This is a genomic window from Gordonia sp. IEGM753 (assembly GCF_050321825.1).
GTDB lineage: Bacteria > Pseudomonadota > Gammaproteobacteria > Pseudomonadales > Pseudomonadaceae > Aquipseudomonas.
On record NZ_JBNQGB010000001.1, the window covers coordinates 2491639 to 2549309 of the forward strand.

Genomic DNA, 57671 nt, shown 5'->3' on the forward strand with positions numbered 1-57671 from the left:
CGTGGCAGAGGACTACGCGGCAAAGTACCTCACGCCTCTTTTAAAGCGTTACTCGCCACGCTACGCAGGCGTGGACATTGAGCTGGACTGTGAACAGTCGACCGCGCTGATCCCGCGTGTACGTAGCGGCGACCTTGATCTGGCGCTGGTGTCCAGAGACTCGCCCCAAAGCGGTACATTTCTCTTCAAAGAACCCATGGTATGGGTGGGCTCGCCCCAGTTCGAATTGTGGCGGCGAGACCCGATACCTATCGCGGTTTACGAAAGTGCGAGCCTGGCACGGCGCAACGCAGTGAACTCGCTGAGCCTGCAGGGACGGCAGTTCAAAGTGGTCTACAACAGCTCCAGCCTCGCCGGCCAGATGGCCGCAGTCGAAGGCGGACTCGCCATTGCCGCGATCACCCAGTGCACTGTGCAGCCATCGCTTCAGGTCTTGAGTAGCGAGCACGGCTTGGGAAGCATTGAGCCCATGGAGGTTTCAATCCTGCGCAGCCGTGCTTCTCGCGGGTCAAAAGCGGTGAACAGCCTTCATGCGTTCATCATCAGCGCGCTAAGACTTCAGCCGTAGTCAACGTTGCCTGGGCAATCACAGCGCCGCTACTGCGTCATAAGCCAAACGGGCAACGCCGGGGAGGACTTCAGTGCCTTCGGACATCGCTTGTCCTTGGGTAAATACCGAAAGGGTAAACGCCTGGCACATGCCGCTATGCCCCTCGGGTAACTCGATATAACCCAGGTCATGGCGCCGGTAACTGGCCAGTGGGTCGCCGGTCCAACCGGTCCAGCCAGCCTTCGAATGAAGCCTGGCTTGCGCGGGCAATCCAGCGCCGAAATAACCATTGATTTGCGCCGCAGGCTGCGCGGCGAACTCGGCGGTTAGAGGTCGATGGAAGCGTGCAACCATGTCCCGGCAACGCTCGGGGGCGGCAATCGTGCCATTGAACAACTCGAACATCAGCCGTGCCGCCGCGTTACTGCTCAAACGGTTATGGTTGTTCCCGCCAAAGGTCACAAAGGCTTTTTCACGCCCATAACGCTCATCGTCCATCAGCTTCTGGCAAAGATTTATATCCAGTAACTCTGGCCACCCCAAGGATATGAAGTAGCGATTAACCGCTTGCCGGCGATGGGCCCAAGCCATGAACGCTTCAGCAGACAGCAACGTATCGCCGGTAGTCTCGGTGATCAAATCGATGACGTAATTAGTCGCGGTATTGCTCGACCAGATGATCATGTCGCGCATCGCCCGCTCCAGATCTTCATGGGGCTGTACCTGACCATTGGCAATACAGGCATCCATTGCCACCAGGTAAAACGCCTTGACCACGCTGCACGGATAGAACTTCTGGTCGCCACGGTAGGCAAACCCCTCCGGACGACTGGGTTTCCCCTGCTGGGTGAGACGCTGGGGATGCAGCAACAGGGTCACCCCCAAACCGTCGTCACTCAGCCCGATAGCGCGATAGTTCGCCAACGCTTTTTCAACAAGTTGTTCCCCCAGCGCCTGGCTGCGGGTGGTGGTGTCAAAGAACATAGCGTGACGTCTCCTGATTCAGGTTTTCGGGCGTCGGTTCATACGGGTGCAGGCAACGCACCCGATGCTCGGCGGAGTATTGGGTAAGCGTCGGGATCGCTTCGCGGCAAGCGGCAGTCACCCGCGGGCAACGGCTGGAAAAAGCGCAACCTGGCGGCGGGTTGTGCGGGTCGGGCAACTCCCCCTCCAGACCCGGCGCGAGGTTGCGCTGCTCTGGATCCGGCAGCGGGATCGCTGACAGCAGCGCACGGCTGTAGGGATGCATGGGCTGATCAAACAAAGTATCCGCGCCCGCCAGTTCCATCATCTGCCCCAAATACATCACCCCGATGCGTTGGCTGATGTGCCGCACCACGTTCAGGTCATGGGCGATAAACAAAAATGCGACGCCCATGGTTTCTCGAATTTCTTCGAACAGATTGATGATTTGCGCCTGCACTGACGCATCCAGCGCCGAGACTGGCTCATCTGCGACGATCAATTGCGGGCCAACCGCCAAGGCGCGGGCGATCGAAATACGCTGGCGCTGGCCGCCACTGAAGGCGTGTGGCAAGCGATCCTTGAGCCTGGGTGGCAACCCCACCGTCAGCAACAAATCGTCAATGCGCTCATCGCGCTCCGACTTGTTTGCCCCGATGCCATGCACCTTCAACGTTTCATCCAAGGTCTGGGCCAGGGTCATGCGTGGGTTCAGTGACGAGTACGGGTCCTGGAAAATCATCTGGATCTTGCGACTGATCTCGAAGCGGTTGCCCAATTCGTTGATCGGCCGGCCGCGCCACAGAATTTCCCCGCTACTGGGAGGATGCAACCCCACCAAACAGCGACCCAGCGTGCTTTTACCGCAACCGGACTCACCGACCACGCCGAGTGTTTCTCCTTCGCCAATGCTGAACGACACATCATGTACCGCCTGCAGGCTTCGCCCGGGTGTGCGCGTCAGCAGATCAACCAGGCTTCGCGGTGTGTCGAAGCGTTTATGCAAGTGCCTGACTTCAAGCAACGGCGGCTCAATTGGCTTCACCATCCCAGTTTCTCCTGATGCACGCAGGCACTCTGGTGGTCCGCTCCGACCTCACGCAGCAAGGGCTCGCCTTGCGCACACAACGCCGTGGCGAACTCGCAGCGTGGGCGAAAACGGCACCCTTGTTGCGGTTCCGCCAGGTTGGGGGGCGCGCCGGCAATCGGCTTGAGCTTGCTGCGCTTACCGACGTGGCTTGGCAGCGCTTGCAACAAGGCCCGGGTGTAAGGGTGCATGGGACGTTTGAACAAGGCGCGGGTACTGCCGATTTCGACGATCTTGCCGGCGTACATCACCGCCATCCGGTCACAGGTTTGCGCCACGACACCGAGGTCATGGGTAACCAGCAACACGCCCATGCCGGTTTCATCACGCAGACGCAGCAGCAACTTGAGGATTTGATCCTGAATGGTGACGTCCAACGCTGTGGTGGGCTCATCGGCAATCAGCAAACGCGGGCGGCACGCCAAGGCAATGGCAATCAATACTCGCTGGCGCATACCACCGCTGAACTCATGAGGCCAGGCATGCAGGCGCTGTTCTGGTGAGGTCACGCCGACCAGACGCAATAAATCAATACAGGCTTCACGCAGTTGCGCGCGATTCAGCGTGCGATGTCGACGCAAGCTTTCGGCGATCTGATCGCCGATACGCATGGTCGGATTGAGAGCGGTCATTGGGTCTTGAAAAATCATCGCCAGTTTCTCGCCCCGTACCGCCATCATTTCACGATTGTCGAGGCTGGCCAGGTCCTGGCCTTCCAGCAAAATCTGGCCGCTGGCAATCTCGACTTCGGCGCCACCAAACAGGCGAATGACCGAACGGCACGTGGTGCTTTTGCCGCAACCAGACTCACCCACCAGCCCGAAAATCTCCCCAGACTGAATCTCGAAGCTGACTTGATCGACCGCCGTGACCCGCTGCTGGAATCCCGGAAAGCAGGTGCGCAGTTCTTTGACCTGCAACAGAGGCGCTAGGGATTGATTCATGCTTTTGGCCTCAGAAAGTTATCCAGTCCGTCGCCGAGCAGCGCGAAGCTGATGCCGACATAAACAATGGCCAGTCCTGGAAACAACGAAATCCACCAGCCATCGAGAATGAAATTGCGCCCCTCGGATATCATCACGCCCCACTCCGGGGTGGGCGGTTGAATGCCCAGGCCAAGAAAGCCCAGTGAGGTGACGGCGAGAATGGTCAGCACCACGTCCGCCATCATGAACACAATGGCAGGAGTGATCACATTCGGCAGCACATGCCGCAGGACAATCCGCAAGTGGCTGTAGCCCAATACCTGCGCCGCCTGAACGTATTCCGCGCGCTTCACCAGCAACACTTCGCCGCGCACGATGCGCGCAAAGGAAATCCACACCACCACGGTGAAAGCGATGTACATATTGCCCACGCTTGGCCCGAGCGAGCCGACGATGGCGATGACCAGCACGTAAAACGGGAAAGCCCAGAGGATATCGACCAGACGCATCAGTAGCGTGTCGACCCAGCCACCCAGGTAACCGGACACCAGCCCCACGGTTGTGCCAATCAGAAACGGCAGAATCACGCAGATACTGGCGATCTGCAGATCGATGGAGATGGCGTGCACAACCCGCGAAAACACATCGCGACCGAGGTCATCGGTGCCAAACCAATGCTCGGCACCGGGCGGCATCAACGCGAGGGTGAAATCCACTTCCAAGGGATCGTTGTGCAATAAAAGCGGCCCGAGAAAACCAGCCAGCAGCAACAATGCAATCAGCAACAGGCCCGCTTGCAGCGCATGGTTATGGCGCAAGCGTTGCCGTGTTTCAGCACTCAAGAATTGGCTCATGACAGTTTTACTCGTGGGTCGGCAATGACGTACGCCAGGTCCGTCAGCAAGTTGATCAGTACGACCAATACGGCGAAGGTGACGGTCAGACCTTGCACCATCGGGTAGTCACGAGCGCTGATGGATGAAACCAGTAAGTTGCCCAGCCCCGGAATCGAAAAGACCGATTCGATGACCACCGTGCCACCGATCACCCAACTGGTGTGCACCCCCAGAACCGAGATGGTGGAGAGCAATGAGTTACGCAACACGTGTCGCAACAGCAATGCGCTCTGACCGATGCCTTTGGCGCGCGCAGTGTCGATAAACTCGGCGGACAGCACACCGATGATCGAACTGCGCATAGAACGAATCGTCAGCGCGGCAGTACCTAGCGCAACCACAAACGCCGGCAAAAACAGGTGATGCAAACGCTCCAGAAAAGTGTCGCCATAACCGGAAACCGGGAAGATTGGCCAGTAGATACTGAACGCCAGCACCAGCAGCACACCGATCCAGAATGCGGGCATCGACATTGCCATGACGAACAGCACCTTAATCAGATGATCGAAGAAGCCGTTACGACGCAATGCACTGAGGAATGCCAGCGGCACCGTCATCAACAGCGCCAGCACGGTGCTGAAACCGACCAGCGCCAACGTTGCCCACAGACGCTCCCAGATCAGCGGACCGACTGCCGTTTTATAGGCAATGGAGCGGCCGAAGCTACCCTGCAGGCAGTCACCCAGAAAATGCAGATACTGCAGCCACAATGGCTGGTCGAGACCCAACTGAGTCGTCAGCTTTGCGATCTCTTCAGCGCTGCCACGGTTACCCAGAATCAGCGTTGCCGGATCGCCAGGCATCACTCGTAATAACAAAAATGCGATCAACGTGATGCCCAGTAATACGGGGATCAACTGCAATAATCGTGAAAGGCAAAAACGTAATATCTGCACCTCGAACCTCACATCTGTCAGCTATAACCACGTTGCCAGAAACGACACAAGCGCCAAGCGGCGGCGCTTGTGGTCCACCCGGTTACTTGACGCTCACATCCTCGAGGCGATAGTTGGACGTTGGCAGAACCTCAAAGCCTTCTACGTTCTTCCTGGCTGCGTAAGGTGCTTTTTGGTGGTAGAGGAAAATGAACGGCGCGCCATCATGTACCCGCGCTTCGATCTCCTTGAACTGCTTGCCACGTTCTTCACCGTCGGGTGTATTGCGTTCCAGCTCGTACAGTTCATTCACCCGTGCGTCCTTCCAGCGCGTGTGCATGGCATCTGCCCTTTCCGGGTTGACCGAGGTGAAGCCCACCAGTTGGTCCGGGTCGATGGTGTCACTGGTGGTAAAGCTGAGTGCCATCTCGTAATTACCGGATTTGGTGGTACTGAACTGCGAACTGCTTTCAATCAATTGCAGCTCCACATCAACCCCGATTTTCTTCAGCGAATTTTGAATCACACTGGCCACCTGGCGGTGTGTGGCATCACCGGAAGCCACCAGCATTTTGGTTTTGAAACCACCCGCCAATCCAGCTTCGGCCAGCAGCGCCTTGGCTTTTTCAGGATCGTAGGGATAGGCACTGATGTCAGTATTGTTGTAAGCCATCACCGGCAGCGGCGACGTCGCGACGCTGCCATTGCCACGCAATACGCCTTTGATCAGCCCATTTTTGTCGACCGCATAGTTCAGTGCCTGGCGCACGCGCACATCGTCAAAAGGTTTGACCTGGGTGTTAAGCTGGATCAATTCGGTACGCAGGACATCGGCTAGACCGACTTTGAGGTTGGGGTCGCGCTTGAGCTGATCAATCTGGTTGAACGGCACGCCTACGATTGCATCCAGTTCACCGGCCTGCAATCTCAGCGCGCGGGCGTTGTCATCGGCGACGATGTTTATAACGGCACTGTCCACCTGTGGTTTTTGCGGGTTCCAGTAACCGGGGTTTTTATTCAGCGTCATCTTCTCGCCCCGGCGCCATTCGCTGACCACGAATGGGCCGCTGCCAACCGGTTTGTCAAAGAAAGCATCGCCCTGCGCTTCCAATGCTTTGCGCGGCAAAATCGAGGCGCTCCACATGGCCAGGTTGCTCAGCATTGGAGTGAATGGCTTGTCCAGAGAGAAGTTGACCGTGTGCTCGTCGACAATGCTAAAGCGAGTGATCGGCCGAAAGAAACGTCCCCAGTCAGAGGTCTCGCTGGCGGCGCGTTTGAGGGAATACACCACGTCTTCAGCCGTTACCGGCTCGCCATTCGAGAACTTGGCATTGGGACGTAAATGGAAAGTGTATTCCTTGCCGTCGGCTGATATTTCCCATTTCTCGGCGAGCCCGGGTTCAACGCTTTTGCCGTCCTTGCCGGTGCGCACCAACTGATCGAAGATCAGCAGTTCGGTCCACAACGCTGCGTTGTCATTGGTGTGAATCGGGTCAAGCGTCAGCGCATCGGCCGCAATCCCCAATCGCAGCGTAGACGCCAGCGCATAGGAATCAGGAAGCAAAAGTGCACTTGCGCCGGCCAATAGTACTGCGCAGGCCAGTCGTGTTTTCCCACTTATCAAATCAACCTTCCTCATCCTAGCGCTCTCCGTTTTTATGATTCATCAGGGTCGTATTGCACTGCAGGTTATGGGCCAACCAAACGGTCGGCGTTAATAAATCAACACACCTTGTTTGCCCTGAAAGGTAGCAGGTCGATCTCTGGCTGTTCACCACAAACCAGGGACGCCAATGCACGACCGCTACCACACGCAAGCGTGAAACCCAACGCGCCATGACCGACGTTGAGCCACAGATTGCGCCAGCGAGTGACGTCGATAATCGGTTTGCTCAGCGCGGTGGCTGGGCGCAATCCGGCCCAAGGAGTCGCGTTCGCCAGTTCCAGCTCAGGGAAGGTTTCGCGCACCTGCTTTTTCAACAGGTCGATGCGCAACGGATCAATGCGGTCATCGCCGGTGCCCATGTCAACCATCGCCGCCACGCGTAGCGATTGCCCCAGCGGCGCATAGACCACCTTGCGTGCGCTGTCGGTGACACTGATGGCTGGCACCGTTCCAGCACTTTTTTCTGTCAGCAGTACGTCCAGGCTGTAACCCTTCAACGGGTACAACGGCAGGTGTATCCCCAACTCTTTGAGTAGCGGACGGCTTGCGACACCCGAGCAGATCACCACGCCATCCACCTGCAACTCACCTTGCGTGGTCACGACCGCAGCAATGTGCTGGTGTTCACGACGCAGGCCCGTCACCTCGGTGTTAAACAGTGTCTGAACCTGCCCCGTCGCCACTAGCCGGTCGAGCAGACCTTGGGTGAAAAGTCGACAGTCGCCGACCTCCTCGCTGGGCGTGTGAATCGCCCCGGCGAGCGCCGACTCAATGTGACCCAGGGCGGGTTCCAGTGCCACGCACTGCTCGCTGCTCAGAGCATGCTGCTGCGAACCGAGCGCTGCCTGAAAGGCTACCTGTTGCATGCCCTGCGCAAAGGATTGACGGTCTCGATAGACGATGAGCTTACCGTTGCGCCGGTAGTTGAATTGCAACGCCTCGCGGGCTATCAATTGGTGAACCAACTCACGGCTGTAGTACGAAAGCTCGAGTAATTCAGCGGTGGTCTTGCGGCTTCGACCCAAAGTGCAGGCCCGCATGAAATTCAAGCACCAGCGCCACTGATGAAGGTCCAGGCGAGGATGAAAACGCAGCGGTGAATCGGCATTCATCAACCAGTCAGGCAGGTTACCCAGCACGCCAGGCCCCGCCAATGGCGCTACATAGCTGTAACTCAACTGCCCGCCGTTGGCGAAACTCGCGCCATGGGCCGCCGCCGCGAGACGATCAACCAACGTAACCTTCAGTCCCTGCCGGGCCAGATACCAAGCGGTTGTCACCCCGACAACGCCTGCACCGATCACACATACATGCATTGCCACTTTTCCTGACGTCGCCGACCCGCTCACTGCAAGTCCGAGGCGCCATTGTTGACAGTCACAATTCACACCGTCCAATATCAATAGCGACCGCTTCCATAGCCTGGGGTTATGGCTTTAAACATGAGGCAAGCATGCGTTTACGCCATATCGAAGTGTTCCAGGCAATCCGCCTGACCGGCTCGGTCAGCCGCGCCGCAGAGATTCTGCGCATCTCCCAACCCGCCGTGAGCAAGACGTTGCAGCACATGGAAATGCAATTGGGTTTCTGCCTGTTCGAACGCGTCAAGGGGCGCCTGCAGCTGACCCATGAAGCGCAATTGCTGGGGCCGGAAGTCGAGAAGGTATTTCGCGAACTGGAAAACGTTCGGCGGCTAGCGCGCAACTTGCGCCAACACCCTGAAGGGTTGCTGCGCCTGGGCTGTGTGCCAAGCTTGGGGCTTAGTCTTTTACCTCAGGCCATCGCTCTGAGCCGGGCACGTCAACCGGGCGTGATGATCGATTTGCAGACCGGCCATACCGCTGGTTTGATCGCGAGTTTGCTGGCACGCGAAATCGATATCGCGATTGTTTTCAATCCCTCGCATCACCCTGGCATCCGCAGTATTTCACTGGGCGAATCGGAGCTGGTCTGCCTCAGCACCGATCCCGACACCTCCCCTTTGACACTCGATAGCCTGAGCGCGCAAAGCCAGATCCGCTTGCCTCAAGACGACCCCCTCGGCGGGTTGCTACCGTCACTGCACACCGATGAAGCACAGCCCACCGACAGCGCCATCAAGGTGCAAACCTACTACGTTGCCTGTGCGTTGGCGCAAGCAGGTTGTGGTTACGCCATCGTCGATTCATTGACCGCAGAGGCCATGCTGCGACCCGGTTGTTTTATTCGTCCGGTACGTCCGCGAATCCCCTTTAAACTGGCGGCGCTGGTGCACGAGTCCAATACCCTGTCCCAACTCGACCATGGTTTTATCGAACTGCTGCAGACCCTGGGTGGCAACATCAACCTGCCCGACGGTTAGGCATGCACCGCCGACCCGGAGTCTGGCTTGCCAGCGATGGCGTCGTTGGAATCGCCATCACCGGCAAGCCGGTTTCCTACGGGATTTGCGTTAACACCATCAATTTCGGCATGTACCACCGACCTGTAGGAGTCTGGCTTGCCAGCGATGGCGTCGTTGAAATCGCCATCACCGGCAAGCCGGTTTCCTACGGTATGCGAGTAGGCATCACTGGATAACTTCAGGTTATGGATGCTCGCGTTGTTTGTATTGGGCAAGTCGCAGGCCAGCCTCTAGAGTGAATGATCAACTCTGGATCAGGACATGGCCATGCAGATCAAACGAATTAACGTGAACCCAAGACTCAGTGGTGCCGTGGTTTTCGGCCATCAGGTATTCGTGTCCGGGCAGGTACCCGACAAGCGCGACGTCGACTGCGCCAGCCAAACCCGCGAGGTACTGGCCAAAATCGACACCCTCCTCGCCGCCGCCAACAGTGACAACAGCCGAGTGCTCAGTGCGCAGATCTGGCTGAAAGACATCAATCACGATTTCGCGGCAATGAACGAAGCCTGGAGCGCATGGTTGCCCGACGGATGTGCACCCGCGCGGGCGACCATTCAGGCCGACCTGGCCAGCAGCGATGTGCTGGTGGAAATCATGGTCACGGCGGCGGTCAGTGATTGAGCCGGTGCCCCAACGTTCTTGGAACCAGTCTCCCGGGCACGCCTATTCACTTGCAGATCATCTATAGCACGAGCACTCGGTGTAAGATCCTGATACCCGTAACGGGGTAAACAACCACAAAAAACGAGGCGATGCGGTCCCTGCAGGCAGCTTGTCGCCGGGCGCGTCGGGGATGCAGTCGAGGAGCGGTAACGATGGCGAAACTACACGCGGAAAAGTCCGCCTCAGGACGCCCGGCGAATGATCTACCGCCAGTGAAAACCGTTGGTTTCCTGGTCATTCCCAACTTCACCACCATCGGTTTCGCCTCCGCCATAGAAACGTTGCGCATGGCCAATCTGGCCGCGCGCAAACCGATGTTTCGTACCGTGATTATTGCTGCCAGCCTGGACCCGGTCATGGCCAGCAATGGCATGCGCATTCTGCCTGACCATGCGTTCACCGATGCCCCCAAACTGGACATGTTGTTCGTTGTCGGCTCAAACCCGATCGTCTCCAATCACAGCAGTCGGCCACTGCTTAATTGGCTGCGCAAGTTGGCGCACGACAACGTTCCACTGGGCGGGATTTGCACGGGGAGTCATTTGTTGGCGCGCGCCGATTTGCTCAAAGGTTATCGCTGCACGATTCACTGGGAAGATATCGAAGCGCTGAAGGAGCGTTTCCCGGGGATCATCATCTCCAATCAGCTGTTCGAGCTGGACCGTGATCGCTACACCTGCTCTGGAGGTGTGGCCTCCATGGACATGACCCTGCAACTGATTGCCCGCGAACCGGGTGGTCGGGACATTGCAGCCCATGCGGCGGAGTTGCTGTTGTGTGACCGGGTACGCAGCGCCCAGGAACAACAGCGTGTGCCATTGCGGCAAAAGCTCGGCACCTCGCAGCCCAAGCTCAGCCAGATGGTGGCGATCATGGAAGCCAATCTCGAGGAACCGGTAAGTTTAGAGGAACTGGCGCGATTGAACGAGGTGTCGGTGCGGCAACTGGAGCGCCTGTTTCACAAGCATTTACAACGCACGCCTAGCCAGTACTACCTGGAATTGCGCCTTGCACGGGCGCGACAATTACTGCTGCGCAGTGAATCGCAGGTTCGTGATATTGCCCTCGCCTGCGGCTTCATTTCGCCGGCGCATTTCTCCAAGTGCTACAGCCGTTTCTTCGGTGTATCGCCTATTGGTGAGCGCAAACAAGTGGCTGCCGTGCATTGACCAACCGTGCTCCTTCGCGAGCAGCTCGCTCCCACAGTCGTCCACTGCAGGAGCGAGGCAACCGGCGTATGGAGATCAGTCCTGCAACGCCTTATGTGCAGTTTCCCGGCTCATCAGCATCGCAATCAATGCTACCGCCGCTGCCGCCAACAGGTACCAGGCCGGTGCCATCTTGTTACCGGTCAGGTGAATCAACCAGGTCGCGATAAGCGGCGCGGTGCCACCGAACACGGCATTGGCGATGTTGAAGCTGAAGGCAAAACCGCTGAAGCGTACGCGGGTCGGGAATATCTCGGCGAGGAAGCACGGCAAGGTGCCGTCATTCATCGCCAGGATTGCGCCGAAAGCAATCTGGATCATCAGAATCACAATCAACGGCTGACTCTCCAACATTCCAAACAGCGGAAATGTCAGTATCAGGAACAGTACTGAAGCGGTCAGCAACATGGGTTTGCGCCCGAACCGATCCGACAGCTTACCCATCAGGAAAATCAGCCCGATATAAGTCGCCAGCGACATCGTCGACGCCAGGAACGAGTCACTCTCGCTCATGCCCATTTCCGTGGACAGATAGGTCGGCATGTAGCTGAGCAACAGGTAAAACGCCACAGCATTCAGGCAGGTCACACCGATCCCGATCATCACGCTGCGTCGGTGCACGGTCAGCAATTCACGCACCGGTGCACGGGTCGCGCACTCTTTCGCTTCAAGGCGTTTTTCCATCTCCAGAAACTTGGGCGTGTCTTGCAAACTCATGCGGATGTAGCGTCCCACCAACCCGAACGGTGCGGCCAGTAGAAAAGGCAAACGCCAGCCCCAGCCATGCAAGTCCTCGACGCTCATCCATGAGTGCAGGCCAGCGACAAACACCGCGCCGAACAGCAAGCCCGCCGCGGTACTCGCCGGGACGATGCTGGTGTACAAACCCCGTTTGCCCTCGGGAGCATACTCAGCGAGAAAGGCCGAGGCGCCAGCGTATTCACCCGAAGCAGAGAAGCCCTGGAACAAGCGAATCAGCAGTAACAAGGCTGGAGCCCACAGGCCGATATGGTTGTAAGTCGGCAGGATGCCGATACAAAAGGTCGATATCGACATGATCAGAATCGACCAGGACAGCGCACTGCGTCGCCCGTACTTATCACCAAAGTGCCCCCACACCAGGCCCCCTAGCGGACGGACGATAAACGACAGCGCGAACACGGCGAAGGTCGCCAGCAGCGCAGTGGTCTGATCGGTTTGCGGAAAAAAAGTCAGGGCAATCACGGTTGCCAGATAGCCGTAGGCCGCATAGTCGAACCATTCGACGAAGTTGCCCATGAAGCTGGCACTGGCTGCGCGTCGCAAGGCCTTGCGCTCGCACGTCAGTTCAAGTTTCTGCGCCATGGTCAGCGTCAGGCTTGGGTTTTGGGTGCTCATTGTGCACCTCCGGTGTAAGAGGTGCGTTTATCGAGGTAAAGCGTCGAGACGTAGAACATGACAAAACCCTCTATTGTTGTACTTGGCAGGGTTAAGGTTCAGTAAATGCTGCACGTTTTTTTATCGTGCATGCGTTGTTTTTTGGTCGTACTCCGCCGCCGGCGACGGTGGCATCCAAACAGGCCATGGTGCACAAAAACGCCGCACAGATTCACTGTGCGGCGCCGGGCCTTACTTCTTGATGATGTTGTGTTCCGGGCCATACGGGAATTTGGTGATATTTTCGCCGCCCTGTTCGTTGACGATCAGAATGTCGTGTTCACGGTAGCCACCGGCACCGGGGCGGCCTTGCGGGAGCATGATCATCGGCTCGATAGACACCACCATGCCGGGCTCCAGAACCGTGTCGATGTCTTCGCGTAATTCCAACCCGGCTTCGCGGCCGTAGTAATGGCTCAGCGTACCGAAGGAATGGCCGTAGCCAAAGGTGCGGTATTGCAGCAAATCGTGCGCCAGGAAAATCTCATTCAATTGCAGCGCGATGTCGCAGCAGCGCATGCCCGGTTTGATCAGTTTGAGGCCGGCCTCGTGCACTTTGACGTTAACTTCCCATAAGCGCAGATGCTCGTCAGAGCAGTGGTCCAGGAACAAAGTGCGTTCGAGTGCGGTGTAGTAGCCGGATATCATCGGGAAGCAGTTGAGGCTGAGGATGTCACCCTTGTTGACCTTGCGCGACGTCACTGGGTTATGGGCACCATCGGTATTGATACCGGACTGGAACCAGGTCCAGGTGTCCATCAGTTCCGAGTCCGGGAAGGTCCGGGCAATTTCGCGCACCATGGCCTGCGTAGCGTGCAAGGCTACTTCGTATTCTGGAACCTGGTCACGCAGGGCCTCGACGATGGCGGCACCGCCGATGTCCGCGACGCGTGCACCGTGACGGATGATCGCGTGCTCTTCGGCGGACTTGATCATGCGCATACGCATGCAGGGAGCGGCAATATCCACCATTTCGGCCTGCGGATAGCGACTGGCGAGTTTGTCGCGATTGAGCAGGTTCAGATGATCGAATTCGATGCCGATGCGCCCGGCCTTGGGCAAAGCCTGCTGGATCGCGACGAAGTAGTTGTCGCGCTGCCAATCGGTGTAGACGATGTTCTCGGTGCCGACAGTACGGCGCCAAGGCTGCCCACCGTCAATGTTGGCGCTGATGGTCACGGCGCTGTCCTGGGTCACGACCAGTGCGTACTGGCGCCCGAACGAGCAGTACAGAAAATCACTGTAGTAATTGATGTTGTGATACGAGGTGAAGACAGCCGCGTCGATATTGTTCTGCGCCAGATAAGCCCGCAATTTGGCCTGACGGTTAGCGTATTCCTGGGCCGAGAACGTCGGCTTCACTTGTTCGCCGTTCTTGATCTGGATGGTTTTCGGCATGTGCATGTCATTTATCCTTGTCATTGTTTGAACAACAGAAGGCGCCAATCTGGCGGGCCGCTGAAGATCATTCGAACAGATGCAAGGTGAGCTTTTTTGTGCGAATCCGACCTGTAGTTGGCCATACCCGCTGTTTGCGAAAGGCCTGCTCCGGCTACTTTCATGGCAGTCACAAAAATGCCCCCGCCAAACGCGGTTTACAGCCGCGTGGCGGGGGCATGGATAAACAACAACGCGGTCAGTGTGAGCGCTAAAGGCTGGCCTCGCTGCCTGGCTTAATCTGGCTTGAAGCAATAGGCAGCCAGTTTGTTGCCGTCCAGATCACGGGCATACGCCGCATAGGCATTCGGTGCCCAGCCACGTGGCCCCGGCAGGCCTTCGCAGGTGCCACCAGCGGCTAACGCGGCGGCATGAAAGGCGTCGATGGCAGCACGCGTCGGCGCCTCAAAACTGACGGTCACCCCATTACCGACGCTGGCAGGTGCGCCGTTGGCAGGTTTCAGAACGAAAAAAGACGGGGCGTTCTCGCCCCAGATAGAGCCATTATCTGCAAGATCCGCAATACGCTTCTGGCCCAGTTTGCCCAGCACGTTGTCGTAAAAACTGCGGGCTTTTTCCAAGTCGTTGGTGCCGACTGTGACGTGGGTAAATACACTCATTTTGTCGCTCTCTTTGTTAGAAACGAGGGGAGTTGCAGCGCCGCTTCACCCTTGCCTGCGGGGTTGGCGACCCGGCAAAGAATGTGCCCCGATCGTTTGAAAGAACAGCGATGTATCTGCATAAATCCCATGTCACAGGCGCATGAAAAAAGCGCGTTAGCCTCTGGCACACGTCTCGCTGACGACGCTGGCCTCCTGGCGCGAATGGCCGGCAATAAGAATGAACGCTACCGACAATAATGTGCACAGCGCCCCAAGAATGATCGACGCGGTGTAACTCTGGTAAAGATCGAACAGCAGCCCTGCCCCGCTCCCTCCGATCAATGCAGCCAACCCGACCGAAATGTACAGTGCGCCCAGAATGGCCCCAAGATTTGTAGTACCGAACCAACTCGCGGCCACCGAAGGATAAAGCGATATGCAGCCGCCATTCGCCACGCCGAAACAGAGGGCGAACAGTGCCAATGTGGTGAACGTATGGGCGGTGAGCCACAGCAGATTAAGCAAAACCAGCACTACCGTCAGCACCACCAACAAACGCAGCGCCCCCATCCGGTCACCCATACTGCCCAGGAATAACCGTCCGCTGATATTGCCGATGCCAATCAGCCCGATCAGCAGGTTCGCCTGAGTCGCGCTAATGCCGAACTGCAGCGCATAGGGATTGATGTGTACCAAGGCGAGAAACAACCCGACCGAGCCAAAGAAGATCGCTGCGAAGTACCACCAGAATCGCCCCGTGCGCACAGCCTGCGCCAAACGCATGCCGATGGGCGCTGCCGGGTGAGCGCTGCGCTCTGATGAAGCGAGACCATCCGGCAACAGGCCCAGCTCCTGGGGGTTGCTCCTGACCAGCGACGACACCAGCAGGCCTACCACCAGGATGGCCACGGCGAATATTTGCATCGTCGTCTCCCAGGAGAACTGCTGCATCAGCAGCCCGGCAGCTGTCGGCCCGACAAACGTTCCGACGCCGGTTCCCGCCAACGCCAGGCCCGAAGCCTTGCTGCGGTGCTTGATGAACCAGCGCTGGACCGCCGTCACAGTCGGTACATACACCAAGCCAACGCCCAACCCGACCAGCAAGCAAAAACACACCAGGAATGTCAGCAACGAATTCGCAGCGAGGCTTGCTAGAAAAAAGCCGAGCGCCATGCACACGATGCCGGCGCAAACCACAACCCGGGTCGATATGCGATCCGCCAACGATCCGGAAAAAACCCCGACTGCGTAGTAAATAAACGCGGTCAGGGAAAACACCGATGCGACGGAAAAGTGCCCGACATCGAAGTGGGTCTGGATCTGCGAAAAAAATGCGCCGAAGGAATAGGCGCCACCGAAAATAAGCGCGAGCAGCAAGTGTGCCGCAAGCACTACGTACCATCCTTGGAATAGCTTGGTTGTCATGTCCATTTACTCTCGGATCGATGGAATCTGGCAATGTATATACTTGTACATACATTAAAGCAATTTCTCTGCCAGCCACGTGCGATCAATCTTTGTGTGGCCTCAATAATGCCTGGAGGCCGCACACATGCTGGGCCAGCGACAAAAAAGGCGAGCAGCCGTTAGCCGCCCGATGGTTGGGTGTCTGAACACGGAGGGATTTTTTTACGCCCCGGGCGAGTACCCGGGTAACAAAATGCGTGGGGTGTGGCCCAGACGTCAGATGATCTGGCGATCCACCAGCGAACTGGCCAACAACGCCTCGAGCCCCATCGGCTTCGAAAAGTAATAACCCTGGGCCTGCCCGGCGCCCATTTCACGCAGCAGGATCAATGTCGCTTCGTCCTCGACCCCTTCGGCTACCACACTCAGATCCAGCGATTCGGCCATGCGCACAATCGCCCGCACAATCGCGCGGCTACGAGCGCTGGTGGTCAGTTCGAGGATGAACGACTTGTCGATTTTCAAACCACTGAAACGGTATTGATGCACGTAGCTGAGGGAAGAAAAACCTGCACCAAAATCATCGAGGACCACGGACATGCCGTTGTCGGCCAATTGCTGCATGGTCAGTCGGGCAATGGCCGGTTCGGCCACCAGCGCGCCTTCGGTCAACTCCAGGCAGATACGCGACGGCGCGACGCCATACCGCGCCAACAGTGCGAGTACATCGCTGGCGAAGTCCGGGCGCGTCATGCTGTAGCTCGAACAATTGACGTGCACCGGCGGCCAATCGGCATGTTCAGGTTGCGCGAGGATCACCGCAATGCTGGTGAGCATGTACAGGTCGAGTCGACCGATCAGGCGCAGGCCTTCCACGTCCGGCAAAAACTCGCCCGGCGCGATCACCCGACCGCCCGGCTGATGCCAGCGAATCAGTGCTTCAAGGGCCACCAGTTCACCGCTTTCAACATTCACAATCGGCTGGAAATAGGGCAGCAGTTCGTCGGTACGCTTCAGCGCATTGCGCAACGCCCCTTCACGCTCAACCTGGTCCGATACTTCACGGCGCACTTCCTGGTTGAACACCGCGTAGCTGTCGCGACCGGCACTTTTAACCCGGTACATGGCCGCGTCGGCATCGCGCAGCAAATCGGCGGGTTCGTGATGAAACTGACTGTCGGCGCTGACGATACCGATGCTGCAGGACGAAAATACTTCGTGGCCATTGATGAAAAACGGCAGGTCAAACGCCACCAGGATCCGATCGGCGATGTCGACCACAACCTCCAGCGGCGCATCGGGAGCGAGCACCGAAAATTCATCGCCGCCAAGGCGCGCCAGCATGTCGGTGTCGCGCAGACAACTGCGCAAACGGTGAGCAGCCTGCATCAGCAGCAAGTCACCAAAATGGTGACCGAGGCTGTCGTTGACCATTTTGAAACGGTCGAGATCGATAAACATCACCGCCAAGTGCCCGCCTTCGCTGCCAAACCGCGTCCAGGCCAGGTTGAGGCGCTGTTGCAGGTAGGTACGATTGGGTAGCCCGGTCAGTGCATCGTGAGAGTTTTCGTGTTGTAACTTGGCATTCGCATGATCGAGTTCACGCGTGCGGTTCTGCACCCGGGCTTCCAGTTTCAGGTTGGCGGCATGGATCGCCTCGGCGGCTGTGCGGCGCGACAACGCGGTGTCGATGTGCCGCGACACGAACGTCAGCAATTCCTGGTCACGCTGGGTATAGCCCACCTGCGAGGTGTAGCTTTGCACGGCCAACACCCCGCGCACCACATCGCCATCAAACAGCGGGATGCCCAACCACGAATAAGATCGCACAGACTCATGGGCGAGTTCGATTTCACCGTGCGCCGCCAATCGCTCAGCCTCGTGCGCGTCAATCAGGCAAGGACGACGCTGGCGGATAACGTACTCCGTCAAGCCACGGCGCCCGCGTCGCGCCGCCGGGCACGTTGTCTGCCGCTCATCGACGTAATACGGAAAAGTCACCTCACCGGTCGCGTCGTCGAACAACGCGATGTAGAAGTTCTGCGCGAACAGCAGATCACCGACGATCCCGTGCAAGGTTTGGAACAACTCGGCCATGTCGCCAGGCTGGCTCGACAGCTCGGCGATCTGGAACAGCGCACTTTGCAAATGCTCCGCACGCTCGCGCTCTGTCACTTCCTGCCTCAAGGCGTCATTGAGTGCCGAAAGCTCCAGGGTGCGACGCATTACGGTTTGTTCCAGGTCTTCGCGGTGCAGAATCCGGTCGAGTGCCATGGCCACGTGGCGGGCAACCACCAGAAACAAGGCACGGTCTTCGGCGCTGTAGGTACGAGAAACGTCGTAAACCTGCATCGCGAGCATGCCAAATACGTCATCCGATGCGTTTTTCAGCGGGGCGCCCATCCAGAACTCCGGACGGTCACCCACGCAATAGAAACGCCCTTCGGCCTGCGCCGCGCGAATGCCGGCGGCATCGATCAACAACGGCTGGCCAGACGTCAGCACCTGGCCGGTCAGCGACAAGTGAGAAGGATCTAGGTATTCGTAGTTTTCCGACTCCAAGGCGTCCACGTCGATGATGTCGACGTAATACGGGTAGTCGATTTTGCCGGTGTGCGGGTCATACAGCGCAAGGTAGAAATTCTCGGCATCGATCAGGCTCGCCAGCAGCTTGTGAACACCCACCAGAAACACCGAGCGGTCGCGGGTCGAGCTGGCCAGGTAGGTGATTTCATACAGCACACGCTGGGTGATCTGCGCCCGGGCCAACGCGTTGGTCTGCACCTGAATGCCCAAACGCTGGGCAAACTCGGCAAGCGCTGGTTGCGCCGCATCTTCAACCGGAGCGAGTAGCCATCCCAGCACACCTTCGCCTTGACCGGTCGGCCAGCGGTGCAAACGCCAATTCGAACAAAAGGCGTCGAACTCTTCACTCGAAACACTCGAAGGCCATTGCACCCGAGCGTCGCCCTGCCCCACCCAATTCATTTGTTCACCGGCGCGATAAACCGCCCACGCCGTGGTGTGATCCCAGTTGCGCGCTGAGTCCAGCAATTGTTCGATTGCGTCATTGTTGCCAGCGTAGGCCATGCCGACCGTATCCAAATTCCCTTTCAGTTGAGATGCGACATCGTCGCAGTCGTTCAATTGCCGCGGGGAGTCGGTTAATGGACGAATACTCATCAGCCCTCCCTGAGCCAAAACTGGCGCTACACATTAATGGGTTGCTGGCAAAATGCCGGAGAGCTTCTCGTTTAAAGCTTATAGCAATATTTTTCAACAGTTTTATTCACGCAGTGTCGACCCCGTCAGCACTGTCGACAAAACCAGGCATGACTCACTCACTGTGCCTGGCGTTGTTTTGCGCCAGCCAATACTCGCTAAACGCGCACATTGATCATGGATTGCGAACCTCTCTTGACCTCATCTTTACCTGAGGTTTTATAAAGAGGGTCGGTTTGCCTTTGCAAGCCGTCATTCGCAGCGCGAGTGAAGTCTCGACAGGGAGCTGACATGGACCACCGTAACGTGCCATCGGACCAACAACCGCCCAGCGCGCCAGAGGCGCAGGTAGCGGAACCGAACCATCGGTCAAACACTGGCTGGGCGGATCTGCTGTCCGGCGCAAATGGCGTGCGCTCGCTCGCACTGGCGGGTGGCGTGGTGCTGCATGCGATCAATGTCTACATTGCGACGACGATTCTGCCGTCCGTTATCAAGGACATCGGCGGCATCGACTATTACGCCTGGAACACCACGTTGTTTGTCGCGGCCTCGATCCTCGGCTCGGCACTGTCGGCGAGGCTGCTCATCGGCGCCGGGCCAAGGGGCGCATACATCATCGCCACGCTGGTGTTTGCGAGCGGTTCGTTTATCTGCGCGTTTGCTCCCTCCATGCCGATCATGCTCGCCGGCCGCCTGATTCAAGGGCTGGGCGGCGGATTTCTGTTTGCGCTTTCCTACGCCATGATCCGGCTGGTGTTCAGCGAAGCGTTATGGCCGCGCGCGATGGCATTGGTCTCCGGCATGTGGGGCGTGGCGACGCTGATAGGGCCCGCAGTGGGCGGCATCTTCGCTGAACTGGGCGCCTGGCGGGCGGCGTTTTGGTCGCTGATTCCGGTGGCAGCGCTGTTCGCTGTGTTGGCGGCGACCGTGTTGCCCAAGCGCAGCACAGACAAGGGCAAACGCTCGCCACTGCCCATCGCCCAACTGCTGCTTTTGACCTCGGCAGTGCTGGCCGTGTCAGCCGCCAGCGTCTCTCCTGTTTTCTCGCGCAATATTGCGGGCCTTGTCGTGGCTGCGGTCCTGACCGCGTTGCTGATATTCACCGAACGTCGTGCCCGCCATAAGCTGCTGCCCACCGGTGCGTTGCGCATGACCACTGCGCTCGGCGCCCTGTATGCAACGATGTCGCTACTGGCGGTAGTGGTCACCAGCAGCGAAATCTTCGTGCCGCTGTTCCTTCAAGTCCTTCACCACCAGTCTCCACTCGTTGCCGGCTACCTGGCAGCGCTGATGGGGGCCGGATGGACACTGGGGTCGATTGCCAGCTCCGGGGCAAAAGGCAACAGCATCCGGCGTGCGATTCTTGCCGGGCCTGTCCTTGGTGTGGCTGGCATGGTGGCGCTGGCCGTTTTGATGCGCATCGAAAGTGCGGGTGGCTGGCAATCCATCGCCCCTATTTGCCTGGCGCTCGTTGTGATCGGACTCGGTGTGGGTATGGCGTGGCCGCATCTGCTGACACGCGTGTTTCAGGTTGCACCGGCAGGCGAGCAGGATCTGGCGTCGGCGTCGATAACCACCGTGCAGTTGTTCGCCACCGCGTTCGGTGCGGCGCTGGCGGGCATGGTGGCGAACGTTGCCGGGCTCACCGACCCCGGAGGCATCGGCGGAACGATGAGCGCCGCGGGCTGGTTGTTTGCAGTGTTTGCATGTGCGCCAATCCTTGGCTTTATCACTGCCCTGCGGGTGGTTCGGCTGCACTCGGCAACCGGGAAGGTCTTCACGGAACGCGCACCCGGCTGAGCGCAGCGATCGATGAGTACGACGGCTCATAATGAGCCGTCGTCCATGCCCGCAGATGAGGTCAGTGACCGACGGCCGCAGGCTTGTCAGCGTCACGCGGGCCCGCTGTGAAACCATGAGCCCGCGCGCCCCACACAATCGAAAACCCCAGCACTACCAGCACGGCCATCGCCCAGGGAAAGGAGGCGACGCCCCACGTGTCCAGCAACACGCCACCCACCACACCACTTCCCGCAATCGCACTGTTCCAGGCCACTACGTTAAGCGACAGCGCCACATCTGCACCGTCCCCTGCCGCGTCCGCGAGCGCCGTTTGCAGCAACGTCGCCGCGCCGCCAAAACTCACCCCCCACACCGCCACACCGAGGTAGATCACCTGCGGCACGCTGCCCCAAAAACCAAACACCACACACACCAAGGCAAACGCCGCGAGGCTTACCAACACCGTTTTGCGCAACAACGGTTCAACCCATCTGGCCGTCAGCCAAATGCCCAGCAACGCCGTCGTGCCGAACACCAACAACACCAGATCCACTCGATCGCCCAGCCCCGCCGACGCCACGAACGGCGCGATGTAGGTATAGAGAATGTTGTGCGCCAGCATCCAGCTGATCACCACCGCCAGCACCGGCCGCACACCCGGCGTCGTCAGCACTGCGCGCAACGACAGGCGCTGGTGCGCGGCTTGCGGCGGATAGTCAGGGACTTTCAGTAAAACCCAGGCGATCAATACCAGCGTCAACGCCGACATCACGCCGAAGGTCGTGCGCCAACCCACGAGGCCACCCAGCCAGGTGCCCAACGGCACCCCCAACGACAGGGCAATCGGTGTGCCGACCATGGCCAGCGCCAATGCTTTGCCCTGCTGATGGGGCGCGACCATGCGCCGGGCGTAACCGGCCAACAAGCTCCAGGCCAACCCGGCCGCAACGCCCGCAAAAAAACGCGCCAACAGGGTCACGCCATAGTGTGATGACAGCGCGGTGATGGAGTTGAACAGCAAAAAACCAACGATGGTCAGCAGCAGAACGTTACGCCGACGCCAGCCGCGTGTCGCGATGGTCATGGGAATCACCGCCAACACCGAGCCCAAGGCGTAGGCAGTCACCATCTGGCCGGCCATGGACGGCGAAATCGCCAGACCTTCGCTGATCAACGGCAACAGGCCGGCGGGCAGCGTTTCGGTGACGATGCAGATAAAACCGGTCATGGCCAAGGCGAGCAACGCGCCGATGGGTAGGCGTTCGGGTGCGGCCGATAAGGCAATTGAGGGTGTCACGGGTAACTCCTTGAGCGGGGGGACTTCAGACTTAAATACTGATCGGTATAAATGTTGAGGGCGTCGGTGTCCGTTGTCAACGACTTATGTATCGATTAGTATTTATATCGTCATCCACAGGAGATTCGTCATGGCGCAAATGGGCCGCCCCCGCACCTTCGACCGCGACCAGGCCGTGGAACAGGCCTTGCACCTGTTCTGGCAATACGGCTACGACGCGACCTCGCTTGCTCAGTTGAAAGCAGGGATAGGCAGCGGAATCTCCGCGCCGAGTTTTTACGCGGCGTTCGGCTCCAAAGAGGCGTTGTTCGATGAGTGCGTGCAGCGTTACCTGGCGACCTACGCCCAAGTTACCGAATGCCTGTGGGATCAAAACCTGCCCCCGCGCCAAGCCATCGAGACCGCGCTACGCCAATCGGCGCGCATGCAATGTGAAGATGGCCATCCCAAGGGCTGCATGGTTGCCCTCGGCATAATGAGTGCACCGAGCCCCGAAAATGCACACTTGGCCGACGCCCTGACCCATTCTCGAACCCGCACCCGGGCAGGCATTCTGGCGTGTGTCGAGCGTGGAATCAGTGCCGGTCAATTAGCGGCCAATACCCATGCACCCGCAATGGCCACGGTGTTTGACAGCTTTCTGCAGGGTATTTCGATTCTCGCTCGGGATAACACCCCGCACGAAGTCATCGACGCGGCCATCACCCAGATATTGCGAACCTGGGACATCGCCGCAGCGACTCAACATCAGCCTGGTTGATCCACGACCTTTATCTGCGTCAGCCCCACAAGCTCGGCCTGCTCTAGCACCTCCTCCGGTGTGGCGTCTGCGTTGGGCATGATCAGGCTGTTCTCACCGTCGCCAAAGTGCAGCTGCAGCAGGTGCATCGCCGCCTCATGCAACGGCAACTGTCGCTGTTTGAGTTCAAATGTATGCGTGCGCTGTTCGCCGTTGAACAGGTAGTCGAGGGTGTACGAATGCATGGCTGAATTCTCTTTGTGGATAGGCGTCGCTAATCATCCTGACTTAAAGGTCAATTTTTAGTTCAAAAATCGGGTGACGACTGTCCACTCGAAAATGCTCAGCGCTTTGAATCAACCCGCCAGGCGCCAGGCGCCCGGCTTCGCGGGAAGCGGTGCGATCATTTGATCTAAGGCCGCCAGCGAATACCTCCGATCAAGATTTTCAACGACGGGCATTTTCAGGAATGACATGTTGCCCGCCATGCTTGGCGCACCACGTGGTTTTCCCGCTGGCACTGATGCCTTCAACCACCAAAATCATTGTTATACCTACTCCGTTAATTGCGTCATTCTTGTAAGCCTCCGCTACCCACGGGTCGATGCTGAAAATTATCCCTGAAAAACAGAACTTAGGCCTTGGCCTGATTTCTACTCAGCGAGCACAGCAGGCGCGGGAGACTGCAAAGCCTCTAATAATTCTAACTAACCAGCCGTAGATGAAACGGTTCAGGGCATTTTTCAGTGTCAGAAAATAGGGAAATTTCAGCGATTGCTGATCAGGTCGAATTGAAAAACGACCCACTAACGAAGTTCGCAAACGAGCGCGGTTCTCAGGTTTCCACAACAGTAAATCGCTCGATCGGGTACCGACCCGACATTGATGGTTTGAGAGCTATCGCCGTTTTGCTGGTATTGATATTCCACGGCGGGTTGTCGCTGTTTCCGTCCGGGTTCATTGGTGTCGATATCTTCTTCGTGATCTCCGGGTACTTGACCACCTCGATCATCCTCAAATCACTGGAGGCCGGCTCATTCAGCTTTGCTGGGTTTTACTCCCGTCGCATCTGGCGCCTGCAGCCAGCAATGATTGCGCTGATGCTGATGACATTGGCGCTGGCGGCATTTTTTTACTTGCCCCAAGACTTCATTCAATTCTTGAAAAGCGAGCGATACACTTCGCTGTTCATCTCAAACCAGTATTTCGAGCGTTCCACTACCGCTTATGCGGCAGACGATACGTCGAGTCTTTTACTGCTGCACACCTGGTCGTTGGCGATTGAATGGCAGTGGTACCTGGTGCTGCCGGTGGGCATGTGGCTTCTGCACCGTTACTGCACACAACCCCTATTCAAAGCCGCAGTGCTGAGCCTGACCCTCGGGGCGGCCGCGCTGTCGCTATACCTGTCGAGCAGGTTCCCGGACAAAAGCTACTACTTCTTCACGGCGAGGATATTCGAACTGTTGATCGGCTCGTGCGCTGTGATTTTCAGTGCCGACAAGTTCAATTTAAATTCGGTCTGCAAGAGTCTGCTGGGCGGTGTCTCTATAGCTGCGCTGTTTTATTGCGCCACCCGTGAAAACATTCTGATGGGCTTCCCGGACTACCACGCCATTATTGTGTGCCTGGCGACCGCACTGCTGCTCTGGCGCAGTGGTTCTGACGGGAGCCTGTCGACCAAGGTGCTTTCTTTTCCACCGTTGGTATACATCGGCACTCTCTCGTATTCGCTCTACATCTGGCACTGGCCGGTCCTTGCAACGTCCAGTTATCTGGGCTTTGAACACAGTACCGAATTGACCATTTCATACTTCATATTGACCTTCGCGCTGGGCGCTCTTTCCTACGTCACTATCGAACGGAAGTTTCGTAAGCCGCAGCTCGGATTGCGCACGACCATTGGCTTGCTGATTGTGCTGCCCGCCATTGCTATGTCCGCGCTTTATTCGTTGAGTGTCTCCAAGGGTGGATGGCCACAGCGCTTCGGCGCGGACATGTCTGATGTCTTCCACAAACTTGAGGCGATGACACCACCAGCCCGTTCGGAATGCCTGGGCAGCGGCAGCGATGATTCCGATACGCGTTGTGTTTTCGGGGCGCCCGGTGCAGAGGTTCAAGCCATCCTCATGGGTGATTCGTTTTCTAACCAGTACTGGGGCTTCGTCGACACCTTGGCGAAGGATGCGAACATTGCGGTGCTCGCTCGAAGTTATTCCGCCTGCCTGGCGCTACCGGACATTTACTTGTACGACTGGAGTAAATCCAAAGGCACTGTTTATAAAAAATGCCACGACAATGTCGCGAACTATTATGAGTTGATCAAAAAGAACCACTACAAGTACGTGCTCATCGGCCAAATCTGGGACGGTTACGCGAACGCGGCGATTGTGATGAAGCCGCAAGATCCGCGCAGCCCTCAGCTGTCTCATCAACGTTTTGAATTCGCGATTCGCCAGGCACTGGACATCATCGAGGAGTCAGGCGCGGTGCCGATATTCCTCAAAGCGATGTATCCGATGCCTCCAGGAGTCAACGAGTGTTTGCTGCAGCGGTTTGTTTTACGAGGAAAGATGGGCAGCATCGAGAGAACTGAATCCTGCAAGACTGTCGCCCGAGAGGAGGCAGAAAACCTTTGGATTAGTTCGCTGTTCACACAACTGGCGGTTGAATACCCGAACCTCATTGTGATTGATCCCAAGGATATTCAGTGCGACAGCACCTCGTGCGCGACCACTGTAGATGACGTTCCCGTTTATCGGGACATAGGCCACATGACCGACTACGCGTCGTTCAAATTCGGCGAAATCTACCTGAACAAGTTCGGTAACCCGCTGAGAGCACCTCAACAATAATCGCGCACGCAAGGAGCGGCATGAATGAACTGCCTGATACGAAACGCGGAAAATGCGGACGCACCCGCGATCAGTCGCCTCATCATCGGCACCCTGCGTGAGTCCAACGCCCAAGACTATTCATCAGACATCATCGCTCAAGTGGAGCACAGCTTTTCTCCACAGGCGATCCTGCACTTACTGGCCCAGCGCCGGGTTTTAGTGGCGACAGTCGACGAGCATGTCGTTGCAACCGCCAGCCTGGACCGCGACACCGTGCGAAGCGTGTTCGTCGACCCACGCTATCAAGGGACAGGTATTGGCCGGCAGTTGATGGCCAGCATCGAGTTGCTGGCCGCCAAGGGGGGCTTCGAACTGTTACGGGTGCCGTCTTCAATCACCGCGCAAGGGTTTTACGCGGGCCTTGGATTCATAAAACTCCGGGACGAATTTCACGGTGACGAGCGTACGATTGTCATGCAGAAAATGCTGGATCGATAGTGTTTGCCCAGGTCCGGGACAGCCATCGGCCAGAAGCAGTCGCTGGTAACTCCATCAACCAATTCGTAATGAGTGTCCTGTTGCCCGCTCTACCTTGTTAGCGCGGGCAGCTACAGGATGAGTGACTGCAAAACGCTACTCTGCCAACCCTAACCGCAGCCGGCTTCGATGGGATAAGCCTGCTTGCAAGGCAAATGCAACGATCACGGTAGAGGGCGCGGAAAAGCTGCTCAGGCCGCCACCGGAAAACATCAGTAAAAGACCTAATGCGGTAGCGCCAAACCAGGCCGTCAAGCCCACCGGGTTAAACGCAGCCACCCGTTCGAGTGCTGCCACGTCGCTGCGTCCATAGACGATCTGCGCCAGCGCCACCCCCACCCAGGCCACCACGAAAATCCCCTGATAGGCCAACGCCTTGAGGAGGTAGGCAAACACGTCCGCGAGCATCAACCCGTAGACGATCACCCCCACCGCGATTGCCCACATGAGGTACGAACCACGAAGGCCAAATCGTCCAAAAAACGCCTGCATGTTCAGGGTCGCCAAATAATAGTTGGCGGTGTTGATCCGGGTTTGCGTGGCCCAGACAAACAGCAATCCCCACAGGCCCATCAACTGCAAAATCGCCATCACCACCGAGACTTCGTTCAGCGCGCCTTCGTGGGGAATGCTGCTGACCAGGTAAATGCCGGCCGCGCCGTTAAGCAGAAACGTTACCGCGTAGAACGGCATGCCGAAGTTCCAGCGACCGTGGTACTCGGCGTCTTCAGGCTTGCCGAAGCGCGCATAGTCGAAGGTGAACAGCATCAACACCCAGACGCCCATGTAGGCGACGAAACAGTCCCACCAGCCAAAGGCACTGGGGGTTGCCGGGCCGAAATCCAGCCATTGCGGCTGGTAGCCATATCGGCTGATCGACAGCCCCACCGCCACCAGCAAACCACCGAGGTACACCGGCAGCAACACGCCGTTGAGCTTGTCCAGCCAGTGCTGCACGCTGCCAAGGATCATCGGCACGCTGTAGAGCACCACCGCCAATGCCGCCAGCGGATAGACCAGTTCCGGGTACAGGTGATTGAGCGCGACGGCGATCACCGAACCTTCGAACACTGCGTAGTAGATTGCGGTCGAGAAGAAAATCAACGTCGCCAGGCACGCCCCGGTGCTGCCGAACAACAGCCGTGAAAACAACGCCACCGACAAACCGCTACGAATCGCGAAGCGGCTGAGCACGCTGTTGACCAGACCATAACTGATCACCGACAGGACCATGCCGATCAGCGCATTGCGCGCACCGAACGACAACGCCAATGAAGCACCCACCACGATGTAAAACATCGCACTGCATACCGCCCACCAAGCCATGGTCAGGGACAAGCGACCCATGCGCGCTTCAGTGGGAACAGGATGATGCGCCGGGTCTTGCCCGGTTTGACTCGATTGCGATAAAGCAGCCATATGCGTGAACTCCAAAACCAGTGAACGGTTGAAGCGCGGGCAGCCGTCACCGCACCGAAGTGCGGCGTTGGCGTACCGTTTGGCATGGCCCGCGCTAGACGGCGGGCAGAATCAGGAAGGGAACAGCTTGCTCAGGCAGCTGAGTTTTTTCTTATAGGAACGTCGCGCTTCCAGCGCCTCTTCAAGGGTTACCGCGACGAAGCGGGCCTTCTGATTGGGTTGCATCTGGCCGATCAAATCGAGGTCGGCGCTGATCACCGTGCCAATCATCGCGTAACCGCCGCCGGACACCGCATCTCGGTGCAACACGATGGGTTCGAGCCCGGCGGGCACCTGGATCGAGCCGATCGGGTAGCAACTGTCGACGATGTTCGACGGATCGGAACCGGCGCCGAACGGCTGCTCCCGCGGCTGAAAGCTCAGCGCGCTGCCGCCCTTGAAGCGATAGCCGATGCGGTCGGCTTCCGAACCGACCGTCCACGGCTCAGCGAAAAAGCTCTTCGCTGCCGATTCGGTCAAGCGGTGGTAGTACAACCCGGGCACCACTCGCAGAGTGATTTCGCCACCCAGTGATTGCCGCAACGCCATGGGCAAACTGGCCCCGGCGCGGCTCTTGCCACTGGCGATGCCCACCGGCAATTCGTCGCCTGCAATCAGGCGCCGCCCCTGAAAACCGCCGAGCGCGCCCAACGCGTAGGTGGAGCGACTGCCGAGCACCACCGGCACATCAATGCCGCCAGCCACCGCCACATAAGCGCGGGCCCCGGCCTTGGGAAAGTCAAAGCGCAGCACTTGTCCGGCCTTCACGGTGAACGCAGTGTCGTGGTGCATTTCCACACCATCGACTCGTGGCGTCATGTGCGCGCCGCTGACCGCCACCAATGCGTCCTGCTGAAACTCCAACTCCGGCCCCAGCAGCGTGCATTCCAGCGCCGCCAAACCTGCCGGGTTGCCGACCAATTGATTGGCCGCGCTCAAGGCGTATTGATCAAGCGCGCCTGACGGCGGGATGCCCAAGTGGTAATACCCTTCGCGGCCCAGGTCTTGTACCGAAGTGGCGAGGCCGGGTTTGAGGACCTTGATCATGCCAACACCTCCTGCAACGACTTGGGATAGCCAACGGGATCAGCCAGGAACGCGTCCAGCGAAAACTCTACCGGCCTGATCCGCAGATCAAAGCGCCCCGCTTCCACTTCGGCCACCGCATGGTCGTAGGCTTCACGGTCCATCGGTTTGAACTGCACGATGTCGCCTGGACGGAAAAACACCATGTGTTCTTTCAAATACGCGAGGTTTTGTTGCGGGTCGTAGATCGGCGCTGGCGTGACACCGAACATCTGATAACCGCCGGCGCCGCGCACTGAGTAAATGCAACCAAAGCAACCGCCGTGACCAAGGGTCAATTTCGGTGTGTCGGTGCGCGGGCGCAGGTACTTGGGCACCTGCAACTGACGCTCGCGCTCGACCATCTGGAACATGAATGGCAACCCGGCAACGAAGCCGACCATCGAGACAAACCACGGCGCGCCACTGTGGGCCGCGATGAATGCATCGACATCGGCCAGACCGTTGATTCGAGCGGCGTATTCCAGGTCCGTGGCGCTCGGGTCTTGATGGCGGTCGCGAAACCGCATCAGGGTTTCGTGGGTCCAGGGATCGTTGTAGAGCACCGGAATCTCGATGATCCGCGTGTGCAACGTGCGTTCGGCGACGGCCCCAGCCTCGGCAATTTTTACTGCTTCGAGCAGGGTGTGAGGGGCGATGCGGTCCGGGTCGAAACGTATCTGAAAAGACGCATTGGCGAGGCAAATATCGAGCACGCCATCCAGCGCCAGCCGCTCCACGGCGCGGGTGACGGCCAGGCCTTTGAAGAACGCGTCCAGGGACATGCTGTCGCTGACTTCGGCGAACAAATGCTCATCGGCACCAAAGCTGTAGCGGATGGGAGTACTCATGCTTCACCTCCGCTGCGGCGCTCGGCCAGCCAGGTTTCCAGGGTGCCGGTGTGAAAGTCGGCACTGTGCAGCCACGGTTGTTCCAGCAATTCACCGTGCAGCGCCAAGGTGTTGGCCATGCCGGTGAGCGTAGTGTGCGCCACCGCCATTCGCGCTCGGGCCAAGGCTTCGGCGCGATCTGCACCGTGAACAATCAGTTTGGCCAGCAGCGAGTCATAGTACGGCGGCACGCGGTAGCCTTGATACAGATGCGTGTCGACACGAATACCCTCGCCGTTCGGCCAGATAAGTTCCTCGACCAGGCCCGGGCTCGGGAAGAAATCCCGCGCCGGGTCTTCAGCGTTCAGGCGCATTTGCAGGGCAGCGCCGTTGAGTCGGATGTCGCTTTGCTTGTAACCCAGCGGTTCGCCGCCAGCGATGCGCAACATGGCCTGGACCAGGTCGATGCCGGTGATCAGCTCGCTGACCGGGTGCTCCACCTGAATCCGCGTGTTCATCTCGATAAAGAAGAAATCGCGAGTGGCGTCGTCGTACAGGTATTCCAGGGTGCCGGCGCCCTTGTAGCCCAAGGATTCGGTCAGGCGCACAGCGCTTTCGCACAGGGTTTCCCGTTGCTGCTGGCTGAGGACTGGCGACGGCGCTTCTTCGAAGATTTTCTGCCGGCGCCGTTGCAGCGAACACTCGCGCTCAAACAAATGCACGGCGTGCTGACCGTCACCCAGCACCTGCACTTCAATGTGCCGGGCCTTGCTGATAAAGCGCTCCAGATACACCGCGCCATTGCCAAACGCAGCTTGAGCTTCACGCTGCGAACGGGGGAATTCTTCCCTCAGTTGCTCGGTGTTTTCCGCCAGCCGAATACCGCGCCCACCGCCGCCGGCCGATGCTTTGATCAACAGCGGAAAGCCAACGGATTCGGCAGCCTTGAGCGCCGATTCTACGTCGAACAGTTCACCCGGCGAACCCGGCACCACCGGCACGCCAGCGGCTTGGGCCGTGCGCCGCGCCTCGGCTTTATCGCCCATGCGCCGGATTGTCTGCGCGCTCGGGCCGACAAAAATGGCGCCAGCCGCCACCACGGCTTCGGCGAAATCGGCGTTCTCTGACAGAAAGCCGTAACCGGGATGCACTGCGTTGGCGCCGGTGGCCTTCAAGGCACCGAGCAAGGCCTCGACGTTCAGGTAGCTTTTGTCGGCACGGGCCGGGCCGAGGATGTGCACCTCATCGGCCATGCGCGCAGCTTGGGAATCGACGTCCGCCTCGCTGCACGCGGCAACGGTGGGAATGCCCAGTTCCTTGGCGGCGCGGATAATCCGCACGGCGATTTCGCCACGGTTGGCGATCAGCAATTTATGAATGGCGTGGGTCATGATCGCGCCCTCACTCGTCGTCGAGTGTTGCGACGACTTGACCCGGCTCCACCGGGTCACCGTCTTCTACCAAAAAGGCACTGAGGCGACCGGCCGTCCCGGCGGTCAGTTCGGAAAACTGTTTCATGACCTCGATCAGGCCAATCACCGTGTCGGCGCAGACCTGCGCCCCGACCTCGACGAAGTTCGCCGATTCCGGAGTGGCTTTGCGGTAGAAGGTCCCCGGCAACGGGGTGATTACAGTGTGTTCGGCCATGTCTGTTCCTCTTGGAATAGTTGTAGAAAGGCAGGCAAAAATGAATCGGTATGCGAACCCCGGCGTCTGCGCACCCGGTGTTCTCGTTGGGTATCAGCGAGGTGCGCGCACCTCGATTCCGGCGCTATCGAGCGCACTGCGTGTGGCTTCGACCAACGCCAGGGCACCCGGCGTGTCGCTGTGCAAACAGATGGAATCGAATTCAATCGCCAGGTCTTCGCCCTCAACCGTGCGCACCACGCCTTGCTGGCAAGCACGCAACACTCGGTCGGCGACGTGGGCCGGGTCGTAAGCCCGCACGTTGCGGGTGAAGACGATGGAACCGCTGAGGTCGTATTCGCGGTCGGCGTAGAACTCGCGGATCACCGGTTGGCCGAGTTCCATGGCAACCCGCCAGATCACTGAATCGGGCATGCAATACAGCAACAATTCCGGTTCCAGGCGCTGGAGGTTCTCCACCAGCAAACGGGCAGCCTCTTCGTCTCGGGCCAGGTGCATGTAGAGTGCGCCGTGGGGTTTGATGTGTTGCAGCGCCACGCCTTGAACCCGGGCCAGTTCACGCAGCGCGCCCAATTGATACAGCATGTCGTCCACCAACTCCTGGGCCGGAGCATTGATGTGCCGGCGGCCGAAACCCACCAGGTCGCGAAACCCCGGGTGCGCGCCGATGGCCACGCCCAGGCGCTTGGCCTGCTCGACCGTGCGACGCATCGTGGAGGGGTCACCGGCATGAAAACCGGTGGCGATGTTGGCGGAACTGATGAAGCGCATCAGTTCATTGTCGACGCCATCGCCGATGGTCCATGGACCGAAGCCTTCGCCCATGTCCGAGTTGAAATCTACTGCTTGCATGACGCTTGCTCCTGACGCTTGTGACTTCATGCACGCCAAGTTAGATTCCGGAATACCCCTTGGGAAGATCTATTATCAGAGGGGTCTTCTTCTGAAAAACAGATAACCTTTGAACAGTAAAAACCTCGTCAAACGGAGTGCCCATGTCATTGACCCTGCGCCAGGTGCGCTATTTCGTTGCCACCGCCGAGATTGGGCAAATCTCCCAGGCAGCGATTCATTTGAATATTTCTCAGTCGGCGGTGACCACGGCGATCAAGGAACTGGAAGGCATGCTCGGCACGCTGTTGTTCCAGCGCTCCGCGCAGGGCATGAGCCTGACCGATGCGGGGCGGCATTTTCTGAATCGCGCCTATGTGATTTTGCGCAGCGTCGATGACGCGTTGAACAGTCCGTTGCCAGACATCCGGGCCAGCGGCCTTTTACGTTTGGCCGCCAGCTACACGGTGATCGGCTATTTCCTGCCGCACCATTTGCAACGGCTGGAACACTGGCATCCGGACGTGGCCATCGAAGTTCACGAACAAGAACGGAGCGCCATCGAACAAGGCCTGCTGGAAGGTCGCTTCGACATGGCCGTCGTGCTCACCGCGAACCTCACTCACCCGGACATCGTCTCGGAAATTCTCTTCAACTCTGAGCGCCGGCTATGGCTGCCCAGCCACCACCCCCTGTGTGAACGCTCGGCGGTCAGCCTCGCCGACGTGGCGAAGGAACCGTACATTCTGCTGACCGTCGACGAAGCCGAACAAAGCGCGATGCGTTATTGGGAACACGCACACCAGCAGCCAAACGTGCGGGTGCGCACCAGCTCAGTGGAAGCGGTGCGCAGCATGGTCGCCAATGGCAGCGGTGTGGCAATCCTCTCGGACTTGGTGCACCGCCCGTGGTCACTCGAAGGTAAACGCATCGAAACCCTGACAGTCACCGACAAGGTGACGCCGATGAGTGTCGGACTGGCGTGGCATCGCGAGCGCGAATTCAGCCCGGCGATGCAGGCGTTTCGCAACTATTTCCACGATGCGTTTCTGGCGCCGCAACAGCTGTCTGCGCGGCGCTGAAAACAGCGTGATTCAGCAGCTACCTGTGAGCATTACTCCCCGCAGTCAGCGACCTGCTGAAGACAGCCACTCGACGGAAGTCGCAATTCGAGGTCGGGCAATCTTGTCATTTGCCAAGGCTTAGGGCAGGGTCGATATCACAAGATCTCTGCCAAAGGAGTCATCCCATGTCAAAGCTATACCCCAGTATCGATCCTGAGGGGCTGGTCGAGTACTCGGTGGTCTACACCGACCGCTCGCTCAACCACATGTCGCAGGCATTTCAAGGCGTGATGAAGAACATCTCCAGCACCCTGAAACAGGTGTACAACGCCCAAGCTGTTGCAGTGGTGCCGGGCAGCGGCACATTCGGCATGGAAGCGGTGGCGCGACAGTTTGCCACCGACCAGCAATGCCTGGTGATACGCAACGGCTGGTTCAGTTATCGCTGGAGCCAGATCCTTGAGATGGGCAACATTCCGGCGGCCACCACGGTACTGAAAGCCCGACCGCTCGACACCGGTCGTCAGGCTCCCTACGCCCCGCCCCCTCTGGACGAAGTGCTGGCAGCCATCGCGGCGCAGAAGCCGCAGATTGTCTTCGCCCCCCACGTTGAAACCTCATCCGGGATTATCCTGCCCGACGATTACCTACGGGCCGTCGGCGACGCCGTGCATGCGGTGGGAGGCCTGTTCGTGCTGGACTGCATCGCCTCGGGCACGCTGTGGGTTGATATGCACACATGCGCAGTCGACCTGCTGATCAGCGCACCGCAGAAAGGCTGGAGCGCCTCCCCTTGCTGCGCCCTGGTGATGCTCAGTGCCTTGGCCCTGGAGCGCATCGAACAGACGCAGAGCAGCAGCTTCGCCTGCGACCTGAAAAAGTGGCTGCAGATCATGCAGGCCTACGAACAGGGCGGACATGCCTACCATGCGACCATGCCCAGCGATTCCCTGGCGCGATTTAACGACGTGATGAAAGAGACGCAAGCCTACGGTTTCGACAAGGTTCGCGGCGAACAACAGGCGTTGGGTGATCGGGTGCGCGCAATGTTGACCGGCAAAGGCATCAAAAGCGTGGCCGCAGCCGGTTTTCAGGCCCCTGGCGTCGTGGTGAGCTACACCGATGATGCCGACATCAAGAACGGTAAGAAATTTGCCAATCATGGCCTGCAGATCGCCGCCGGAGTGCCGTTGCAATGCGACGAGCCGGCCGACTTCCAGACCTTCCGCATCGGCCTGTTCGGACTCGAAAAGCTGCAAAATATCGAGCGCACGGTCAGCACTCTTGAGCAGGCACTGGACGAGGTGATGGGTAACTAGGCCCTCATCGTACCCGCAGCACCGACCGAACGTGTGGATGGCAGAAAGGCATCCTGCAGTGGGCTTCGAGATGCGACGCAAGCGGTAACGTCGCACTCGCTGGCCGATGCACACGGGTCAGTTGGAAGGAATAAACAATCGAATAAAGGTCATCAAGCGGATGGCGTACGGTGACCGGGATAGCGAATTCTTTTTCATGAAGATCAAGAGCGTCTTTCCCGGGATTCCGTGAAGAACCATAAAAAAGGCCCTGTCCATCGCTGGCGGGTTGGAATAGGAGCGGCGTGTTGCCTGCTACACATACCCCCGGCGCATCAACACCATCAGGATGCTAGTCACCTGCTCATCAACCGTCTCACCCACTGCGCCGTCCAGGTGAATATCCGGCGCCAACGGCGACTCGTATGGCGAAGACAGCCCAGTGAAGTGTTTGAGTTCGCCCCTGCGCACTTTTGCATAAAGCCCTTTGACGTCTCGCTCTTCGCAAATGGCCAGGGGCGTGTTGACGAAGACTTCAAAAAAACCATCGCCAATCACCTCTCGTACCGCGCAACGGTCTTTAGCGAAAGGTGAAATCAACGCAGCGATTACGCAGACGCCCGAGTCGCGAAACAACCTGGCGACTTCGCCGACGCGACGAATATTCTCGGAGCGGTCCTCGGGCGAAAAGCCAAGGTCGCGGCACAAACCGTGGCGCAGTTCATCGCCATCGAGCACCACCACGCCTAGCCCTTGTTCGGCCAAACGGGATTTAAGATGCAGGGCAATGGTGCTTTTACCCGCACCGCTCAAACCGGTCAGCCAGATCACCGGAGGGCGCTCGATCAACCGCAGGCTAGTCATCAGTGGGATTCCTTGATGTCGAAGGTGTCAAAACCCGGTCTCCCGCCAGATCAATACCAACGCGGAGCGTATGAAGCCTTGCACCGGTGATTGCCACGCACCATTGATCACCACGTGACCACGCCAACTTTGCTGTTGCGCACGTTCTGGTGGTGGTTGCTCGCTGTGCAGGGTGACGCGGTACACCGAACGTTCCGGGATGAGTTTGCCATGTTTGATGCGTGTCAGCACGGAGCCGCCCGCCGCGCTGGAGAGCACGCCATTGGTCAATTGCCGGGTAGCGTCCTGTTCGATTGCGGTGATCCGCAGTGGCAGGTTGAGGCGGCTGTCGCCATCGGCGTAAAAACGTGCGGTGTCGCCAGCCTTGATCCGGCGCACATCGTCTTCATCGAGGTAGGTTTCCACGCGCCATCCTGCCGGATCGACCAGTGTCGCCAGACGCTCATGGTTGCGGACCCACACGCCTGCTTTCAGGCCAGGCTCGATGTTCTGCAGCACACCGTTGAACGGTGCCTTGGGCGAGTAGAGCGCCAGCTCTGCCTGTACGCCGGCGAGTTCGGCGCGGGCGCTGATTTCCTGCTGTTGCAGCACTTGCATGTTTTGTCGCTGCTCGGCGTCGATACCGGTAATTTCCGCTTGATGCCGCACGCTATCGAGTTTCACATGCGCGCGTCGCCAGCGCAGTTGCAAGTCTGGTGAAGCCAGTTCCAGCACTGTCTCGCCTTGCTGAAGGCGCTCACCATTAGCCCACGGCAAGCTTGCGATCTGCGCACCGGCAGGCGCGTAGACCGGGTAACTTTCAGCGGGGCGCAACAGGCCAGAGGCGCTAAGCCGGGTCGGCCACGGCGCGATCAGTAACAGTACGATGGCCAGCAGGATCAGTGCTGGCCGCCAGCGCCTCGCACGACCACCCCGCCCTGCGAGCAACTGCGGCCACTCTTTGATTTCCTTGTACAACGGCATCAGGACGAACCAGCCAATTTCCACGGCGAACAGCAGGATGCCGACCGCTTTGATGAAGAAGTGATAAACCAGGGCTGCAATCCCGAGGAACAACAGCAAGCGGTAGATCCAGGTCGCATAGGCGAACAGGATCAGGCCGACGGTCATTTTTCGCGAAAAATACTCAGGAGGTTCAAGGCCTAGACCGAACAGCCACTCGCGCAGGTGCCAGCGTGCCAGGGCAAACGAGCGCGCGTGCAGGTTAGGCATGTCCAGCCAGTCCGAGAGCAGGAAGTAGCCATCGAAGCGCATGAACGGGCTGCTGTTGATCGCCAGCGTGGCGATCCAGGTCGTCGTGGCCAACATGAATGCTATGGATTTGGGCAATCCTTCGGGCAGTAGCGCCCACGCCAGCGTCGCCCAGACCGCGACCACCAGTTCCGTCAACACACCGGCGGCGGCAACCTTGAAACGTTGCTGGCGCTGGCCCAGTTTCCACACTTCGTTGGTGTCGGTGTAGGCCATGGGGAACATCACCAGAAACGCCACACCCATGGTCGGCACCCGGCAACCAAAGCGCTTGGCCGTAAACGCGTGCCCCAGTTCATGGAGGATTTTGACGGCGATCAGCGCAACCCCGTAACCGACAAATCCCTGCCAGGAAAAGGTGTCCATCAGGGTCGAAGTGAAGCGAGTCCAGTCACGCTCTACCAGCACCAGGCCGATCACCAGCACCAACAGGGTTAACCCTGCAAAACCTCTGGTGTAGAGCGGCGCAACCCAGCCGAGGTGGCGTTGCAGCCAGGCATCAGGACGTACCAGTGGAACCCGAAAGAACAGGTAGCTGTGCAGCAACGTGCTGAACCAGTTGCCGCGCCTGCGGCTTACGCTTTCAGCCAACAGCCGGGCACTGTTCGGTGCCGGTCGCAGCAGTTGGTTGTCTTGCAGGAACTTCGCCAACGCCTGCACATCCTCGACCTCGGGATGCAGGGTCGTGTGCCGGGCAATGTCGGCGGCAATGGCCTTCGGTTCAGCCATTTGCCAACGGCTGATGATTTCAAAACTCAGCCAGTCGATACGGAAAAAGGTGTTGCGTACCGGGTCGTGCAGGGTCCAGTTCGGTTGCCCATCGTTGGCGGTCGGCGCGCCGAATAATTCCAGCTCTTCACGCAGCGGCGCAAGGTCAACCGGCGCCGGCTGAAGGTCCAGCATGGGGGCTGCGGCAAGCGGTGCGCTGGCCATCTCAGTGGCCAATCATCTGGCGAACAGCGGCCAATGGACGACGCAGCACCCAGTACGCCAGCGAGACGTGTTCGCCGCAGAGCTTGACCGTGCCCTTGAGGCCGACACGCTGGTCGGTCGGGGCGTCGAGCGTCGCGCGCATCCGGTAGGCATAGCTGCCATCGGGCTGCTGTTCGGCATCGTGCGCGACATATCGCAAACGCGCCGCCACCGACGAGAACGGGTTGGCGTTGAGGTACAGTTTGACCGCGGCGCCCTCCTCCAGAGGGATCGCATCACCCACCGCCAGCCACGCCTGAATGTCGACATCTTCCGGTACCGCAATGCGCATGATGCGCTCGCCGGTGGTCACCGGTTTACCGATCCACTCGCTGGGATCGTCGAACAAGGCGATGCCGTCCTGCGGTGAGACAACCCGCGAGCGCTGCAACTGCCCTTGCAAATAGTCCGCCTCCGCACGGCGCTCTTCAATACGGCCGGCCAGCGCTGCCAGCTGCGCCTTGGATTTATTGTCGTAAACGGCCATCTGCGCCATCTGCCGATGCTCGGCTTCAGCAGTGGCCAGCGCCTGGCGCGCCACGTCCAGCCGGCTCTGCAAGGTCGACTCATCGAAGCTGAACAACGCTTGCCCGGTACGCACCTGCTGGTTCGGCTGGACCATGAAACTACCCAATACACCGTCCAGCGGCGCACTGATTATCGCTGGGTGTGCAGGCACCAGTTCACCGGGGGCCAGCACGGTGAGTTGCACCGGCAGGCAGAGCAACATGCCCAACGCAATGACGCCAATGGTCACGCGCCCCGGTCGGCGCCGAATCTGACTTGGCAAACGCGCCAGACGACGGCGCCAGGAAACGGGTTCGGCCTGCAGGCGAAGCGCAAAGGCGTATTGCAGAATGTCGCGCCACTCATCGAGCAAAGCGATTTCATGCGAGGGCCAAGGTTCATCGCGAACCAACAGCAGCGCGCCATTCATAAGGTGGCCAGGCTTGACCTGAATCTGCATCGGCAACCACAACAGGTACGCTGGCAACCACTCAGCCCACTGGCTGGCCAATGGCGGCGGCAGATCATTGGCGGTGATGCTGCCACTCGGTCGCTGCTGGCCTTGCAGCGTTCGGCAGACCTGACTCACCCACTGCACGTAAGGCGCATTGGCTTCCGGTTGCACCACGCCGGACAGGGCCTGAATCCCGACCTCCTCCAGCCACAGTACAGCTTGGCGATAGGAGGCCAGGGCGTGGCTTTCATTGACCGCCAAAAAACCCAGCTCGACGCTATCAAGCGCATGCCGGGCCTGGTGCGATAACTGCGTCAGAGTGCTCAGCGCGTTGGCGCTGACAACCGGGTTCACGGAGGACAAATCGGTCATGTACGTCCACTTGCCCACAGCGCAGTACGACTGGCAGCCGAACGTAATTGCTCGCTCAAACCGCTACGCCCACGCGGTACGTCGGCGCTACTCTCGGCGGATTTCTGGTTGATCCGAAAGGTCACCTCGGCCTGATGGCCGCTGCTGTCCCTGGCGATCACCTTGAGCACCAATTCGCCCTTGAAACCGAGCGGTGGCGTGCCTTCGAACTGGCCCGTGGTGCTGTTGAAAGTCAGCCAGCCTGGCAACGCCCGGCCATCGGCTAGCGTGGCCTTGAGTACAATGCCCGGGTGCGGATCGCTATGGCCAAAGGCATCGGCCGGGACGCGGAAAGACAAGCGCTCACCCGGCACAAACGTCTGATCGTCCATGGCGTGGAAAACTGTCAGGCCTGCGTGCGCATTAGGCGAAATATCCACCGAGAAAATACCCGGACCGCCGTCAGTCCGCGTGCGCTCGAACTCACTAAACGGTGTCGGCGACAGCGGCGAGTAGCGCTCATTGACCGGGCTGAAGAGGCCATTGGAGGAGCTGAACGAAGCCCCCGTCCCTATCACTACCGACCCGCCGAGCCCGCCAGTTGGGTGCAGGGTGGATGCATCGCCGATCATCTGATTGGCGCTCCAGTCCGGCGCGTTGATCGTTTGTGACACCGTCTGGCTGACAATCGGCAGCGCAAGTGCCTGCGCCGCGTTGAACGGCGGCAGTGGATTGTTCGGCACTTGTGGATCAGGCACCTGCACGGGTACGACCGGGGTGATCGGAGCGGTCGTTGTTGTCGGTGTGGTCGGAACAGTCGGCGTGACCGGTGTGACGGGCACGACCGCAGCGGCGTTCACTTGCAGCGTAAAGGTACTGCTCGCCGAGGCTGCCGAAAGGTCTGTCGCCGTGACCACTATGCTCACGCTGCCCGCCGAGGTGGGCATACCGCTGAAAGTACCGGTCGCGCTGTTGAAGGTCAGCCATGCAGGCAATGGCGCCCCACCGACCAATGTTGCGGTGTAGGTCAGGGTGTCGCCGGCATCGACGTCGGTGAAGGTGCCCACGGGAATCTTGAACAGCAGCGGCGTATCGACAATTACCTGTTGGGTGCTCAGCGCGGTAGCAACCCGAGGCGCATCGTTGGCACCACGAATGGTGACCGTAAGCGTTGCGGAGCTGGTGGCCCCCGTGTTGTCGGCCATAGTGTAGGCAAAGGTGTCGGTCAAGGTATCGGCATTGGTGCGCAAGGCCTGCACCGCCGCATTACTGTTGTTGAGCGTGTAGGTGTAGTTGCCGTCGGCGTTGAGAGTCAGGCTGCCATAGGTCCCGGCACTCGCCGTGCCCAGGGTGCCACCTGAAATCGCCGTAACCCCTTTGGTGTTACTGCTCAAGTCGTTGTCCAGCACGTTGCCTAACGGGTTGACCCCGGCGCTGGCATTGGCCACGCCGCCCGCTTCGACGGCAATCGCCGTATCGTTAGCCGCTACCGGTGCCGAGTAGCTGCTGATGGTGATGGTGAACACTTGTTCGATAGAGTTGCCACCGCTGTCGGTGGTACGGATACGCACCGAACGGGTACCGTCGCCCAGAATCGCCGGGTCGTTGACCCTAAGGGTATTGCCGTTCACAAGCGAGAACGCAGCATTATCGGCGCCACCCGCGCCGGAGACCAACGCGTAGGTGAAGGTGTCATCCAGACTGGCGTCGGTGGTGGACAAGACGCCAACTAAAGCGTTGAGACCACTGGTGATCTGTACGCTGGCGTTGCTCAGGCTCAGCAGCGTCGGCGCATTGCCGTTGATCGAGTCATTGGCCTGGCTGATAAGTGAAGTAAAAGCGGTGTTGCGGTTGCCGGCGGCGTCACTCAATACCACACTCACCGGCAGGTCGTTGGCCGCAGCGAAATCGGCGCCACCCGGGGTCACCATGAAGTCTGCGGTATAAGTCGTGTTGCTCAGACGGACCAGGTTGCTCAGGGTGTAACCACCAACGGCGCCACTGACCAGGGTCAGGGGCGAGCCGCCATCGTCAGCGACGGTGATGGTCACAGTCTGGGTATCACCCACTTTGAGCGGCGAATTGGGCACACTGACAGCGGACACGCTCGGCGGAGTATGGTCGAGGGTGTAGAGCTGGCCAGCGGTGAAGCCGCCGGCGATGGCTGTGTTATTACCCGACAGGATGCCGGTGCCGGAGTTCTTCAGGTCCAGGCGTAAGGTGCCATCGCCGGACAGGCCGCTGACAGTGACCTGGTAAGTGTTGCCCGACCCGGTAACAAAAGCGATGCTGCCCGCAGCAGTCCCCGTTGTGCTCAGCACAAAGTCACCGGCATCGACGCCCGTGACAGAGGTGTTGAAGGTAACGTTGTAGGTCACCGATGTCGCCGAACCCGATACTGCTGCAGACCCGGCGCGGCTGATGGAGTCGACCTGCGGCACTACGCCCGCCACTGCCACCGAAGCCGCACTGAATAGCGTTTCCAGAGTGCCTCCCTGATCAGTGAAAGACACTTTATCGCGCACGTATTGGCCGACCTGCGCCGCCCCCAGCGTAAAGGTTGCTGCCGTGGCACCGGAAATATCGATCCAGTTAGTGCTGCCATCAGCCGACACTTGCCACTGATGGTTGAAGTTCACCCCGACCAGACCGTCGACATCGGCAATGCTCGAGGTGTTGGCACTCAATGCCTGGCCTTCGGTCGTGCTGCCCGACAGCGTCGGCGTGCCGGTCGGTGCATCGTTTACCGGAGTGATGGTAATGGTGAACGTCTGAGTACTGGTGTCGACGCCGCCATTGGCGGTACCACCACTGTCGCGCAAGGTCACGGTCACCGTCGCGACACCGTTGGCATTGGGTGCAGCGGTGTAAACAAGGTTGCCGTTGGCATCGATACTCGGCTGAGTACTGAACAACGCATTATTGCTATTGGTTACGTTAAAACTGAGGGTCTGCGACGACTCGTCGGCCGGTCCCTTGACCAGGTTGCTCGCCCAACCGTTCACGGTTTGTGGGCCAGCGTCTTCGTTGGAAGTCTGGTCCGGACCTTTGGTGAAGGTTGGTGCATCGTTGACCGCAGTAATCGAGGTGCTGATGGTATTGGTGGCGGACGCATACGCCGTGCTGCCACCGTTGGTGCCGGTGTCGGCGGTTACCCGCACTTCGGTCGCGCCCGAGGTGCTGTAGCCGGTGTGGGTATTGTCTACCGCCCGAACTGTCAGGGCAGTCGGCGTGCCGTTAAAGTCGGCAGCCGGGATGAAGCGCACCTGGGAGCCGGCCGACAGCAGCAATGACGAGCCCGAACTGACCGCGCCAATGGCGTACCAATGCGCGCCGGAGTCGACCGAATATTGCCAGACGCCTTCAGTCGCGGAGTTGGCTGTGTTGCCGGTGACCGCAATCCCACCCAACGCGGAGCCCGTGTCCGCATCGCTGAAGTTGATACCCGTCAGCGCCGAAATAGCCACGCCGGCGGGTGAAGTGGCGTCTTCCATAACCACGGGAATGGAGGTGTTGCCCATACCCGACGGCGCGTCATTGATCGAGGTGGCAACCACGCTGGCGGTGCTGGAGGTGGTAGCGACACCGTCGTCCATCTTGATGGTGAACGTCGTGGATTCTGTTGCACCCACGGCGACACGGTTGGCTGCAGGTTGATAAACCAGCGAACGCACGGCGGTTTGCAAATCACTGGCGCTGGCGGATGAATGGACATACGTCAGGCCGCCATCACTGGTGGTGAAACCGGAAGCGCTCAGCGAAGCCGTGGTAAATGCGCCTCTGCTCGCGCTGTCGAGCGTGATGGTCAGCGTCGCAGTGGAACCGGTGAGCGTGACACCGCTGAAAGGTGAAACCGTCGCGTTGTCGTTGACCGGCTGATTGCTGGCGGCACCACTCAATACCGGTGCGACATACGCGAAATCGCTGCCAGCGATCGAAGCGTTGCTCACGGCTGTGCCATCAAGGCCTGCGCTATTGCCGGTGCCGGTACCTTCGCCACCTTTGCCGGCGCCCGCTGCGTTGTTCATATTGGCAGTACTGGTAGCGTCCATTTTCAGGATGCCGCCGTTGTTCCAGATACCGCCGTAGGCGTTGCCACCGTTACCTGCAGCGCCGGCATTATTGGCCCCGTAAAAAACTGCCTGTCCTTTGCCGCTACCGCCGCCGCCACCGGCCGCCGCAAGGTTGCCAGTGATGAAGCTGTTGGTAATGACCAAAGTGCCGACGTTATAAATAGCGCCAGCCGCGTTTCCGCCAGCCGCACCGATACCGTTGTAGCCCGCGCCGCCGGCACCGCCGCCAATCATCGCGCTACCGCCCAGAGACGCCGAGCCGCCGTTGCCGCCTCCGGCGATGTAGGTGTAGTTGTAATTGGGGGAGACATTTTGCGGGACATCAGCAATGCCGCCGACGGTCGAACCGCCCGCGCCACCTGACTGCCCGTCTCGATACAACGAGCCTCCCGCCCCGCCTACGCCTGTACCGCCTGCCCCCTGATTAGCGGAAGGCGTGAGGACTCCGTTTTGAATGGCAACCATCGTGCCGCCAGCGCCCGAACCCACGCCGTTGTAACCGCCGCCGCCTCCGCCTGCACCACCAATCGTACCGTTCAAGTGGCCGCCACCCCCACCGCCAGCAGCCGCTTTGTTATCACTGATGGTGCTGTTGACGATGCTTAGCTTGCCGGCGTTATAGATGCCGCCACCCAGGGCATCTCCACCTTTATTGGCGGCCGCACTGCCGGCGTCGGACTGATCAAGGCTGTCCCCACCGTTGCCACTGACCAGGCCATTGGTGATGGTCAGGTTGTCGAGTTCAACACTGCCATTGCCGGCGTTGATGTGCAGGACCTGCGCCAAATTGGCGCCGCTGATGGTATGACCCGCGCCAATGATGCTGGTTTTATGGCCATCGGTAACCGCAAAAGTGAGGGTGTCAGCCGCCGAAGTGAAGGTGATATCGCCGGTCAGGGTGATGAGGTCGTCGACGCCATCCGTCACCGCGTTAGCCAGCGCAGCCTTCAAGTCAGCCAGGTTTGAAACGCCAATGGTCAGCAAACTGTGGTCGTAATCAGCCAGCTTCGATACGTCCAGCACCGGAGCGCTACTCAAGGCTCCGGTCGCAATTTCCAGGTCCCAGTTACCGCCATGGGCAACATCGCCGGTGGCGTCGGTCGAGGCCGCAACCACCGCGCCAGTGGCCTCCGCCAGATTCTGGATAAAACCTTGGCCTTTACTGCCGGCCCCGACATCGCAGCCATAGAGCAAGATCTCGCCATCGGCCTGCATCGCCGAGCCGATCTTGCCCAGTTCCGCCTGATACTGCGACATATCCCCCGCATGCAGCGCCGTGTTCCCCAGCAACAGCAAACCGCTGTCGCCGTGAGAGACAATGCTGATCGACGCGACGTCGTGCATGCCTTCCAGTGCATCGGCGATCTGCTTCACGCCGTCGTGGTCTGCATCGAGGATCACCACTTTCACATCAGCGCCTGCGGCCGCAACAATCTGCTGGTAATCCTGCACTCGCGAATCGACAAACAGCACCTTGGTGGCACTGTTGGCCAGACCGTCACTGGCGCGTTCGGCGGCCGCTGGCTTGACGGCCTCGGTGGCAGTTTTGCTGGTGTCTACGGGCTTCGCCGCGTCGGCAGTTGAAGGTGCAGTGCTGCGGCTTTCAGCCTGGGAAGCTGCCACCACACTGCCCAACTCGGCCACATGCGCCACCGGTGCTTCGGCGGCGACAGGCTTGACCGCTTCGGCGCCCGTGGCGACCGCCGCACCATCGAACATGATGCGCGCTTCCAGGGCCAATGGCGCCGGCTTGCGTCGTTGCAGGCCACGTGGCGCCTGAGAGGAAACCGGGTTGGAAGTGCGATCAGTAGTCATGGCGATCCTTGCAAAAATGCTGTGCGGCGCAGACAGACGGAGATTAGAAGGGTTATCGGTTTTGCATCAGTGTTACGTGAGGCCGGTCGTCGGTTTGGCGGCGATAACGTTGGCCGCACTGCCGTCCTGATTGTTCCAGAACGACAAGTTGCTGAACTGCTCGAACAGATCCGGCGGCAATATGGTGCGACGCGGTTGCAGTTCCACCTTGGCGCGAACCTTGTGCAAACCATGTATGCCAAGCGACGCATCGAACCCGGGAGCGTCGTAGCTCACCGCGTTGAAGTCATGCTCAAATTCTGGCTCGTCGATAAAACGGTAAATCAGCGGCATGACCTTTTGCGGCGCCTGCGCCAACAGATCGTAGTCAACAATCAGCAATGAAGAGGCGTGCTCGCCATAAAAGGCTTCCTTGAGCGCCGCCCACGGGAAGCCGACCATGCGGTTGCGCTGACCCAGGGTTTCGACGCGGCTATAGACCGTATTGCGCTCCACGCTGTCACCGAACAACCGCGTAATTTCGTAAGGGTTAGCGCGAAAACGCCGTTCCAGGCTGTCCATGATCCAGGCCACATTGCGCACACAGGCAATCACCTTCGCGCCCGGAAACTGATCGGCCAGCAGCGGCATCTGCCCACTCCAGCAACGATTGGTGTCGAACATCACCTGCTTGTCCGACTGGTCTGCGTAATAGGCATCAAATACGCCGCGCAACAGGCGCCGACGCTGGGTTTGATCGAGCATGGCCCCAAGCTCCGTGCCCGCGCCGAACTGCGCAAGCATGTTGCTGACCAACATGCCCACCGGGCTGCTCATGCCCGCATGGAAGCGTGGATTCTGCAGTAGCAACGCCGACAACAGTGTGGAGCCGGAACGTGGCAGGCCGGAGATAAAGTGAAACTTCTGCGCAGGTGAATTCATGGCGAACTCCTTGACGACTTATGGCGCGCTCGGTGGCGCCAGCAGCACGGTGCCGCTCATGCCGGCGATCAATTCGGGATGACGACCGTCGATGGTCGCCACCAGTTTTATCGACTGGCTGACTGGGTCGACACGCGCCCCGATACGCGTGATGCGAGCCGGGTAGCTCTTGTCAGTCTCCTCGATACGCAATTGCAGCACGGTGTCGGTCTTGAGCCAGGACAACCAGCGCGACGGCGCAAGGAATTCAATTTCCAGCACGCTGTCATCAAGGATGTCGAGAATGGCCTGGCCGGGTTGCGCAAACTGCTGTTCGCGCATTTTCTGCTCGGCCACACGCCCGGAAAAAGGCGCAGTAATGTTGCACTTGCCAAGCATGGTGCTCATCAGCGAAACATCGGCCTGATTCTTCGCCACCTCGGCTTCGGACACTTGCAGTTCGACCTGGCCGATGGAGTTCAGCTCGCTCAAGCGCTTGTTGGCATTCCAGGTCTTTTGCGCGGCGCTCAACCCGGCACGGGCCTTGTTCAACTGAGCCTGCTGCAAGGAACAATCAAAACCCACCAGCACCTGGCCCTTCTTGAAAGCCGCGCCTTCGGCCACTGGCAAACTGCTGATCTTGGCGCCGATCTCCGCCGCCAGGGTAGTGAACTGCCGAGGAGACAGCTGCGCACGAATGTCGCGAGCCTCACCCGCGGCGGCCGTCACCGTGGGCGCGACACTTGGCGTAGCGCCCGAGGGCACCAGAGCCGCGGGCTGCGGCTCGGCGGCCAACGCTGCGCTGGCACACAGCAATCCTGCCGCCAGCAGGCTGGTTTTTGCGGTGCGAAAACGCTTCATCACTTGACCTGCACTGCAGAGCCAGTCGAGCCGATATTGCCTTGGTCCCATTGCTGCAACGACAGCGACACAGCGTTTTGCAGCTGCGCCAGCGACTGTTGCTGCAGGTCACCGACTTGAGGTTCCATGCCCAGCGTTGCCTGCAATTTGCTCGCTGCAGCGTTAGCCACCGACAGCGCCTGATAACGACGCAACAGGCTGAGGATGGCCGAGGTGTTGCTGGCAACGGTGTCGAGTTTACTGGTGGTTTGCGCCTCGGCACGGTTAGTGTTTTGCGCATTCAGACGGTCATCGACTTGCCAGATGGCATCGGCGCGGTCGTATTGCTGCAAGGCGTTGGCGTACTGCAAACGAGCGATGTGCACCTGCGCCAACACCGCCATTTGCGTGGCCACACGACGTTGATCGGCCAGGCTGATGCCGGCCTTTGCCAGGCGATATTGCGACGGCGCGCTTAACAGGTTCATCAGATTGAAAGAAATCTGCGCACCCGCCTCGTTCCAGTTGTTGTTGATCAGGTACTTGTCCGAGTCATGACGCAGCGTGTAATTCAGGCTCAGATTGGGGAACAGTCGCAGCAGGGTCTTGCGGGTTTCCTGGCTGGCGATCCGCGAGTTGTAGTTCTGCTCACGCAGCTCGGCGTTCTGTGCCAGCGCTTCGGCCTCAAGTTGTTCAATCGGCAGATCGAGTATCTGCTTATTAAAGCGCTCGGCAGGTTCGACCACCTGCAAAGCCACACCCAGCGGTGCGTTGATCAGCGCCGCCAGTTCGATACGGGCGGTCGCCAGCTCCTGGTCGATGGCCTCCAGCAGACGCAGGTTTTCCAGAACCTGACGCTGATAACGCAGCGACTCGACCGGTGCGCGCAAACGCTCGGTTTCTGCCTGACGCGCATCAACCAGCGCCGACTCGGCCAGAGCCGTCACGTCTTTGACTTGCTGACGCAGTTTTTGCGCACTGGCAGTCCGCCAAAACGCGCTGCGCACGTCTTGCACCAGCACATGCATGGCTTGGCGGCGGCGCTCGGAGGCGATCATCACGCGGTCGCCGTTCTGCTTGGCGTTGTAGTAAGACAGGCCAAAGTCCAGCACGCTCCAGGTCAGGCCGAGGTCGGTGGTGGCATGGTGTTTATCACTGGAGATATACGGGTTGGCCAGCGAAGGCTGACCGGTGACCGAGTCCACCGCTTTGGTGATCGCGTACTCGCTGCGGTCGCTGTAACCGGCGGCGGCGATCATCTTGGGCAGCATATCGAAGTTGCCGACGTCGAACTGGTTCAGCGCCAGCGCCTCTTCCATCTGCCGCGAACGGCTGTCGAGGTTGTACTTCAGGGCGCGGGCGATGGCTTCTTCCAGGGTCAGCGGGCCAGTAATGGGCGCCACATCCTGCTGAGCGGTGATGGCGTCCTGTCGGGCCTGATCCTTGAGCGTGTTTTGGTCGAGCGGCTCCGGTGACAGGCTCATGCAGCCAGTCAACAACAGGACAGAGGTCAGCGCACTGAGTTGCAGCGCTGGACGAAGGCGAACCACGGTAGCCGATGAACGTGGAGCCACTGCGCTAAGGCGAAAATACATAAGATTCCCACTACCCCTGATCGAATAGGCACAAGGCCTATCACGGCGCCTATCGCCGCTAGTCAATGAGCGGGAAAACCCCGCTCGGAAAAATCCCTTTAGCTCTGCCCGACCGTTGCCAGTAATGCACGGTGTTGTGTAGAGGGACCACGATGCCCATCGTCAAATGCTTGATATCGATGCACGCAAAACAACCGTGCAAAAAACTTGCATCGGACACGTTATCGACCACTGGAAACTTTTCTGTACTGTGTTTATACGGTTTTTACTGTCGTACTGACTTGGCACTAACGTACTTGGCTATGTGCAGTTATCGCCCGTGCGTTAACGGTGGAAATCTATCCACTGCGCACAATGATGTCAATTTGATATTTTCGCGGTATTCGCCGGCGGTGTTGGCTATAAACGATGCCATGCAGCGGGAATGGCATTTGAAATGGTCAAACTATTACGTTGTTAAACCCAACGCTTAAATGCACCTGCAGACGCGAGCTTGTGCGCGATGGAAGTTAATGAGGACGTGTTTCTTTTGGATAACGACGCCACATCAAACTCCACCGCGAGCACGCTCGCGCCTACAACTACCGGTATTACTTTGGCAGGCTGCCGCTTATTAACGAAGCCAGTGTTTTAGCAGCGTCTGCCTCGCTGTGATGACCACGAACCATCGCCGTCGACAGTGCCTCGCCCGCACCGATCAAACCGATGCAACGCCGCTCAAGCTCGGCGCTAGATACGCTGGTAAACGGCTTCAGCACGGATGCAAAGAGTTGCACGTAACCATCGATCAGCTCCTGATACACCGCCTCCATTTCCTCGCTGCCCGCGAGCGCTGCGCCCACTGCATACCATTCGCCGCTGGTGTCGGCAGCGCAATGGATGTAGGTCGCGGCAAGGACTGCGATCACTTCCTCAAGGCTGCGCTCGCCGACAGCCAGCGCTTCACGCAGGGCGTTTGACTGGTCTATGTCCATTGCTTTGTAAAGTTCGATCAGCAACCCCGAGCGGGTTCCGAAATGATCGTAGGCGATCGGTTTGGAGACGCCTGCGCGTAAAGCCAGGTGCCCTAATGTCAGGCAATCCGCGCCCTCCTCTCGAATGATCACCCGCGCCGTATCCAACAACTGACAACGGCGCTCGGCTTTCGACAGCCTGCGCGAAGTGGACTTCAAGGGTGCGTCTTCACGCTCGTTCGTCATGTTCTGTGCCGACTCCTTGCAAAGCTACGATTAGTAGCTTAGCGTTATAAACCTACTATTGGTAGCTTTCTAACACGTAAAAAGGAGTCATAGCAATGTCACTGAATCCTGTTCTTTTGATCGGCGGCTCAGGCGTCGTAGGGCGCCAGACAGCTAAATGGTTTCGCGAAAGGCACCCGCAAGTACCGCTGCTCATCGGAGGGCGAAACCTGCAGACCGCACGCGATGTCGCGCATAAGGTCGGTGCCGCCCAGGCAATCGCAATTGACCTGGACAAACCGGGTCTTGGGCTGGAGGGCGATGTTCAAGTGTCAGCTGTGGTGATGCTGGCGCCAGACGAAGCTTTGAACGGCCTGGCCTACGCGCAAAATCAGCACGTTCCTTACCTGAGCATCGTCAACGGGCTGGTAGAAGTCGGCCCGGAACTCGCGCTATTTGCGCACCGGGCGACGGCGGCTCCGGTGATCCTGGCCAGTCACTGGATGGCCGGTGCCGCGATGTTTCTGGCGCTCAAAGCGGTCAGTAATTTTGATATCACGCATTCAATCAGGCTTGGCGCCATCATCGACGAGAACGATCTTGCCGGCCCCGCTGCGCTGGAAGACATGGCGCGAGTACATGACACCGCGCCTGCTGCGCTAGCCTTTGAGAAAGGACGGCGCGTCTGGCTATCGGGCGATGCCGTCAATGGCACCGTTCAAGCCATTGATGGTCGTTCGCTGGCAGCGAAGGCGTTTTCGACCTTCGACACCGCAAGCCTCTACAGTGCTACCGGCGTGCCGAACATACGCTTCGACCTGGTGACAGATGCGTCATCGCACCGGTTGAAGGGTGGCGAGACAGCAGCCGAAATTGTCGTGGAAGTCGAGGGAGAAATCGGTGGCAAAGCACAACGCTTGCGCGCAACGCTGGAGTTCAAGGAAGGCCTGGCGTCACTCACCGGGCTGTGCGTTGCACTCTCCCTTTCTTGCGCGTTAGGACTCAACGACCGCTCCCCGTCCACACCCGGGCTATACCTGCCGGAAATGCTCTGGGAAACCGAGGCATTCATCGATGTGTTGATCCGCTCGGGCGTGGAGGTGACTGAAGTGGCGCCTTGACGGACTCGGGCGATCTCGTGCCCTCGAAATCGCCATCGCTGGCAAGCCAGTCTACCGTTGCCTCAGGCTGCAAGCCGTAATGGATGGCTGGCGTAAACGTATTGATTGCCTGCGGGAGTCGGCGGCGCACCCGGTTCGGATGAGACGGAACCGATTGCTGAATTTTTCGTTTCGCATGTTCGCCATCGAGGTAATGGAGGACTCCCGATTTCAAAGGGGTTCTCCCTGTCCTCAAATCAAGCTACGTCATGCACCGAAATAAGAAAAATTCATTAATTTCATGCAGTTCCTCTTGGGAATGTAGATGACAAGCCGTTATTGGAGGCTGCCATCACCGGCCCCCAAGCCTGCGACCAATGCCTCAAGCAACACTTGAATCCGGGGCAGTGCTTGACGACTTTTGATCCAGGCCAGGTTGATCTCCATCCCTTCCATTGCCAGCTGAGGAAGCACTTCCACCAATGTTCCCGCTTGTAATTGTTGCTTCACCAGCCACGACGGCAGTTGTGCGATACCACAACCGGCGACTGCCGCCATCACCAGGCCGTCACCGTCGCCCACCACCAGTTGTGGGGTTATTGGCGTGCGCAACGTTGCATCCCGCTCGCCGGCAAAATGCCAGGGACTGATGTTCCCGTCCACCCAGCCATAGGCAATGCACTGATGCTGCTCAAGATCTTGCACGGAAAGAGGAATGCCCTTGCGGGCCAGGTACGAAGGCGACGCACAAAAAATATGCCACTCGCGCGCCAGAAGTCGCTGCTCGACTGTCCCCGGCCAGGTTTGCGTGCCGCCGATACGCACAACGATGTCCACACCTTCCTTGAATGGGTCGATGAAACCTTCACAGAAGGATATGTGCGGTATCAGTAACGGATGGTGTTCGACGAATGGCAGCAGGATCGGCAGCACCTGGACCCGACCGAACGCGCCTGGCAGGTCAATGCGCACACGCCCGCGAGGCTCTGAGTTATCGGACTGCAGTGACCGCTCGGCGTCTTCAAGGTCGGCGAGCACACCCTTACAGGTACGAAGAAAGGCAATGCCGGCATCGGTCAGCGCCAGTTTGCGCGTCGTACGTAAAAACAGTTGAGACTCCAGCCGTTTTTCCAGGCGAGCGATGCTTTTACTGATGGCCGAGGCCGTCAGGTTCAGTCGCTCGGCGGCGGCCGTGAAGCTGCCGGAGTCGCAGACACAGACAAACACATCAATACCCTTCAAGCGCTCGGAAGAAAACATAGATATCCTGTATTCGTGAACTGAGTTCATGCATCACGGTAAAAATCATCCTAAATCAGAAATCCGATCAACAGTAAACTGTCTCTCTCGGGTCGAGCGAGTGGCGACACCTGCCTTACTAACTTGATGATGAGATACGAATGCTGTCCACACTCAGAAGTTATCCCCCCACCGTAAACCTGCTGCTGTGTGCATCCTTGATCCTGACCCTCGCTCGCGCCACGACGCTGCCGTACCTGGTGATTTACCTGTCGGGCGCCTTCAGTTTGAGCATCGCCGATATTGGACTGGTGATCGGAAGCACGCTGATCATCGGTTCGCTGCTAAGTCTCTATGGCGGATTTCTGGTCGACAAAATGTCCAGTTACCGGCTCATTCTCAGCTGCTGCGGCGTGTTTGCCACAGGCTTTCTCGGGGCGTACATCGCCCCCAACCTCTGGCTGTTCTTCCTGTGCCTGGTGTTGATCAACCTGGCTTACGCGGTCATCGATATCGCTGTGAAAACAGGGTTCGCCAGTCGACTGCCTGTCGCTCAGCGAAGCGAAGTATTTTCGATCAAATACACACTGACCAATATCGGCTACGCCGTCGGTCCATTTCTTGGAGCCGCGATAGCCACGCTGGACATCAGCCTGCCGTTCCTGCTTTCTGCGGGACTTGGAGCAGGCTTCTTCCTGGTCTATTTCGTTTGGGGCGACAGAGACCTGAAGGTGACCGTTGAAGCTCAAAAATCCGCAGCATTTCTGACCGTGGGGAAATTGCTGCTCAAGGATTATCGGCTGGTGTGTTTCACGCTTGGCGGTCTGCTTAGCGCGGTGGTATTTGGCCAGTTCACTGCGTATCTCTCACAGTATCTGGTGGTCACCACCACACCAGAATCCGTCTATCGGATCATCAGTACCGTGGTGGCGACCAATGCGCTGATGGTGATTAGCTTGCAGTATTTCATCGGCAGGAAACTCTCCCACCGGCATCTGACGCTGTGGCTGATTGCAGGGTTGAGTATGTTCATGATCGGGTTGGCGGGTTTTGCGCTGTCGACTTCTATTGTGCTGTGGACCCTTTCGATGGCCATTTTCACGGTCGGCGAAATCATCGTATTCCCCGCCGAATACATGTTCATCGACAAAATTGCTCCGGAAAATTTGCGCGGCATGTATTACGGCGCGCAAAACCTGTGCAACCTCGGTGCGGCGCTAGGCCCGGTGCTTTGTGGAGTTGTGTTGGCGACCCAACCGCCCCACTACATCTTCTATATGCTTGAATTTTTCATTGTTGCCGGTGGGTTATTTTACTTTCTCGGTGCCGCAAGTTTTAGTGCCATCACCGGCAAAGCTGCTGTTAACAACCGTTCAACAACTCCCTGAAAATCATTCCGGAACTCCCCTCAAAGGTCCCAAGTCACAACTGGGTGCGGTTCGGTGCCTATCATGTTCATCATGATGTTGATGGCGTCGCACGAAGACGGCGATACCCCATTCGCCGACTCAGGAGACCACCATGTTCAGCAAACTCGACCAGCAATGCATCGACACCCTGCGCTTCCTGTCGGTGGACATGGTGCAAAAGGCCGACAGCGGCCACCCCGGTTTGCCACTGGGTGCCGCACCGATGGCTTATGTGCTGTGGTCACGTTGGCTCACGTTCAACCCGCGCAACCCTCAGTGGCCTGACCGCGACCGTTTCGTGCTGTCCGCCGGCCACGGCTCGGCGCTGCTCTACAGCTTGCTGCACCTCAGCGGCTATGAGCTTACGCTTGAGGATATAAAGCAATTCCGCCAATGGGGCAGCAAGACGCCGGGACATCCCGAGCGCGGGCATACGCCGGGCGTGGAAACCACCACCGGACCTCTTGGCCAAGGCCTGGCTAACGCTGTCGGCATGGCCCTGGCCGAGGCGCAACTCGCCGCGCACTACAACCGGCCCGATCACGAGGTGGTTGACCACCATACCTACGCACTTGTCAGCGACGGCGATCTGATGGAGGGCGTGGCGAGCGAAGCCGCCTCGCTTGCAGGACACCTCGGGCTGGGCAAGCTCACGTGCCTGTACGACGACAACTTGGTGACCCTGGCTGCCGGTACCGCCATGGCCTTCTCCGAAGACCGCGCGCTGCGCTTCCAGGCGTATGGCTGGCATACGGTATCGGTGGCGGACGGCAATGACCTAGCAGAAATAAATGCCGCATTGCAGGCGGCGCGAGAAGAAACCGGGCGGCCGTCGTTGATTCTGGTTCGCACACACATCGGCTACGGCTCACCCGAGCAAAATTCCTTCAAGGCACACGGCTCACCACTGGGTGCCGATGACGTGCGCAAGACCAAGGAAAAGCTCGGCTGGCCAACCGAACCTGATTTTCTGATACCCGATGCGGCGTTGACCCATTTTCGCCAGGCGGTCAACCACAGGGCACAGAACGAGGCAGCCTGGCAGGTGCGCATGGACGCCTACACCGAAGCCTTCCCAGCGCTTTCCCGCGAACTGCAGCAGCGTTTGAATGGCGAATTGCCGTCGGGCTGGAATGCGAATATTCCGCTGTTTGCCGCCGATGCCAAGGGCCTGGCGACACGCGACGCCAGCGCCAAGGTGATCAATGCCATTGCACCTCTATTGCCGGCACTCAGCGGAGGCTCTGCCGACCTCGATCCCTCGACGAAAACAATGCTCAAAGGCCTCGGTGATTTCAACCCGCCCGCCATGGCAGATACCGATCAGCAAGGCGCCGACACTGGCGGCTGGAGCCGGGCCGGTCGCAACCTGCACTTCGGTGTGCGCGAGCATGCAATGGGCGCCATCGTCAACGGTCTTGCTGCCCACGGCGGCTTTATTCCCTATGGGGCGACTTTCCTGATTTTCTCCGACTACATGCGCCCACCGATACGCCTCGCAGCACTCATGGGCCTGCACGTGGTGCACGTGTTTACCCACGACAGCGTCGCGCTTGGCGAGGACGGTCCTACGCATCAACCTGTCGAACAACTGGCGAGCCTACGCGCCATCCCCAACCTGACGTTGATCCGCCCCGCCGACGCGAATGAAACTGCGGTCGCCTGGCAAGTTGCGTTGACCACCCGTGACCGCCCTGTACTGCTGGTTCTGACCCGGCAAGCGTTGCCAACCCTTGATCGCAGCCAATTTGCCTCGGCGGATGGAGTGCGCAATGGCGCTTATGTACTCAGCGACGCGGCGAACAACCAACCCGAGCTGATCCTGCTTGCAAGCGGTTCGGAAGTCGCCTTGATCCTGGCAGCGGCTGAACGCCTGACGGGCGAAGGCATCGCCGTACGCTGTGTCTCGATGCCGAGCTGGGAGTTGTTCGAAGCGTTACCGCAGGCCGAGCGCGATACCGTACTGCCGCCAGCGGTCAGCGCACGATTGGCGGTCGAGCTGGGCGTGCGCCAAGGCTGGGAGCGCTACATTGGCAATGATGGCGACATGCTTGGTCTGGAACATTTCGGCGCCTCGGCACCGGCCGACGTCTTGCTGCGTGAATTCGGTTTTACCGTCGACAATGTCTATCTGCGCGCCAAGGCGCTTTTAGCACGATCGTAGAGCGTTGCTTAGCGCGGCCAAGGAACTGGAACGATATCGGGCTTATGCACCACCTCGGGGGCAACGACGCCCCCATTCACCTGGATTGACCGTGCAATCGCCGTTTGAAGCAAGCCAGTCGTTATTCAACGGGCCTACGGACGGTCGCTAGCGTCGCCTCTAAGTTGACTTCGCGGCTGCCACTGTGCGCTGCAAAATATCGACTCAGGTGACGTCCAAAACGGATACAGGGTTTTTCAATGAGGAACCAGGAAATACTGGCCAATGCAAGAGACACGGTGATCGTGACAGCCTGATTTGCATGAATACTGAATGTAGGAAACTCGGCCGCGATAACCTGTTGTATCGGCCATCCGAAAACATAAACACCATACGAAAAGTCACCGGGTAGCCGCATGGCCTTGATGGGTTCGGTGGTCATCAGCCAAAGCGCCGTGATCAAAAAGGCCGGATAAAATACAAACTGGAACGCTGACCCATGCCGAAAAATCCACGCAAACAGGATTAAACCGGCCACGACACGGATATCGATATTCGCCTGGTCCTTGTAAATCGCAAGGAGCGCACCAAAAGCAAAAAAGGCTGGGAGGCGACCACCGATATTGACGTTCATCAGGCCAATCAACTGAACTTCTTCTGGAAAAAACATTGAAGTTACAAGTATTGCAATAAGAACAACCGTCGCGAATAGCTTATTACGAAATACACCGCAGAGCCCTGCTGCCAGCAACATGGCATACATGATGAGTTCATATCGGATCGTCCAGATAGAGCCATTGGTCAGCGGGTAGCTGCTATGTTCAAATACACCAGGCAATGAATATTCGACATAGGGATGCCGAAATATCGCGATGAAAAGCTGACTGTCAGCAAAGTAACTATTAAGCGGCAGTGTGGTGAGTAACGGTCCCAGCAACAACACACAAGCGGCCGCACTAACAAAGAGGGCCGGGAACACCCGAAAAAAACGTGCCAATATAAAATTAAGCGGTGAACTATTGTTTATCCAGCTATTGGTTACAAGAATACCGCTTAAGAAAAAGAAGAATTCAACGGCCAGCGACCCCGAATAGTCAAAGCCAAGCAAATTCCCGATAGGTTCTGTCGTCGTGGACCCCGGTACAAGGGCGTAAGCATGGCCCCAGATGACTGCACACGCAGCGACGAGGCGCAGCAAATCGGCATTGTTATTGTCCCTGAGCAGCGCATGATTCAGCTTCATAGAATGGCTCTCGGAAAGTGTGCGCGATGGCAGGACCCGATAACCATTCTGGCAATTTTTCCAGTTGTGGTAGATGTGTCCGATTGGGTCTGAGTGTAGACGGCACCTCAACGTAACTGCTGAACATGAAAATAAAGTTATGTTACCTGTTCGCAGTTTTGGCGCATGACCGCCCCACACGCTTTGCCTCTATTCCCGGAACTTTTATCCCTATTAAACAAGGACAAAAGAATGCCAAGAATCTGGCGCTATTAAGATGACTTGTTGGCGTCGGCCGCGACACTTCCCGGCAGTCGGAAAACAAACGAAGGGGCGATTAAGTTTCCAGTTTTTTATCAATTGCTTGATCAAAGATCACCGGACCTGAGTTCGATTCGCCCAACGAATCTTGTGGATTGAGCAATGGGCACTCACCCATGGTTAAACATCCGCAACCGATGCAGCCCTCAAGGCTGGTTGACAGCGTTGTTAGCTGCTCGATGCGTCGCTTCAACGACGACGCCCAGGCTTTCGATACCGTTTCCCATTCCTTGGCGGACGCTTTGCGATCATGGGGAATGGGTTCAAGGGCTGTCTTGATTTCTGCGAGGGAAATCCCGCTGGCTTGCGCAATTCGAATAATCGCGATCCGACGCAGCGTACCGCGAGCGTAGACACGATGATTGCCGGAGGTGCGCTGGGACGCCAGCAAGCCTTTCGACTCATAAAAATGAAGCGTAGAAACAGACAACCCGCTGCGTTTTGCAACTTGACCCACGCTCAGGCTTTGATGATCGGTGATCTTTTCTTTCAAGGCTTTTGACCTCAAGTTTGGTTGAGAATTGAGAGTCTATCAATCACAGGGAAAAAGCACTTATCGAGTTCGTATCACGGTCGCATCCAGTGCCCCGACTGCGCGCCTGCCCCTGCAGAGTGAGCAGACAACTGCATTGTGCACCCTGATCATTCAGTGTGAATATTGCCGCTAAATCACACAGCAACGCGGAGGCTCAGCCGGTGAGCGCCACTTCTTCGATCTGGTTTTTTGTCGTTCCATTCGCCATCG

At 58.6% G+C, this 57671-nt stretch carries 46 protein-coding genes and 1 pseudogene (2 of these 47 only partly in view); 16 read left to right on the top strand and 31 right to left on the bottom strand.

Annotated elements, in window-relative coordinates:
* A protein-coding gene (locus tag ACQR3R_RS11180; protein WP_428272205.1) for a LysR substrate-binding domain-containing protein crosses the window boundary here: on the top strand, nucleotides 1-568 show its 3' portion. 296 nt of this gene lie to the left of the window's left edge; the window shows 568 of its 864 coding nt (coding positions 297-864); its start codon lies off the left edge, out of view; the stop codon is at nucleotides 566-568.
* An 18-nt stretch (nucleotides 569-586) separates the two neighbouring features.
* On the opposite strand, the gene ACQR3R_RS11185 is transcribed toward ACQR3R_RS11180, so the two are convergent.
* The 7 genes from ACQR3R_RS11185 to ACQR3R_RS11215 all read right to left on the bottom strand — a co-directional run bounded on the left by ACQR3R_RS11185 (nucleotide 587) and on the right by ACQR3R_RS11215 (nucleotide 8279).
* On the bottom strand, nucleotides 587-1534 hold the full coding sequence (locus ACQR3R_RS11185) for a serine hydrolase (RefSeq protein ID WP_428272206.1): 948 nt from the start codon (nucleotides 1532-1534) through the stop codon (nucleotides 587-589).
* Nucleotides 1524-2561 (bottom strand): oligopeptide/dipeptide ABC transporter ATP-binding protein, encoded by a 1038-nt coding sequence (locus tag ACQR3R_RS11190; RefSeq protein ID WP_428272207.1) that lies wholly within the window; start codon nucleotides 2559-2561, stop codon nucleotides 1524-1526. Before ACQR3R_RS11190 ends, ACQR3R_RS11185 begins: the two co-directional genes overlap by 11 nt.
* Nucleotides 2555-3544, bottom strand: a complete 990-nt coding sequence (locus ACQR3R_RS11195) for an oligopeptide/dipeptide ABC transporter ATP-binding protein (RefSeq protein WP_428272208.1) — start codon at nucleotides 3542-3544, stop codon at nucleotides 2555-2557. The genes ACQR3R_RS11190 and ACQR3R_RS11195 overlap by 7 nt, the downstream gene beginning before the upstream one ends.
* The gene (locus tag ACQR3R_RS11200) at nucleotides 3541-4380 is read right to left on the bottom strand and encodes an ABC transporter permease subunit (protein ID WP_428272209.1); all 840 of its coding nucleotides are present in this window, start codon (nucleotides 4378-4380) and stop codon (nucleotides 3541-3543) included. Before ACQR3R_RS11200 ends, ACQR3R_RS11195 begins: the two co-directional genes overlap by 4 nt.
* A complete protein-coding gene (locus ACQR3R_RS11205) occupies nucleotides 4377-5330 on the bottom strand; it encodes an ABC transporter permease subunit (protein ID WP_428272210.1) in 954 nt (317 codons plus the stop codon). The genes ACQR3R_RS11200 and ACQR3R_RS11205 overlap by 4 nt, the downstream gene beginning before the upstream one ends.
* Nucleotides 5331-5400: 70 nt before the next feature.
* A complete protein-coding gene (locus ACQR3R_RS11210; RefSeq protein WP_428272211.1) occupies nucleotides 5401-6861 on the bottom strand; it encodes an ABC transporter substrate-binding protein in 1461 nt (486 codons plus the stop codon).
* A gap of 158 nt (nucleotides 6862-7019) precedes the next feature.
* On the bottom strand, nucleotides 7020-8279 hold the full coding sequence (locus ACQR3R_RS11215; RefSeq protein ID WP_428272212.1) for a D-amino acid dehydrogenase: 1260 nt from the start codon (nucleotides 8277-8279) through the stop codon (nucleotides 7020-7022).
* Between the two features lie 137 nt (nucleotides 8280-8416).
* Here ACQR3R_RS11215 and ACQR3R_RS11220 point away from each other — a divergent pair, with 137 nt between their 5' ends.
* The 4 genes from ACQR3R_RS11220 (at nucleotide 8417) to ACQR3R_RS11235 (ending at nucleotide 11181) form a co-directional block, all read left to right on the top strand.
* Complete coding sequence (locus ACQR3R_RS11220; RefSeq protein WP_428272213.1) at nucleotides 8417-9304, top strand: LysR substrate-binding domain-containing protein; 888 nt, start codon at nucleotides 8417-8419, stop codon at nucleotides 9302-9304.
* A 2-nt stretch (nucleotides 9305-9306) separates the two neighbouring features.
* Nucleotides 9307-9522 carry a hypothetical protein gene (locus ACQR3R_RS11225; RefSeq protein ID WP_428272214.1) on the top strand — a complete coding sequence of 72 codons (216 nt, stop codon included), beginning with the start codon at nucleotides 9307-9309 and terminating at the stop codon, nucleotides 9520-9522.
* Between the two features lie 91 nt (nucleotides 9523-9613).
* Nucleotides 9614-9970, top strand: a complete 357-nt coding sequence (locus ACQR3R_RS11230) for a Rid family hydrolase (RefSeq protein ID WP_428272216.1) — start codon at nucleotides 9614-9616, stop codon at nucleotides 9968-9970.
* Nucleotides 9971-10164: 194 nt separating this feature from the next.
* Complete coding sequence (locus ACQR3R_RS11235; RefSeq protein WP_428272217.1) at nucleotides 10165-11181, top strand: helix-turn-helix domain-containing protein; 1017 nt, start codon at nucleotides 10165-10167, stop codon at nucleotides 11179-11181.
* Between the two features lie 75 nt (nucleotides 11182-11256).
* Here ACQR3R_RS11235 and ACQR3R_RS11240 read toward each other — a convergent pair whose 3' ends face one another.
* From ACQR3R_RS11240 to ACQR3R_RS11260, 5 genes are all read right to left on the bottom strand, one after another.
* The gene (locus ACQR3R_RS11240) at nucleotides 11257-12597 is read right to left on the bottom strand and encodes an MFS transporter (protein WP_428272219.1); all 1341 of its coding nucleotides are present in this window, start codon (nucleotides 12595-12597) and stop codon (nucleotides 11257-11259) included.
* 231 nt (nucleotides 12598-12828) lie between these two features.
* Nucleotides 12829-14040 (bottom strand): M24 family metallopeptidase, encoded by a 1212-nt coding sequence (locus ACQR3R_RS11245; protein WP_428272220.1) that lies wholly within the window; start codon nucleotides 14038-14040, stop codon nucleotides 12829-12831.
* 269 nt (nucleotides 14041-14309) lie between these two features.
* Nucleotides 14310-14693, bottom strand: coding sequence for a VOC family protein (locus ACQR3R_RS11250; protein WP_428272221.1), 384 nt, complete (start codon nucleotides 14691-14693; stop codon nucleotides 14310-14312).
* A gap of 156 nt (nucleotides 14694-14849) precedes the next feature.
* On the bottom strand, nucleotides 14850-16100 hold the full coding sequence (locus ACQR3R_RS11255; RefSeq protein WP_428272222.1) for an MFS transporter: 1251 nt from the start codon (nucleotides 16098-16100) through the stop codon (nucleotides 14850-14852).
* Between the two features lie 258 nt (nucleotides 16101-16358).
* On the bottom strand, nucleotides 16359-19265 hold the full coding sequence (locus tag ACQR3R_RS11260) for an EAL domain-containing protein (RefSeq protein ID WP_428272223.1): 2907 nt from the start codon (nucleotides 19263-19265) through the stop codon (nucleotides 16359-16361).
* Between the two features lie 330 nt (nucleotides 19266-19595).
* On the opposite strand from ACQR3R_RS11260, the gene ACQR3R_RS11265 reads away from it, so the two are divergent.
* A complete protein-coding gene (locus ACQR3R_RS11265) occupies nucleotides 19596-21107 on the top strand; it encodes an MFS transporter (RefSeq protein WP_428272224.1) in 1512 nt (503 codons plus the stop codon).
* Nucleotides 21108-21168: 61 nt separating this feature from the next.
* Here ACQR3R_RS11265 and ACQR3R_RS11270 read toward each other — a convergent pair whose 3' ends face one another.
* Entirely contained in the window at nucleotides 21169-22386 is a 1218-nt protein-coding gene (locus ACQR3R_RS11270; protein WP_428272225.1) for an MFS transporter, read from the bottom strand.
* Between the two features lie 130 nt (nucleotides 22387-22516).
* On the opposite strand from ACQR3R_RS11270, the gene ACQR3R_RS11275 reads away from it, so the two are divergent.
* Entirely contained in the window at nucleotides 22517-23146 is a 630-nt protein-coding gene (locus tag ACQR3R_RS11275; protein WP_428272226.1) for a TetR family transcriptional regulator, read from the top strand.
* Here ACQR3R_RS11275 and ACQR3R_RS11280 read toward each other — a convergent pair.
* Nucleotides 23134-23370 carry a hypothetical protein gene (locus tag ACQR3R_RS11280; RefSeq protein ID WP_428272228.1) on the bottom strand — a complete coding sequence of 79 codons (237 nt, stop codon included), beginning with the start codon at nucleotides 23368-23370 and terminating at the stop codon, nucleotides 23134-23136. The genes ACQR3R_RS11275 and ACQR3R_RS11280 overlap by 13 nt on opposite strands.
* A gap of 501 nt (nucleotides 23371-23871) precedes the next feature.
* Between ACQR3R_RS11280 and ACQR3R_RS11285 the strand changes: the two genes are divergently transcribed.
* Together ACQR3R_RS11285 and ACQR3R_RS11290 are read left to right on the top strand one after the other, a co-directional pair.
* Entirely contained in the window at nucleotides 23872-25980 is a 2109-nt protein-coding gene (locus ACQR3R_RS11285; RefSeq protein ID WP_428272229.1) for an SGNH hydrolase domain-containing protein, read from the top strand.
* A 24-nt stretch (nucleotides 25981-26004) separates the two neighbouring features.
* A complete protein-coding gene (locus ACQR3R_RS11290) occupies nucleotides 26005-26460 on the top strand; it encodes a GNAT family N-acetyltransferase (protein WP_428272230.1) in 456 nt (151 codons plus the stop codon).
* Nucleotides 26461-26595: 135 nt separating this feature from the next.
* On the opposite strand, the gene ACQR3R_RS11295 is transcribed toward ACQR3R_RS11290, so the two are convergent.
* From ACQR3R_RS11295 to ACQR3R_RS11320, 6 genes are all read right to left on the bottom strand, one after another.
* Nucleotides 26596-27918, bottom strand: coding sequence for a purine-cytosine permease family protein (locus ACQR3R_RS11295; RefSeq protein ID WP_428272232.1), 1323 nt, complete (start codon nucleotides 27916-27918; stop codon nucleotides 26596-26598).
* Nucleotides 27919-28029: 111 nt separating this feature from the next.
* Nucleotides 28030-29004 carry a 5-oxoprolinase subunit C family protein gene (locus tag ACQR3R_RS11300; protein ID WP_103315990.1) on the bottom strand — a complete coding sequence of 325 codons (975 nt, stop codon included), beginning with the start codon at nucleotides 29002-29004 and terminating at the stop codon, nucleotides 28030-28032.
* Nucleotides 29001-29873, bottom strand: a complete 873-nt coding sequence (locus tag ACQR3R_RS11305) for a carboxyltransferase domain-containing protein (protein WP_428272233.1) — start codon at nucleotides 29871-29873, stop codon at nucleotides 29001-29003. Before ACQR3R_RS11305 ends, ACQR3R_RS11300 begins: the two co-directional genes overlap by 4 nt.
* Nucleotides 29870-31243 (bottom strand): acetyl-CoA carboxylase biotin carboxylase subunit, encoded by a 1374-nt coding sequence (locus tag ACQR3R_RS11310; RefSeq protein WP_428272234.1) that lies wholly within the window; start codon nucleotides 31241-31243, stop codon nucleotides 29870-29872. The genes ACQR3R_RS11305 and ACQR3R_RS11310 overlap by 4 nt, the downstream gene beginning before the upstream one ends.
* Before the next feature lie 10 nt (nucleotides 31244-31253).
* Nucleotides 31254-31499: an acetyl-CoA carboxylase gene (locus ACQR3R_RS11315; RefSeq protein WP_428272236.1), complete on the bottom strand. Its 246-nt coding sequence runs from the start codon at nucleotides 31497-31499 to the stop codon at nucleotides 31254-31256.
* A gap of 93 nt (nucleotides 31500-31592) precedes the next feature.
* Complete coding sequence (locus ACQR3R_RS11320) at nucleotides 31593-32351, bottom strand: 5-oxoprolinase subunit PxpA (RefSeq protein ID WP_428272237.1); 759 nt, start codon at nucleotides 32349-32351, stop codon at nucleotides 31593-31595.
* 143 nt (nucleotides 32352-32494) lie between these two features.
* Here ACQR3R_RS11320 and ACQR3R_RS11325 point away from each other — a divergent pair, with 143 nt between their 5' ends.
* The 3 genes and pseudogenes from ACQR3R_RS11325 to ACQR3R_RS11335 form a co-directional block, all read left to right on the top strand.
* Nucleotides 32495-33412, top strand: a complete 918-nt coding sequence (locus tag ACQR3R_RS11325; protein ID WP_428272239.1) for a LysR substrate-binding domain-containing protein — start codon at nucleotides 32495-32497, stop codon at nucleotides 33410-33412.
* Between the two features lie 167 nt (nucleotides 33413-33579).
* A complete protein-coding gene (locus ACQR3R_RS11330) occupies nucleotides 33580-34713 on the top strand; it encodes an alanine--glyoxylate aminotransferase family protein (RefSeq protein WP_428272240.1) in 1134 nt (377 codons plus the stop codon).
* Between the two features lie 100 nt (nucleotides 34714-34813).
* Nucleotides 34814-34945 (top strand): annotated as a pseudogene (locus ACQR3R_RS11335) (transposase); the annotation flags it as partial.
* A 62-nt stretch (nucleotides 34946-35007) separates the two neighbouring features.
* Here the strand turns inward: ACQR3R_RS11335 and cysC are convergent.
* From cysC to ACQR3R_RS11375, 8 genes are all read right to left on the bottom strand, one after another.
* Nucleotides 35008-35556 (bottom strand): adenylyl-sulfate kinase, encoded by a 549-nt coding sequence (gene cysC, locus ACQR3R_RS11340; RefSeq protein WP_428272241.1) that lies wholly within the window; start codon nucleotides 35554-35556, stop codon nucleotides 35008-35010.
* A 27-nt stretch (nucleotides 35557-35583) separates the two neighbouring features.
* Nucleotides 35584-37710, bottom strand: a complete 2127-nt coding sequence (locus ACQR3R_RS11345) for a site-2 protease family protein (protein ID WP_428272242.1) — start codon at nucleotides 37708-37710, stop codon at nucleotides 35584-35586.
* Between the two features lie 31 nt (nucleotides 37711-37741).
* Entirely contained in the window at nucleotides 37742-39112 is a 1371-nt protein-coding gene (locus ACQR3R_RS11350) for an efflux RND transporter periplasmic adaptor subunit (protein WP_428272243.1), read from the bottom strand.
* On the bottom strand, nucleotides 39109-44979 hold the full coding sequence (locus tag ACQR3R_RS11355; RefSeq protein WP_428272244.1) for a DUF4347 domain-containing protein: 5871 nt from the start codon (nucleotides 44977-44979) through the stop codon (nucleotides 39109-39111). Before ACQR3R_RS11355 ends, ACQR3R_RS11350 begins: the two co-directional genes overlap by 4 nt.
* Before the next feature lie 72 nt (nucleotides 44980-45051).
* The gene (locus tag ACQR3R_RS11360; protein WP_428272245.1) at nucleotides 45052-45900 is read right to left on the bottom strand and encodes a sulfotransferase; all 849 of its coding nucleotides are present in this window, start codon (nucleotides 45898-45900) and stop codon (nucleotides 45052-45054) included.
* 18 nt (nucleotides 45901-45918) lie between these two features.
* Nucleotides 45919-46740: an efflux RND transporter periplasmic adaptor subunit gene (locus ACQR3R_RS11365; protein WP_428272246.1), complete on the bottom strand. Its 822-nt coding sequence runs from the start codon at nucleotides 46738-46740 to the stop codon at nucleotides 45919-45921.
* Complete coding sequence (locus ACQR3R_RS11370; RefSeq protein WP_428272247.1) at nucleotides 46740-48314, bottom strand: TolC family protein; 1575 nt, start codon at nucleotides 48312-48314, stop codon at nucleotides 46740-46742. Before ACQR3R_RS11370 ends, ACQR3R_RS11365 begins: the two co-directional genes overlap by 1 nt.
* Before the next feature lie 590 nt (nucleotides 48315-48904).
* On the bottom strand, nucleotides 48905-49513 hold the full coding sequence (locus ACQR3R_RS11375; RefSeq protein ID WP_428272248.1) for a TetR family transcriptional regulator: 609 nt from the start codon (nucleotides 49511-49513) through the stop codon (nucleotides 48905-48907).
* Between the two features lie 95 nt (nucleotides 49514-49608).
* On the opposite strand from ACQR3R_RS11375, the gene ACQR3R_RS11380 reads away from it, so the two are divergent.
* The gene (locus tag ACQR3R_RS11380; RefSeq protein WP_428272249.1) at nucleotides 49609-50613 is read left to right on the top strand and encodes a saccharopine dehydrogenase; all 1005 of its coding nucleotides are present in this window, start codon (nucleotides 49609-49611) and stop codon (nucleotides 50611-50613) included.
* 315 nt (nucleotides 50614-50928) lie between these two features.
* On the opposite strand, the gene ACQR3R_RS11385 is transcribed toward ACQR3R_RS11380, so the two are convergent.
* Entirely contained in the window at nucleotides 50929-51852 is a 924-nt protein-coding gene (locus tag ACQR3R_RS11385; protein ID WP_428272251.1) for a LysR substrate-binding domain-containing protein, read from the bottom strand.
* A 140-nt stretch (nucleotides 51853-51992) separates the two neighbouring features.
* Between ACQR3R_RS11385 and ACQR3R_RS11390 the strand changes: the two genes are divergently transcribed.
* Together ACQR3R_RS11390 and tkt are read left to right on the top strand one after the other, a co-directional pair.
* Nucleotides 51993-53219, top strand: coding sequence for an MFS transporter (locus ACQR3R_RS11390; RefSeq protein WP_428272252.1), 1227 nt, complete (start codon nucleotides 51993-51995; stop codon nucleotides 53217-53219).
* 133 nt (nucleotides 53220-53352) lie between these two features.
* Entirely contained in the window at nucleotides 53353-55404 is a 2052-nt protein-coding gene (tkt, locus tag ACQR3R_RS11395) for a transketolase (RefSeq protein ID WP_428272253.1), read from the top strand.
* Nucleotides 55405-55525: 121 nt separating this feature from the next.
* Here tkt and ACQR3R_RS11400 read toward each other — a convergent pair whose 3' ends face one another.
* Nucleotides 55526-56626: an acyltransferase family protein gene (locus tag ACQR3R_RS11400; protein ID WP_428272254.1), complete on the bottom strand. Its 1101-nt coding sequence runs from the start codon at nucleotides 56624-56626 to the stop codon at nucleotides 55526-55528.
* Nucleotides 56627-56942: 316 nt separating this feature from the next.
* Nucleotides 56943-57419 (bottom strand): redox-sensitive transcriptional activator SoxR, encoded by a 477-nt coding sequence (soxR, locus tag ACQR3R_RS11405; protein WP_428272256.1) that lies wholly within the window; start codon nucleotides 57417-57419, stop codon nucleotides 56943-56945.
* A gap of 203 nt (nucleotides 57420-57622) precedes the next feature.
* Here soxR and ACQR3R_RS11410 point away from each other — a divergent pair, with 203 nt between their 5' ends.
* Nucleotides 57623-57671 carry the 5' portion of a LysE family transporter gene (locus tag ACQR3R_RS11410; RefSeq protein WP_428272257.1) on the top strand. It continues 563 nt past the right edge of the window, so 49 of the gene's 612 nt are visible here — the first part of the coding sequence; its start codon is at nucleotides 57623-57625; its stop codon lies off the right edge, out of view.

Coding starts and splice junctions, on each gene's coding strand:
- ACQR3R_RS11355 (WP_428272244.1), bottom strand. CDS start 44,979: ATGACTACTGATCGCACTTCCAACCCGGTTTCCTCTCAGGCGCCACGT.
- ACQR3R_RS11330 (WP_428272240.1), top strand. CDS start 33,580: ATGTCAAAGCTATACCCCAGTATCGATCCTGAGGGGCTGGTCGAGTAC.
- ACQR3R_RS11305 (WP_428272233.1), bottom strand. CDS start 29,873: ATGAGTACTCCCATCCGCTACAGCTTTGGTGCCGATGAGCATTTGTTC.
- ACQR3R_RS11230 (WP_428272216.1), top strand. CDS start 9,614: ATGCAGATCAAACGAATTAACGTGAACCCAAGACTCAGTGGTGCCGTG.
- ACQR3R_RS11360 (WP_428272245.1), bottom strand. CDS start 45,900: ATGAATTCACCTGCGCAGAAGTTTCACTTTATCTCCGGCCTGCCACGT.
- ACQR3R_RS11300 (WP_103315990.1), bottom strand. CDS start 29,004: ATGATCAAGGTCCTCAAACCCGGCCTCGCCACTTCGGTACAAGACCTG.
- ACQR3R_RS11215 (WP_428272212.1), bottom strand. CDS start 8,279: ATGCATGTATGTGTGATCGGTGCAGGCGTTGTCGGGGTGACAACCGCT.
- ACQR3R_RS11345 (WP_428272242.1), bottom strand. CDS start 37,710: ATGCTGGACCTTCAGCCGGCGCCGGTTGACCTTGCGCCGCTGCGTGAA.
- ACQR3R_RS11400 (WP_428272254.1), bottom strand. CDS start 56,626: ATGAAGCTGAATCATGCGCTGCTCAGGGACAATAACAATGCCGATTTG.
- ACQR3R_RS11200 (WP_428272209.1), bottom strand. CDS start 4,380: ATGAGCCAATTCTTGAGTGCTGAAACACGGCAACGCTTGCGCCATAAC.
- ACQR3R_RS11280 (WP_428272228.1), bottom strand. CDS start 23,370: ATGCATTCGTACACCCTCGACTACCTGTTCAACGGCGAACAGCGCACG.
- ACQR3R_RS11185 (WP_428272206.1), bottom strand. CDS start 1,534: ATGTTCTTTGACACCACCACCCGCAGCCAGGCGCTGGGGGAACAACTT.
- ACQR3R_RS11245 (WP_428272220.1), bottom strand. CDS start 14,040: ATGCACATGCCGAAAACCATCCAGATCAAGAACGGCGAACAAGTGAAG.
- ACQR3R_RS11220 (WP_428272213.1), top strand. CDS start 8,417: ATGCGTTTACGCCATATCGAAGTGTTCCAGGCAATCCGCCTGACCGGC.
- ACQR3R_RS11370 (WP_428272247.1), bottom strand. CDS start 48,314: ATGTATTTTCGCCTTAGCGCAGTGGCTCCACGTTCATCGGCTACCGTG.
- ACQR3R_RS11250 (WP_428272221.1), bottom strand. CDS start 14,693: ATGAGTGTATTTACCCACGTCACAGTCGGCACCAACGACTTGGAAAAA.
- ACQR3R_RS11265 (WP_428272224.1), top strand. CDS start 19,596: ATGGACCACCGTAACGTGCCATCGGACCAACAACCGCCCAGCGCGCCA.
- ACQR3R_RS11235 (WP_428272217.1), top strand. CDS start 10,165: ATGGCGAAACTACACGCGGAAAAGTCCGCCTCAGGACGCCCGGCGAAT.
- ACQR3R_RS11325 (WP_428272239.1), top strand. CDS start 32,495: ATGTCATTGACCCTGCGCCAGGTGCGCTATTTCGTTGCCACCGCCGAG.
- ACQR3R_RS11190 (WP_428272207.1), bottom strand. CDS start 2,561: ATGGTGAAGCCAATTGAGCCGCCGTTGCTTGAAGTCAGGCACTTGCAT.
- ACQR3R_RS11375 (WP_428272248.1), bottom strand. CDS start 49,513: ATGACGAACGAGCGTGAAGACGCACCCTTGAAGTCCACTTCGCGCAGG.
- ACQR3R_RS11315 (WP_428272236.1), bottom strand. CDS start 31,499: ATGGCCGAACACACTGTAATCACCCCGTTGCCGGGGACCTTCTACCGC.
- ACQR3R_RS11275 (WP_428272226.1), top strand. CDS start 22,517: ATGGCGCAAATGGGCCGCCCCCGCACCTTCGACCGCGACCAGGCCGTG.
- ACQR3R_RS11195 (WP_428272208.1), bottom strand. CDS start 3,544: ATGAATCAATCCCTAGCGCCTCTGTTGCAGGTCAAAGAACTGCGCACC.
- tkt (WP_428272253.1), top strand. CDS start 53,353: ATGTTCAGCAAACTCGACCAGCAATGCATCGACACCCTGCGCTTCCTG.
- ACQR3R_RS11320 (WP_428272237.1), bottom strand. CDS start 32,351: ATGCAAGCAGTAGATTTCAACTCGGACATGGGCGAAGGCTTCGGTCCA.
- ACQR3R_RS11380 (WP_428272249.1), top strand. CDS start 49,609: ATGTCACTGAATCCTGTTCTTTTGATCGGCGGCTCAGGCGTCGTAGGG.
- ACQR3R_RS11310 (WP_428272234.1), bottom strand. CDS start 31,243: ATGACCCACGCCATTCATAAATTGCTGATCGCCAACCGTGGCGAAATC.
- ACQR3R_RS11225 (WP_428272214.1), top strand. CDS start 9,307: ATGCACCGCCGACCCGGAGTCTGGCTTGCCAGCGATGGCGTCGTTGGA.
- cysC (WP_428272241.1), bottom strand. CDS start 35,556: ATGACTAGCCTGCGGTTGATCGAGCGCCCTCCGGTGATCTGGCTGACC.
- ACQR3R_RS11260 (WP_428272223.1), bottom strand. CDS start 19,265: ATGAGTATTCGTCCATTAACCGACTCCCCGCGGCAATTGAACGACTGC.
- ACQR3R_RS11255 (WP_428272222.1), bottom strand. CDS start 16,100: ATGACAACCAAGCTATTCCAAGGATGGTACGTAGTGCTTGCGGCACAC.
- ACQR3R_RS11240 (WP_428272219.1), bottom strand. CDS start 12,597: ATGAGCACCCAAAACCCAAGCCTGACGCTGACCATGGCGCAGAAACTT.
- ACQR3R_RS11365 (WP_428272246.1), bottom strand. CDS start 46,740: ATGAAGCGTTTTCGCACCGCAAAAACCAGCCTGCTGGCGGCAGGATTG.
- ACQR3R_RS11385 (WP_428272251.1), bottom strand. CDS start 51,852: ATGTTTTCTTCCGAGCGCTTGAAGGGTATTGATGTGTTTGTCTGTGTC.
- ACQR3R_RS11350 (WP_428272243.1), bottom strand. CDS start 39,112: ATGACCGATTTGTCCTCCGTGAACCCGGTTGTCAGCGCCAACGCGCTG.
- ACQR3R_RS11295 (WP_428272232.1), bottom strand. CDS start 27,918: ATGGCTGCTTTATCGCAATCGAGTCAAACCGGGCAAGACCCGGCGCAT.
- ACQR3R_RS11390 (WP_428272252.1), top strand. CDS start 51,993: ATGCTGTCCACACTCAGAAGTTATCCCCCCACCGTAAACCTGCTGCTG.
- ACQR3R_RS11290 (WP_428272230.1), top strand. CDS start 26,005: ATGAACTGCCTGATACGAAACGCGGAAAATGCGGACGCACCCGCGATC.